Source organism: Pseudoxanthomonas sp. 97-1-1, assembly GCF_057773125.1.
In genome coordinates this window covers 1-57,671 of the sequence record NZ_JBYMTJ010000001.1, presented here as the reverse complement: position 1 = coordinate 57,671, position 57,671 = coordinate 1, and the positions used below count along the sequence as shown (strand labels likewise).

Annotated in this window: 48 protein-coding genes (1 of these 48 running past the window's edge); 29 read left to right on the top strand and 19 right to left on the bottom strand. The window is 65.7% G+C overall.

The features are described 5' to 3' along the window. On the bottom strand, window positions 1–732 hold the 5' end (the start) of the coding sequence (locus tag AC3DET_RS00240; RefSeq protein WP_488390350.1) for a tetratricopeptide repeat-containing diguanylate cyclase. The gene continues 1,197 nt to the left of window position 1, outside the view; 732 of the gene's 1,929 nt are visible here — the first part of the coding sequence; its start codon is at window positions 730–732; its stop codon lies off the left edge, out of view. A gap of 116 nt (window positions 733–848) precedes the next feature. Between AC3DET_RS00240 and prfB the strand changes: the two genes are divergently transcribed. From prfB to AC3DET_RS00220, 4 genes are all read left to right on the top strand, one after another. Then, window positions 849–1,974, top strand: a protein-coding gene (gene prfB, locus AC3DET_RS00235; RefSeq protein ID WP_337729811.1) for a peptide chain release factor 2 whose coding sequence is annotated in 2 segments (ribosomal slippage) — window positions 849–923 and window positions 925–1,974 — 1,125 coding nt in all. Because the reading frame shifts where the segments join, the coding sequence is not laid out codon by codon here. A gap of 103 nt (window positions 1,975–2,077) precedes the next feature. Next, window positions 2,078–3,589: a lysine--tRNA ligase gene (lysS, locus tag AC3DET_RS00230; protein ID WP_446537119.1), complete on the top strand. Its 1,512-nt coding sequence runs from the start codon at window positions 2,078–2,080 to the stop codon at window positions 3,587–3,589. A gap of 409 nt (window positions 3,590–3,998) precedes the next feature. Continuing rightward, window positions 3,999–5,084 carry a cyclic di-GMP phosphodiesterase response regulator RpfG gene (gene rpfG, locus AC3DET_RS00225; protein WP_225590977.1) on the top strand — a complete coding sequence of 362 codons (1,086 nt, stop codon included), beginning with the start codon at window positions 3,999–4,001 and terminating at the stop codon, window positions 5,082–5,084. A 3-nt stretch (window positions 5,085–5,087) separates the two neighbouring features. After that, a complete protein-coding gene (locus tag AC3DET_RS00220; protein WP_488390349.1) occupies window positions 5,088–7,286 on the top strand; it encodes an ATP-binding protein in 2,199 nt (732 codons plus the stop codon). A 181-nt stretch (window positions 7,287–7,467) separates the two neighbouring features. Here the strand turns inward: AC3DET_RS00220 and AC3DET_RS00215 are convergent, their stop codons facing one another. Together AC3DET_RS00215 and AC3DET_RS00210 are read right to left on the bottom strand one after the other, a co-directional pair. After that, window positions 7,468–8,334 (bottom strand): crotonase/enoyl-CoA hydratase family protein, encoded by an 867-nt coding sequence (locus AC3DET_RS00215; protein ID WP_142125420.1) that lies wholly within the window; start codon window positions 8,332–8,334, stop codon window positions 7,468–7,470. A gap of 266 nt (window positions 8,335–8,600) precedes the next feature. After that, window positions 8,601–10,280 carry a long-chain fatty acid--CoA ligase gene (locus AC3DET_RS00210; RefSeq protein ID WP_446537116.1) on the bottom strand — a complete coding sequence of 560 codons (1,680 nt, stop codon included), beginning with the start codon at window positions 10,278–10,280 and terminating at the stop codon, window positions 8,601–8,603. Between the two features lie 125 nt (window positions 10,281–10,405). Between AC3DET_RS00210 and AC3DET_RS00205 the strand changes: the two genes are divergently transcribed. Next, window positions 10,406–10,837: a nuclear transport factor 2 family protein gene (locus tag AC3DET_RS00205; RefSeq protein WP_488390348.1), complete on the top strand. Its 432-nt coding sequence runs from the start codon at window positions 10,406–10,408 to the stop codon at window positions 10,835–10,837. Here AC3DET_RS00205 and AC3DET_RS00200 read toward each other — a convergent pair whose 3' ends face one another. After that, window positions 10,838–11,296, bottom strand: a complete 459-nt coding sequence (locus tag AC3DET_RS00200; RefSeq protein WP_337729806.1) for an LppP/LprE family lipoprotein — start codon at window positions 11,294–11,296, stop codon at window positions 10,838–10,840. It abuts the gene before it with no gap. Between the two features lie 256 nt (window positions 11,297–11,552). Next, window positions 11,553–14,321 carry an aconitate hydratase AcnA gene (gene acnA, locus AC3DET_RS00195; RefSeq protein WP_488390347.1) on the bottom strand — a complete coding sequence of 923 codons (2,769 nt, stop codon included), beginning with the start codon at window positions 14,319–14,321 and terminating at the stop codon, window positions 11,553–11,555. Between the two features lie 226 nt (window positions 14,322–14,547). Between acnA and AC3DET_RS00190 the strand changes: the two genes are divergently transcribed. The 3 genes from AC3DET_RS00190 to acnB are packed head-to-tail and all read left to right on the top strand — an operon-like array spanning window position 14,548 to window position 17,793. Continuing rightward, window positions 14,548–14,754: an AbrB/MazE/SpoVT family DNA-binding domain-containing protein gene (locus tag AC3DET_RS00190; protein ID WP_337729804.1), complete on the top strand. Its 207-nt coding sequence runs from the start codon at window positions 14,548–14,550 to the stop codon at window positions 14,752–14,754. After that, window positions 14,751–15,152: a type II toxin-antitoxin system VapC family toxin gene (locus tag AC3DET_RS00185; protein ID WP_488390346.1), complete on the top strand. Its 402-nt coding sequence runs from the start codon at window positions 14,751–14,753 to the stop codon at window positions 15,150–15,152. The genes AC3DET_RS00190 and AC3DET_RS00185 overlap by 4 nt, the downstream gene beginning before the upstream one ends. A gap of 49 nt (window positions 15,153–15,201) precedes the next feature. Then, window positions 15,202–17,793: a bifunctional aconitate hydratase 2/2-methylisocitrate dehydratase gene (gene acnB / locus AC3DET_RS00180; RefSeq protein ID WP_488390345.1), complete on the top strand. Its 2,592-nt coding sequence runs from the start codon at window positions 15,202–15,204 to the stop codon at window positions 17,791–17,793. A gap of 64 nt (window positions 17,794–17,857) precedes the next feature. On the opposite strand, the gene hflD is transcribed toward acnB, so the two are convergent. From hflD to AC3DET_RS00160, 4 genes are read right to left on the bottom strand one after another with little or no spacing between them, the layout of a single operon-like run. Continuing rightward, the gene (gene hflD / locus AC3DET_RS00175) at window positions 17,858–18,469 is read right to left on the bottom strand and encodes a high frequency lysogenization protein HflD (protein ID WP_337729801.1); all 612 of its coding nucleotides are present in this window, start codon (window positions 18,467–18,469) and stop codon (window positions 17,858–17,860) included. Next, on the bottom strand, window positions 18,466–19,584 hold the full coding sequence (gene mnmA, locus AC3DET_RS00170) for a tRNA 2-thiouridine(34) synthase MnmA (protein WP_488390344.1): 1,119 nt from the start codon (window positions 19,582–19,584) through the stop codon (window positions 18,466–18,468). Before mnmA ends, hflD begins: the two co-directional genes overlap by 4 nt. Further along, a complete protein-coding gene (locus AC3DET_RS00165) occupies window positions 19,581–20,042 on the bottom strand; it encodes an NUDIX hydrolase (RefSeq protein ID WP_337729799.1) in 462 nt (153 codons plus the stop codon). Before AC3DET_RS00165 ends, mnmA begins: the two co-directional genes overlap by 4 nt. After that, window positions 20,043–20,525 (bottom strand): DUF4136 domain-containing protein, encoded by a 483-nt coding sequence (locus AC3DET_RS00160; protein ID WP_192201151.1) that lies wholly within the window; start codon window positions 20,523–20,525, stop codon window positions 20,043–20,045. 98 nt (window positions 20,526–20,623) lie between these two features. Here AC3DET_RS00160 and clpS point away from each other — a divergent pair, with 98 nt between their 5' ends. Both clpS and clpA read left to right on the top strand, forming a co-directional pair. Further along, a complete protein-coding gene (gene clpS / locus AC3DET_RS00155) occupies window positions 20,624–20,944 on the top strand; it encodes an ATP-dependent Clp protease adapter ClpS (RefSeq protein WP_192201152.1) in 321 nt (106 codons plus the stop codon). A gap of 149 nt (window positions 20,945–21,093) precedes the next feature. After that, window positions 21,094–23,373, top strand: a complete 2,280-nt coding sequence (clpA, locus tag AC3DET_RS00150) for an ATP-dependent Clp protease ATP-binding subunit ClpA (protein ID WP_446537110.1) — start codon at window positions 21,094–21,096, stop codon at window positions 23,371–23,373. A 68-nt stretch (window positions 23,374–23,441) separates the two neighbouring features. On the opposite strand, the gene AC3DET_RS00145 is transcribed toward clpA, so the two are convergent. The 6 genes from AC3DET_RS00145 to trxB form a co-directional block, all read right to left on the bottom strand. Then, window positions 23,442–23,804 carry a hypothetical protein gene (locus AC3DET_RS00145; RefSeq protein ID WP_337729796.1) on the bottom strand — a complete coding sequence of 121 codons (363 nt, stop codon included), beginning with the start codon at window positions 23,802–23,804 and terminating at the stop codon, window positions 23,442–23,444. 197 nt (window positions 23,805–24,001) lie between these two features. Beyond that, window positions 24,002–24,220: a translation initiation factor IF-1 gene (gene infA, locus AC3DET_RS00140; RefSeq protein ID WP_055943174.1), complete on the bottom strand. Its 219-nt coding sequence runs from the start codon at window positions 24,218–24,220 to the stop codon at window positions 24,002–24,004. An 86-nt stretch (window positions 24,221–24,306) separates the two neighbouring features. Continuing rightward, window positions 24,307–25,053: a leucyl/phenylalanyl-tRNA--protein transferase gene (gene aat, locus AC3DET_RS00135; RefSeq protein WP_488390343.1), complete on the bottom strand. Its 747-nt coding sequence runs from the start codon at window positions 25,051–25,053 to the stop codon at window positions 24,307–24,309. Between the two features lie 41 nt (window positions 25,054–25,094). Beyond that, window positions 25,095–26,222 carry a GNAT family N-acetyltransferase gene (locus tag AC3DET_RS00130; RefSeq protein ID WP_488390342.1) on the bottom strand — a complete coding sequence of 376 codons (1,128 nt, stop codon included), beginning with the start codon at window positions 26,220–26,222 and terminating at the stop codon, window positions 25,095–25,097. A gap of 9 nt (window positions 26,223–26,231) precedes the next feature. Further along, complete coding sequence (locus tag AC3DET_RS00125) at window positions 26,232–27,119, bottom strand: metallophosphoesterase (protein ID WP_488390341.1); 888 nt, start codon at window positions 27,117–27,119, stop codon at window positions 26,232–26,234. A 27-nt stretch (window positions 27,120–27,146) separates the two neighbouring features. Continuing rightward, on the bottom strand, window positions 27,147–28,100 hold the full coding sequence (gene trxB, locus AC3DET_RS00120) for a thioredoxin-disulfide reductase (protein WP_337729792.1): 954 nt from the start codon (window positions 28,098–28,100) through the stop codon (window positions 27,147–27,149). A 290-nt stretch (window positions 28,101–28,390) separates the two neighbouring features. Between trxB and AC3DET_RS00115 the strand changes: the two genes are divergently transcribed. The 9 genes from AC3DET_RS00115 to AC3DET_RS00075 all read left to right on the top strand — a co-directional run bounded on the left by AC3DET_RS00115 (window position 28,391) and on the right by AC3DET_RS00075 (window position 38,420). Beyond that, window positions 28,391–30,754, top strand: coding sequence for a DNA translocase FtsK (locus AC3DET_RS00115; RefSeq protein ID WP_337729791.1), 2,364 nt, complete (start codon window positions 28,391–28,393; stop codon window positions 30,752–30,754). A gap of 153 nt (window positions 30,755–30,907) precedes the next feature. Further along, a complete protein-coding gene (gene lolA, locus AC3DET_RS00110) occupies window positions 30,908–31,531 on the top strand; it encodes an outer membrane lipoprotein periplasmic chaperone LolA (RefSeq protein WP_192201160.1) in 624 nt (207 codons plus the stop codon). A gap of 47 nt (window positions 31,532–31,578) precedes the next feature. Continuing rightward, entirely contained in the window at window positions 31,579–32,946 is a 1,368-nt protein-coding gene (locus tag AC3DET_RS00105) for a replication-associated recombination protein A (RefSeq protein ID WP_446537104.1), read from the top strand. A 25-nt stretch (window positions 32,947–32,971) separates the two neighbouring features. Further along, window positions 32,972–33,385 carry a fluoride efflux transporter CrcB gene (crcB, locus tag AC3DET_RS00100; RefSeq protein ID WP_192201162.1) on the top strand — a complete coding sequence of 138 codons (414 nt, stop codon included), beginning with the start codon at window positions 32,972–32,974 and terminating at the stop codon, window positions 33,383–33,385. 203 nt (window positions 33,386–33,588) lie between these two features. After that, complete coding sequence (locus tag AC3DET_RS00095) at window positions 33,589–35,115, top strand: hypothetical protein (protein ID WP_337729788.1); 1,527 nt, start codon at window positions 33,589–33,591, stop codon at window positions 35,113–35,115. Window positions 35,116–35,205: 90 nt separating this feature from the next. Beyond that, window positions 35,206–35,655: a hypothetical protein gene (locus AC3DET_RS00090; RefSeq protein ID WP_488390340.1), complete on the top strand. Its 450-nt coding sequence runs from the start codon at window positions 35,206–35,208 to the stop codon at window positions 35,653–35,655. Then, window positions 35,652–36,356, top strand: coding sequence for a C39 family peptidase (locus tag AC3DET_RS00085; protein WP_337729786.1), 705 nt, complete (start codon window positions 35,652–35,654; stop codon window positions 36,354–36,356). The genes AC3DET_RS00090 and AC3DET_RS00085 overlap by 4 nt, the downstream gene beginning before the upstream one ends. Before the next feature lies 1 nt (window position 36,357). Continuing rightward, window positions 36,358–36,861: a hypothetical protein gene (locus tag AC3DET_RS00080; RefSeq protein ID WP_488390339.1), complete on the top strand. Its 504-nt coding sequence runs from the start codon at window positions 36,358–36,360 to the stop codon at window positions 36,859–36,861. 53 nt (window positions 36,862–36,914) lie between these two features. Then, window positions 36,915–38,420: an acetate kinase gene (locus AC3DET_RS00075; protein ID WP_337729784.1), complete on the top strand. Its 1,506-nt coding sequence runs from the start codon at window positions 36,915–36,917 to the stop codon at window positions 38,418–38,420. A gap of 9 nt (window positions 38,421–38,429) precedes the next feature. Here the strand turns inward: AC3DET_RS00075 and AC3DET_RS00070 are convergent, their stop codons facing one another. Beyond that, the gene (locus tag AC3DET_RS00070; protein WP_488390338.1) at window positions 38,430–38,804 is read right to left on the bottom strand and encodes a DUF4345 domain-containing protein; all 375 of its coding nucleotides are present in this window, start codon (window positions 38,802–38,804) and stop codon (window positions 38,430–38,432) included. 157 nt (window positions 38,805–38,961) lie between these two features. Between AC3DET_RS00070 and AC3DET_RS00065 the strand changes: the two genes are divergently transcribed. Further along, window positions 38,962–39,411: a hypothetical protein gene (locus AC3DET_RS00065; protein ID WP_488390337.1), complete on the top strand. Its 450-nt coding sequence runs from the start codon at window positions 38,962–38,964 to the stop codon at window positions 39,409–39,411. 10 nt (window positions 39,412–39,421) lie between these two features. Here the strand turns inward: AC3DET_RS00065 and hemN are convergent, their stop codons facing one another. Continuing rightward, window positions 39,422–40,828, bottom strand: coding sequence for an oxygen-independent coproporphyrinogen III oxidase (gene hemN / locus AC3DET_RS00060; RefSeq protein WP_488390336.1), 1,407 nt, complete (start codon window positions 40,826–40,828; stop codon window positions 39,422–39,424). A 54-nt stretch (window positions 40,829–40,882) separates the two neighbouring features. Continuing rightward, complete coding sequence (locus tag AC3DET_RS00055) at window positions 40,883–42,121, bottom strand: MFS transporter (protein ID WP_488391146.1); 1,239 nt, start codon at window positions 42,119–42,121, stop codon at window positions 40,883–40,885. A 181-nt stretch (window positions 42,122–42,302) separates the two neighbouring features. Here AC3DET_RS00055 and AC3DET_RS00050 point away from each other — a divergent pair, with 181 nt between their 5' ends. After that, the gene (locus AC3DET_RS00050) at window positions 42,303–44,615 is read left to right on the top strand and encodes an FdhF/YdeP family oxidoreductase (protein ID WP_488390335.1); all 2,313 of its coding nucleotides are present in this window, start codon (window positions 42,303–42,305) and stop codon (window positions 44,613–44,615) included. Then, on the top strand, window positions 44,599–45,414 hold the full coding sequence (fdhD, locus tag AC3DET_RS00045; RefSeq protein WP_488391145.1) for a formate dehydrogenase accessory sulfurtransferase FdhD: 816 nt from the start codon (window positions 44,599–44,601) through the stop codon (window positions 45,412–45,414). The genes AC3DET_RS00050 and fdhD overlap by 17 nt, the downstream gene beginning before the upstream one ends. Window positions 45,415–45,498: 84 nt before the next feature. On the opposite strand, the gene AC3DET_RS00040 is transcribed toward fdhD, so the two are convergent. Next, window positions 45,499–46,572 carry a LacI family DNA-binding transcriptional regulator gene (locus tag AC3DET_RS00040; protein ID WP_488390334.1) on the bottom strand — a complete coding sequence of 358 codons (1,074 nt, stop codon included), beginning with the start codon at window positions 46,570–46,572 and terminating at the stop codon, window positions 45,499–45,501. A gap of 637 nt (window positions 46,573–47,209) precedes the next feature. Here AC3DET_RS00040 and AC3DET_RS00035 point away from each other — a divergent pair. From AC3DET_RS00035 to xylA, 7 genes are all read left to right on the top strand, one after another. Then, window positions 47,210–50,353: a TonB-dependent receptor gene (locus AC3DET_RS00035; RefSeq protein ID WP_488390333.1), complete on the top strand. Its 3,144-nt coding sequence runs from the start codon at window positions 47,210–47,212 to the stop codon at window positions 50,351–50,353. A gap of 154 nt (window positions 50,354–50,507) precedes the next feature. Then, the gene (locus AC3DET_RS00030; RefSeq protein WP_488390332.1) at window positions 50,508–51,266 is read left to right on the top strand and encodes a SapC family protein; all 759 of its coding nucleotides are present in this window, start codon (window positions 50,508–50,510) and stop codon (window positions 51,264–51,266) included. A 26-nt stretch (window positions 51,267–51,292) separates the two neighbouring features. After that, window positions 51,293–52,294, top strand: coding sequence for a cupin-like domain-containing protein (locus AC3DET_RS00025; RefSeq protein ID WP_488390331.1), 1,002 nt, complete (start codon window positions 51,293–51,295; stop codon window positions 52,292–52,294). A 21-nt stretch (window positions 52,295–52,315) separates the two neighbouring features. Continuing rightward, the gene (locus tag AC3DET_RS00020) at window positions 52,316–53,845 is read left to right on the top strand and encodes a tryptophan halogenase family protein (protein ID WP_488390330.1); all 1,530 of its coding nucleotides are present in this window, start codon (window positions 52,316–52,318) and stop codon (window positions 53,843–53,845) included. 24 nt (window positions 53,846–53,869) lie between these two features. Continuing rightward, complete coding sequence (locus AC3DET_RS00015; RefSeq protein ID WP_488390329.1) at window positions 53,870–54,568, top strand: DUF6445 family protein; 699 nt, start codon at window positions 53,870–53,872, stop codon at window positions 54,566–54,568. A gap of 228 nt (window positions 54,569–54,796) precedes the next feature. After that, window positions 54,797–56,290 carry a xylulokinase gene (gene xylB / locus AC3DET_RS00010; RefSeq protein WP_488390328.1) on the top strand — a complete coding sequence of 498 codons (1,494 nt, stop codon included), beginning with the start codon at window positions 54,797–54,799 and terminating at the stop codon, window positions 56,288–56,290. 41 nt (window positions 56,291–56,331) lie between these two features. Further along, window positions 56,332–57,666, top strand: a complete 1,335-nt coding sequence (gene xylA / locus AC3DET_RS00005; RefSeq protein WP_488390327.1) for a xylose isomerase — start codon at window positions 56,332–56,334, stop codon at window positions 57,664–57,666. Window positions 57,667–57,671 lie beyond the last annotated feature (5 nt).

The following is a 57,671-nucleotide window of genomic DNA, read 5'->3' as shown; positions in this document are numbered from 1 at the left end:
GCGCAGGCGATGCACCACGGTATGGGCCTGCTGGCGCTGGGCCATGGCTTCACCGGCGTCGATCGTTTCCATGGCGTCTGCATCGCGCTCCAGCGCGACCAGATTGAGCGCATGGTTGTGCACGATCAGGGGGTCTTCCAGGCCCACGCTGGCCGCTGCGGCCAGGGCTTTGAGGTAGTACCCGTCGGCCACTTCGGGCGAGGCCAGATAGTCGGCATGGATCAGCCCGATATTGTTGAGCGTGGTGGCCTGCACCAGCCCGGCATCGCGTTCGTCGAGCCGCGAAGAGACGTCGTAGGCACGGAGGTACGCGGCCTCCGCGGCGCGGATGTGGCCTGCGCCCTGGTAGATCGACCCGATCTGCGAATACGCGCGCATCCGCAGCGCGGGTGCGAGCGCTGGCGTTTCATCGACGCGCCGCTCCATCCGCTCGGCGGCGCTGATCGCCCGCTCCGGCTCTCCGCTCAGGCCGGCGGCGATGCCCAGGCAACTCAGCGTCTTGAGTTCATCCTCGACGTTCAGGTCTTTCGCTTGCAGCAGCGCGCTCGCCAGCACCACCGCCCTGGCAGGTTCGTCGCGCCTCAGTTTCAGGCACTGACCGACCTGGCTCGCGCGGTCGGCCACGGGCGCCGCCGGCGCGTCGCCGGCACAGGCCACGGAGAAGGCGAACACCAGCGCCAGGCCGAGCAGGCCGGACAGCAGCGATGCGGACGGTGCGATGTGGGTGGTCATGCCGGCAGCGACTCTGGGCAGGGCACCGGATGTCATGCAAGAACCGTTCCGCAGCCGGCGCGGCGCACCGCTCTGGTATCCTTCCCGACCGATTCCGCATCCCTGCCACGCACCCCATGATCGAGCTGAATCCCATCCGCCAGCGCATCGCCGACCTGCAAGACAGGCTGGCCTCGCTCCGGGGGTATCTTTGACTACGATTCCAAGCGCGAACGCCTGGAAGAAGTGAACCGCGAGCTGGAAAGCCCGGACATCTGGAACAACCCCGAATACGCACAGCAGTTGGGGCGCGAGCGTTCCCTGCTCGACAAGACGGTCAACGGCATCCGCGAGATCGAGGAAGGCCTGGCCGGTGGCTCCGAACTGCTGGAGCTGGCCGAAATGGAAAACGACGAGGACACCGCGCAGGCCGTGGTAGCCGACGTGGAGCGCTACGCCTCGCACGTGGACAAGCTGGAATTCCAGCGCATGTTCTCGGGCAAGATGGACGCCTCCAACGCCTTCGTCGACATCCAGGCCGGCGCCGGCGGCACCGAGGCGCAGGACTGGGCGGAAATCCTGCTGCGCATGTACCTGCGCTGGTGCGAGTCGCGCGGCTGGAAGACCGAGCTGATGGAAGCCAGCGGCGGTGACGTGGCCGGCATCAAGTCCGCCACGCTGCGCGTGGAGGGCGATTTCGCCTACGGCTGGCTGAAGACCGAGACCGGCGTGCACCGCCTGGTGCGCAAGTCGCCGTTCGACTCCGACAACCGCCGCCATACCAGCTTCACCTCGGTGTTCGTGTCGCCGGAAGTCGACGACAACATCGACATCGACATCAACCCGGCCGACCTGAGGACCGACGTTTACCGCTCATCCGGTGCCGGTGGCCAGCACGTCAACAAGACCGAATCGGCGGTACGCATCACCCACGTGCCCACCGGGATAGTGGTGGCCTGCCAGACCGGCCGCAGCCAGCACCAGAACCGCGACAACGCGATGAAGATGCTGGCCGCCAAGCTGTACGAGCTGGAAATCCAGAAGCGCAACGCTGAACGCGACGCGGTGGAAGCCACCAAGTCCGACATCGGCTGGGGCAGCCAGATCCGCAACTACGTGCTGGACCAGAGCCGCATCAAGGACCTGCGCACCGGCGTGGAGCGTTCGGACACGCAGAAAGTGCTGGACGGCGACCTGGACGAGTTCGTCGAGGCCAGCCTGAAATCGGGCCTGGAAGCGGGTTCGAAACGCATCGACGCCTGATCCGCTCACGAGTCACCCGTGGGAGCGACGCAAGTCGCGGGCTCTTCTCCGGCACTCGCTCGCGACTCACGTCGCTCCCACGCTCCAGAACACGACACGACCCATGACAGACCACACCCTTCCGCAGGACGAGAACAGCCTCATCGCCGAGCGCCGCGCCAAACTGGCGGCGTTGCGCGGGCAGGGCATCGCGTTCCCCAATGACTTCCGTCGCACCGACTACGCGGGCGACCTGCAGGTTCAATACCAGGACCCGGAGCTCTGGACCGGAGAGGCGCTCGAAGGCGGCGGCCGGCGCGTGAAGCTCGCCGGACGCATGATGGCCAAGCGGGTGATGGGCAAGGCCAGTTTCGTCCAGATCCAGGACGAATCCGGGCGCATCCAGCTGTTCCTGCAGTCCAATGCGCTGGGCGAGACCTACGACGCGTTCAAGGGTTGGGACATCGGCGACATCGTGGGCGTGGAAGGAGGGCTGACACGGACCCGTACCGGCGAGCTGTCCGTGAAGGCCGACGCCTTCCGCCTGCTGACCAAGGCGCTGCGTCCGTTGCCGGACAAGTGGCACGGCCTGTCCGACGTGGAACAGCGCTACCGCCAGCGCTACGTGGACCTGATCGTCACGCCCGAGGCGCGCGATGTCTTCATCAAGCGCTCGCGCATCATCCGCGCGATCCGCGAATGGCTGGACGCGCGCCGCTTCCTGGAAGTGGAGACGCCGATGATGCACTACATCCCCGGCGGCGCAGCGGCCAAGCCCTTCACCACGCACCACAACGCGCTGGATCTGGACCTGTACCTGCGCGTCGCGCCCGAGCTGTACCTGAAGCGGCTGGTGGTCGGCGGACTGGAACGCGTGTACGAGATCAACCGCAACTTCCGCAACGAGGGTGTCAGTACGCGGCACAACCCGGAATTCACCATGCTCGAGCTGTACGAGGCCTACGCCACGTATACCGAGATCATGGACCTGACCGAGGGCGTCATCCGCGACGTGGCGCACGAGGTGCTGGGCACCGGCCAGGTGGCGTGGGACGGCCAGGACATCGACCTGGAGCCGGCGTTCCGCCGCTGGCGCATGGACGAGGCCGTGCGCCACCACAACCCCGAGATCAGCGCCGCCGACTGTACCGACCGCGACGCGCTGGCCCGCCACTGCGAGCGCCTGAAGATCCACGTCAAGCCGTCCTACGGCTGGGGCAAGCTGCTGCTGGAGATCTTCGAGAAGACCGTGGAACACACCCTGGTCCAGCCGACCTTCATCACCGACCACCCGGTCGAGGTGTCGCCGCTGGCCCGCGCCAACGACAACGACCCCGGTTACACCGACCGCTTCGAGCTGTTCATCAACGGCAAGGAGCTCGCCAACGGGTTCTCCGAGCTCAATGACCCGGAGGACCAGGCGGCGCGCTTCATGGCCCAGGTCCAGGCGAAGGAGGGGGGAGACGATGAAGCCATGCACTTCGACGCCGACTACATCCGGGCACTGGAGGTCGGCCTGCCGCCGACAGGCGGGTTGGGCATCGGCATCGATCGCCTGGTGATGCTGCTGACCGGTTCGGACTCCATCCGTGACGTACTGCTGTTCCCCTACATGCGCCCGGAAAGCCAGGGCTGACGGGGGCGCCCCAAGCGTCAAGAGAGTGACGCTCAGGGGCAGAATGGGCTCCCGTCTGCATGAAGCGACGGGCCACCGGCCGCCGGCGGAGCTGTTTTCCGGCGCGCCACCCTGATCCACCGCGCGCCAAGGATGGACGGAAAGGCCTCATTCCGTGACGGAGGTCACCATGTTCTGCCCTGACACCCCCTGGCCACGGCTGGCACGCTTCCTGCGAAGATTCACACGCAGGACGGTCAATTTTCCGCCGCCCGCGCCGATAGAGATCAGGGGAGGGGGCCCCGGGATTCGCATCGGTTCCCTTCGTGGATCACGGACCCTGCCCGGGTCCGCGCCGCCGAACAGGACTGCCGACATGTTAGATGCGAGCGCTGCCACCGCCGGAGTATCCTTGCCCGACAGCCACGTGATGTGGCCACAAGGGGTGGGTAACGCTTTGAATATCGTCATCGTCGACGATCAGACGTCTGCGCGCACGATGCTGCGCCATGTCATCGAGGACATCGCGTCCGAGCTGACCGTCCATGATTTCGGCGATCCGCTGGCAGCGCTGGAGTGGTGCGAAAAGAACCGCACCGACCTGCTGCTGCTCGACTACCGCATGCCGGGCATGGACGGGCTGGAGTTCGCGCGCCGCTTCCGCCGGCTGCCGATGCATCGCGACATCGCGATCATCCTGATCACCGTGGTGGGCGATGAACCCATCCGCCAGGCCGCGCTGGAAGCCGGCGTGATCGACTTCCTGGTCAAGCCGGTGCGTCCGCGAGAACTCCGTGCACGCTGCCGCAATCTGCTGCAGCTCCGCCAGCAGTCCGAGAACGTCAAGCAGCGTGCGCTCTCGCTGGAGCAGCGCCTGCTGTCCAGCATGCACGAGGTCGAGGAGCGCGAGCGCGAGACACTGTCGCGGCTGGCGCGTGCCATCGAGTATCGCGACAGCGGCACCAGTGCGTATTTGGAGCGCATGGCCCACGTGGCCGGCCTGATCGCCGAACAACTCGGCCTGCCTGAAGACGAAGTACGCACCATCGAGATGGCCGCCCCGCTGCACGACATGGGCAAGATCGCCATTCCCGATTCGGTGCTGATGAAGGCCGGCCCGCTGACGGCCGAAGAAACCGATGTCATGCGTCGCCACCCGAAGATCGGCCACCAGTTGCTGTCGGGCAGCCAGAACCGCTTCATCCAGACCGGCGCCCTGATCGCCTTGCGCCACCATGAGCGCTACGACGGCAGCGGCTACCCCGATGGCCTCGTGGGTGAGCAGATTCCGTTGGAAGCGAGGATAGTGGCGGTTGCGGATGTCTTCGATGCGTTGATTTCACCGCGGCCGTACAAGAAGGCCTGGGAGAAGGACGCGGCGCTGGCTTATCTGTACGCACAGCGCGGTCGCCTGTTCGATCCAGCATGTGTCGACGCGCTGATCCGTGGGCGGGCGCGGCTTGACGACATCTGCGAACGCTACTCGACGGTGCAGAGCCGTCCAGGGATGGAGTAAGCCATGTCCAATGTCCTTGCATGGATCAAGTCCCGCCTGGCGCACCGTGGCGACAGCGAGCACGGGCAGGCGCTGATCCGGATCGCGCTGATCTCCATCATCCTGACCTATGCGTTGCTGCCTTCCTCGCGCACCGCGCTGCCGGCGGACGAATACACCATCGTCCTGACCATCATCACGTCGGGCCTGGTCAACAGTCTCGGCATCTTCGCCTGGCTGCTGGTGCAGCCGGGCAAGTCCCACGTCCGTCGCGGACTGGGCATGATCGCCGACTACGGATTGCTGGCAGCGGCGATGAACGGCATGGGCGAACCGCTCTCGTGGGCGTACGTCGTGCTGATGTGGATCACGGTGGGCAATGGCCTGCGCTACGGCAATCGCTACCTGGTGGTTGCGGTTGCGATGGCCAGCACCGCCTTCGCGGCCGTGGTCGCGATGAACGACTACTGGCGCGCCAACACGACCCTGGGCGTCGGCCTGGTGCTGGGCCTGATCGCCGTGCCGATGTACCTGTCCGGCCTGCTGCGCGACCTGACCCGCGCGACCGACGAGGCGCGTCGTGCGAACGAGGCGAAGAGCCGGTTCCTGGCCAACATGAGTCATGAATTCCGCACGCCGCTGAATGGTCTGGCAGGCATGTCGGAACTGCTGGCGACCACCCGGCTGGATGCCGAACAGCGCGAATGCCTGTCCACCATCCAGGCTTCCACGCGTACCCTGCTGGGTCTGGTTGAGGACGTGCTGGACATTTCCGCCATCGAGGCGGGCAAGGTCAAGCTGAACGTGGTCGAGTTCGCGCCCCGCGAACTGGTGGAGAGCATCGGGCTGATCCTGATGCCGCAGGCGCGTGGCAAGCAGGTGCGTTACGAAGGACACGTGGACGATGCCATCCCGCTGAAGCTGCGCGGTGATGCCGGCCACCTGCGCCAGGTGCTGCTCAACCTTGCCGGCAACGCGGTCAAGTTCACCGATGAGGGCGAGGTGCGGGTGGCGGTCACACCGATGATGGTGGATGGCCAGCACATGCGCCTGCGCTTCACCGTCACCGATACCGGCATTGGTGTCCCCGTCGCCTTGCGCGAACGGTTGTTCGAAGCGTTTGAACAGGCCGACGGCAGCCTGTCGCGGCGCTACGGTGGCACGGGCCTGGGCACGACCATCGCGAAGGGGTTGACCGAGGCGATGGGCGGCACCATCGGCTTCGAAAGCAATGAGCAACGGGGCAGCTGCTTCTGGGTCGAGTTGCCCTTCGAAGCCGTGCCCGAACGGGTCATGGTGCCGGCGGTGCACGGGCACGCCGAGTGGCTGCAGGAAGAGCAGGAAGCCTCGAGCGCGGAGAACATCATCGCGTTCTCCGATCCGTTCCTGCGCCATCGTGCACGCGTGCGCAGCATGCAGATCCTGGTGGCCGACGACCACGAGGCCAACCGCATGGTCGTGCAGCGCCTGTTGCAGAAGGCGGGGCACCGCATCACCTGCGTCAACGGTGGTGAAGAAGTGCTGGACGCGCTGGAATCGGCGTCTTACGACGCGGTGATCTGCGACCTGCACATGCCCGGCCTGAGCGGCCTGGATCTGCTGAAACAATTGCGCGTGATGGAAGCCGGCAGCGGCAGCCGCACGCCGGTACTCATCCTCAGTGCCGACGTGACGCCGGAGTCGATCCAGCGCTGCGAACAGGCGGGTGCGCGCGCCTTCCTGGCCAAGCCCGTGGTCGCCACGCGGTTGCTGGATGCGCTGGCGGACATCGCCACGTCGGGCCGCATCTCCGCGACCGCGACCGCGACGGTGGCCGCGCCCGTGCGTCCGGAAATGTCGGACGGTGTCCTCGATGTCAGCGTGCTGGACGAACTCACCGCACTCGGTATGGGGGATGCCTTCGAACGCGAGTTCATCGAGCAATGCCTCAACGATGCGGACGGATGCATCGGCGCCATGGCCCATGCGATGGAACGGGGCGACGGCGAACACCTGCGCGAGCACGCGCACGCGCTGAAAGGCGTGGCCAGCAACCTGGGCCTGGTGAAGCTTGCTGCAGCCGCAGGCGAGATGATGAGCCTGGCCGATTGGCAGATCACGCGTGAATGGCGGCACCGCCTGGCGGCGCTCAACTCGCACCTGAGCCACGGTCGCGCGGCGCTCGATGCGCGGCAACGGGTGCGTGGCGCCGTCGAGAAAGGCGGCGAGGGCACTTCGTCGTGACGCGCGGATCCGCCGCTGTTCATGCGATGGCATGCAGTGGCGAAACGCAGCGCGTCGGGTGTCCACGGGATGGATGGTCCCTGGCGAGTACGGTGACCCGGACTCGCCCTTGAAGGCGCGAAGGCGCGCTTCAACCCCCTGATTTTCCCTGCGTGTTTGCAGCAGACTACGGACGCTGCTCTCAGGCGGCGCGGATCGACCGCTTCTCCTGCGCGCGGACGATGCGCTCCATCATCTTCAGCGACTTGTCGCCCAGGGTCAGTGCGGTATCCACCCACACTTCGGTGATGCCCATCAGTTCGTCGTAACCCACGGGTTGGGCCAGGTTGCGGCAAGCATTCAGCGCCAGATGCGCGTGCGGTGAACGACGCTGCTTGTCGATGATCGTCTGCACGGCGGCGGCGCCCTGGCCCTTCGGCACCAGTACGTCGACCACGCCCATCCTGTACAGCTCGTCGCTGGTGTAGATGTTGCCTTCCAGGATGATCTTCTCGGCGACCTGTGGCGACACGCGCTTGCACAGGAAGGAGTAGGCGCCCATGCCCGGGAACAGGCCGAACAGTACTTCCGGCAGTCCCATGTCCACGCCTTCTTCGGCCACGATCGTGTGGCAGGACAACGCGATCTCCAGGCCGCCGCCCAAGGCATCACCCTGGATCAGCGCGATGGTGCGGACGTCGCCGCCGAGGCCGGTATTGAGGTGGTGGACGCCATCGATGCAGCGGCGCGCGTAGCTGAGCAGTCGGTCGCGGTTGTTCTCGCGGATCAGTTGCGAGAACAGTTCCAGATCGCCGCCAAGGTTGAACGCATTCGCGTCCGACGCGATGACGAGGTGACGCAGCTTGCCCGGCTGGCGCTGCGACTCGCGCAGGGTGATCGAGTTGGTGAAGCTCAGCACATCGTCGAGCATCTGGCTGCGGAAGCACGGACGCACGCCGGGTGCGGCATCGGAGTGCATGTACAGCCAGTGGGCATCACCGCTGGGTTCGGATTCGACGCGGATGGTCGGGAAGGCACGGGTGCGCTGCAGTTTTTCGACGTTGTTCATGAGGAGCTCCTTGGAGGGTTTCTTGCCCGCGCGGCAGGGGAAGCGGGTGACGGATTAATGTGACGCAGGTGGCATCACGCGCCGATCCTACACCTGAACGAATAATTAAAATCCAGTGCACGAGCGCGCTTGTGCGATGGAGAGCGCGCCAATGGCGTACCAGCATCACAATCTGTGATGGGCGTCTAGAATTCGCCCCTAAAGTCCTGACGGAAAAGAAAAAAGGCCGGCGCATGGCCGGCCTTCTTCAGACACATGAACAGGGCTCAGGACGCCTTGGCGGGCTCCCGAAGTTCCTTGCGCAGGATCTTGCCGACATTGGTCTTGGGCAGCTCCGTGCGGAACTCGATGTGGCGCGGTTGCTTGTAACCGGTCAGGTTGTCGCGGCAGTACGCCTTCACTTGTTCGGCGGTGAGGTTGGGATCCTTCTTCACGATGAAGACCTTCACGGCTTCACCCGACTTGTCGTCAGGCACGCCGATCGCAGCGACTTCAAGCACCCCTTCCAGGCCGGCGATGACGTCCTCGACCTCATTCGGATACACGTTGAAGCCGGAGACCAGGATCATGTCCTTCTTGCGGTCGACGATATAGAAGAAACCGTTCTCGTCCATCTTCGCCATGTCGCCGGTATGCAGCCAGCCATCGGCGTCCATGACGTTCGCGGTTTCCTCGGGGCGCTGCCAGTAGCCCTTCATTACCTGCGGACCCTTGATGCACAGTTCACCGACCTCGCCGACGGGCATGATGTTGCCATCGTCGTCCTTCAGGCAGGCATCGGTGGAGGGCACCGGCAGGCCGATGGCGCCGTTGTAGTCGTGCAGGTTCATCGGGTTGATGCAGGCCGCGGGCGACGTCTCGGTCAGTCCGTAGGCTTCGACCAGCGTCACGCCCGTGACCTTCTTCCATTTCTCCGCCACCGCACGCTGCACGGCCATGCCGCCACCGAGCGTCATCTTGAGGTTGGAGAAATCGACTTCATCGAAACCGGGCGTGTTGAGCAGGCCATTGAACAGCGTGTTGACGCCGGTGATCGCGGTGAAGCGGGTGGCCTTGAGTTCCTTGACGAAGCCCGGCATGTCGCGCGGGTTGGTGATCAGGTGGTTCAGTCCGCCCAGCTTCATGAAGACCAGGCAGTTCGCCGTCAGCGCGAAGATGTGGTACAGCGGCAGCGCGGTGATGATCACCTCGTTGCCGTAGTCCAGCCCCGTGCCCACCCACACGCCCGCCTGCTGCATGTTGGCCACGAGATTGCGGTGCGTGAGCATCGCGCCCTTGGCTACGCCGGTGGTGCCACCGGTGTACTGCAGGAAAGCGATGTCGCCGGAATCGATGTCGACTTCGGGCAGCGTGTGCAATTGTCCCAGCGTCAACGTGTCCTTGAAGCGTACGGTGCCCGGGATGTCGTAGTCCGGCACCATCTTCTTCACGTACTTCAGTACGAAGTTGACGATCGCACCCTTGGGGAAACCGACCAGGTCGCCCAGCGCGGTGGTGATGACCTGCTTGACCTGCGTGCCCGCCAGGGCTTCCTGGGCGGTCTTGCCGAAGTTGTCCACGACCAGCAGCACGCTGGCGCCCGAGTCCACCAGCTGGTGCTTCAGTTCGCGCGGGGTGTACATCGGATTGACGTTGACGACCGTCAGTCCCGCGCGCAGCACGCCGAAGATGGCGATGGGGTACTGCAGGCAGTTCGGCATCATGATGGCGACACGGTCGCCCTTCTTGAGCTTCAGTTCGCCGAGCAGGTAGGCCGCGAATTGCCGGCTGAGCTTGTCGATCTCACCGTAGGTCAGGGTCTTGCCGAAATTGCGGAACGCGGGACGGTCGCGGTACTTGCTGATCGCCTCATCGAAGACGGACACGATGGAGCGGTACTGCTCCAGGTCCACTTCCTGCGGCACGCCTTGCGGGTAACTCTTGAACCACGGACGTTCCTGACTCATCGTTCTGCTCCCTCCCCAGGGTCTTCGGGCTGCCTTGCGGCGAACTGTGGGCGAGCGCCCGGTCACGGACGCCTGTCGGGAGCATACCGTTCCGGATGGAAAAGGCGAAGGTTTCGATGTCGACAGTGAGGTGGAAGGGAGCCGGATGTCTGCTGGCGCTGATGCTGGGTCTGGTCGCGTGCACGACGGATACACCCGAAGCGCAGGTGCGGCAACGGTTCGACGACATGCAGGCGGCCGTGGAAGAGGGCCGCGTCGGCGATTTCATGGATGGCGTGAGCCGCGACTTCAGTGGCGATGGTGGCATGGACAATGCTGCGTTGCACAACCTGCTCAAGATGCAGACGCTGGCAAATGCACGCATCGGCACCACCACGGGACCGCTGCACGTTCGGGCGGAGGGCGATAGTGCTTCGGTTGCGTTCCGCGTACTGCTGACGGGGGGCAACGGTCGATTCCTGCCCGAGCAGGCGCGCAGCTACCAGGTGACGACAGCCTGGCACAGAGAGGACGGCGACTGGCGTGTGTATCACGCGCGATGGGAGGACGCCCGGTGATCATTTCACCGGCGTGAGTTTTCCGGCCGTCCATCGGTAGCGCAGCGTCCTCTCGACGGTCGGGCAGCAACGCGGATCGTTCGGGCCGGGCCATTTCGTCTTGAGTTCCACCACGCGATCGCGGACGGTCATTGCCTCGACGCTGCCCAAAGGTTCGTGCGTTTCGCCTGCCGGCACGTAGCGTGCTCCTTCCTGCGCCAGGACGGCCACACCATGGTGCCAATAGGTGGGGCCGTACAGGGTCCACAGCACGACGATCTCGTTCTGTCCGTCATTGTCGAGGTCGGTGATGACGACGTCCCCCGCCTCGTAGCCTTCCTGCGGATTTCCACCTGCCGACTGCTTGCCGGCGACGTACTGTTCGGCGATGCGCCGGGCCTGTCCTGCATCGGGCGACGCCGCCAGCGCTACCGGGGCCGAGGCGCCGGCGATGCAGGCAGACGCCAGCAGCACGCTCAAGCGAAGGATCATGATGTCCATGGCAGGGCACTCTGCAGCCTTCGAACGAAGGCCCTCTGCAGTGCAACGGAACCGGCGTGCGCAACCGGCAGCATGGAGGCCCGCTCCAAGAGTGCATTTGCATGCAAGGCCCCCCGCTGAGTTGAAGCAGGGGCGGGGCACGGGCCTCGAAATCCTCCGGGGCAGGCCGCGCGCAGGAAAAGGGCCGCCCGAAGGCGGCCCCATTCTCTTGCGCCGGAACCCCGCGACTGGCGGGTCAGGCTGCCTTGCGCGCCGCCAACTGGCGAAGGACGTAATGCAGCAGGCCGCCATGGCGGAAGTACTCGACTTCCTTGGGCGTCAGCAGCAATACCTTGGCCTGGAACTTCACTTCCGTGCCATCGGCCTTGCGTGCACCGACCGTGGCGACCTTGGCGGCGCCGTCCTGCAGGCCGGTGACATCGAACGTCTCCGACCCGTCCAGGCCCAACGACTGCGCGTTCTGTCCGTCGATGAACTGCAAAGGCAGCACGCCCATGCCGACGAGGTTGGAACGGTGGATGCGCTCGAAGCTCTCCGCGATCACCGCTTTCACGCCCAGCAGATTGGTGCCTTTCGCGGCCCAGTCGCGCGAGGAACCCGTGCCGTATTCCTTGCCTGCGATCACTACCAGCGGCACGCCATCGGCCTTGTACTTCATTGCGGCATCGTAGATGGACATCTTCTCGGGCGGCGTGCTGCCGAAGTACAGCGTGTTGCCGCCTTCCTCGCCGCCGAACATCAGGTTCTTGATGCGGATGTTAGCGAAGGTGCCACGCACCATGACGTCGTCGTTGCCGCGGCGGCTGCCGTAGCTGTTGAAGTCCACGGGCTGTACGCCCCGCTGCTGCAGGAAGCGGCCCGCGGGCGAGTCCTTCTTGATGTTGCCGGCGGGCGAGATGTGGTCGGTGGTGATGGAGTCGCCGAACAGCCCCAGCACGCGCGCGCCATGCACGTCATCGATGCTACCCACCTCCATTGACATGCCATCGAAGTAGGGCGGGTTCTTGATGTAGGTCGAGCCGCCGTCCCATGCGTAGAGTGCGCCATCGGGTGATGCGATGGTGTTCCAGCGGCTGTCGCCCTTGAACACGTCGGCATAGTTCTTCGCGAACATTTCCGGCCCCACGGTGCGCGCGATGAAGTCGCCGATTTCCTTGTTGGTGGGCCAGATGTCCTTGAGGTACACCGGCTGGCCATCGCTGCCCCGACCCAGCGGTTGCGTGGTCAGGTCGATGTCGGTGGTACCGGCGATCGCATAGGCCACTACCAGCGGCGGGCTTGCGAGGTAGTTCATTTTCACTTCGGGATGCACGCGGCCCTCGAAGTTGCGGTTGCCCGACAGTACCGAGGCCACTACCAGGTCGTCTTTGGAGATGGCGGCCGATACGTCGTCGGGCAGCGGGCCGGAATTGCCGATGCACGTGGTGCAACCATAGCCGACCACGTAGAAGCCGAGCTTCTCCAGGTCCGACAGCACGCCAGCCTTTTCCAGATAGTCGGTGACCACGCGCGAACCCGGGCCGAGCGATGTCTTGACCCAGGGCTGCGCCTTCAAACCCTTGGCCACCGCGTTGCGCGCCAGCAAGCCCGCGCCGAGCATCACGGCAGGATTGGACGTATTGGTGCAGGACGTGATGGCGGCGATGACCACCGAGCCATCCTGGAGATTCCAGGCGCCGCCGCTGTCCGGCGAGGATTCATGCGCGGCTTCGTGGGCGCCGACAGCGGTGCCGCCGCCACCCTCGTTCTTCAGGCGGTCTTCCTGCACCACGTCGATACGCTTGCGACGTGCGTCGATGAAAGGCGTCAGGTTGTCGCGGAAGTTCTGCTTCATGTCCTGCAGCAGCACGCGGTCCTGCGGACGCTTGGGGCCGGCCAGCGAGGGCCTTACGTCGCCCATGTCCAGGTGCAGCGTGGCACTGTATTCGGCGTGGGGACTGTTGGCGTCGTGCCACAACCCCTGCGCCTTGGCGTAGGCCTCGACCAGCGCGATCTGCTCCTCGCTGCGTCCGGACAGGCGCAGGTAGGTCAACGACTCGGTGTCGATCGGGAAAATGCCGCAGGTCGCACCGTATTCCGGCGCCATGTTGCCGATGGTGGCGCGGTCGGCCAGCGGCAGGTGCTGCAGGCCGTCGCCATAGAACTCGACGAACTTGCCCACCACGCCCAGCTTGCGCAGCATCTGGGTGACCGTCAGCACCAGGTCCGTCGCGGTCGCACCTTCCGGCAACTTGCCCGTGAGCTTGAAGCCGACCACCTGGGGAATGAGCATCGAGGAGGGCTGGCCCAGCATGGCGGCCTCGGCTTCGATACCGCCCACGCCCCAACCCAGCACACCGATGCCGTTGATCATCGTCGTATGGCTGTCGGTACCGAAGACGGTGTCCGGATAAGCGATGGCCTGGCCGTCCTTCTGCCCCGTCATGACCACGCGGGCCAGGTTCTCCAGGTTCACCTGGTGGACGATGCCGGTGTTGGGCGGTACCACCTTGAAGTTGTCGAACGCCTTCTGGCCCCAGCGCAGGAAGCCGTAGCGCTCCTTGTTGCGTTCGAACTCGATCTTGCCGTTGAGATCCAGCGCATCCGCGCTACCGAACACGTCCACCTGCACGGAATGGTCGATGACCAGCTCGGAGGGGATCAGCGGATTGATCTGGTCGGCATTGCCGCCCAGTTTCACCACCGCATCGCGCATGGCCGCCAAGTCGACCACGCAGGGGACGCCGGTGAAGTCCTGCAGCACCACGCGGGCCGGCATGAAGGCGATCTCGGTGTCGGGTTCCTTCGCCGCCTCCCAGTTCGCGACGGCATGGATGTGCTCGGGGAGCACCGATACGCCATCTTCGCAGCGCAGCAGGTTCTCCAGCAGGATCTTCAGGGAGTAGGGCAGGCGGGCGAAACCCTTGGTCGGGTCCAGTCGCTCGGCAAGGGCCGGGAGGCTGAAATAGGTGTAGGACGTGCCGTTGACGTCCAGGGAACGGCGGGTGGCGAAGGAATCGCTCATCGCGGAGGCTCCTGTAGCTATGGGAAGGGGCGCAGGAGCAGCATAGGCCGCCGTTCCTTCGCGTCTTGTCGATGCTTGCCCGGATTATCCGTCAAGACTGAGACGGTCGTGACCCGACCAAAGCCGAAGGGCGGGACGGGCAGTGATACGGGACGAGGCGAACTCCTGTGATGGGGTATGCCGGAGAAAGTATGTATAATTCGTCCATACTCAAGAGGGCGTGACAATGGAAGCCACCGTTGCCGAGCGCGGACAGATCACGCTCCCGAAGGCCGTGCGGGATGCACTGGGCCTGACCAAGGGAAGCGTGCTCAAGGTCGAGCTGGAAGGTAGCCGCATCGTGTTGCGGAAGAGTGTCGACGACGCGATCTCGCGCGTGCGCGGCAAGTTCGCCCTCGATGCGGTGCCGACACCGGATACGCCCGCCGAATGATCGCCGTCGACGCGCCCGTCCTGATCGAACTGCTGACCGACGGCCCGCGTGCGGACGCCGTGGAGGCCGGCCTGCGCCAGAGTCTGGGCGGCGGTCGCGTGGTCGTCTGCGATGCCGCACTGGCGCAGCTGTGTGCTTCGCTGCGCAACGGCGCCGATGCGCTGGCGGCGCTGGAGGAGATGGGCGTGCATTTCCACCCGGTCGAGGCCAAGTCCGCGCTGCGGGCGGGCGAGATGCAGCGACGTCATCGCCAGCGCGAAGGCGGGGCACGGCCGATCGCCGACTTCCTGGTCGGCGCGCATGCGCTGCTGCAGTGCGACGGGCTGATCACCTTCGACACTGCGTTCCACCGCGACTATTTCAAGGGCCTGAAACTCATCGTGCCCGCCAACGAGTAAGCCTCAACCGTTTTCCTCTCCACCGCCCCATCGAACGACCGGAGTCACCATGTTGGAAGCCTATCGCCACCACGTAGCCGAGCGCGCCGCGCTGGGCATCCCGCCGCTGCCGCTGACGGCCCAGCAGACGGCCGAGGTCATCGAACTGCTGAAGAATCCGCCGGCCGGTGAAGAAGACTTCCTGATCGAGCTGATCACCCACCGCGTGCCTGCCGGCGTCGATGATGCTGCCAAGGTCAAGGCGTCCTACCTGGCCGCCGTGGCCTTCGGCGCCGAGAAGACGCCGCTGATCTCCGCGAAGCGCGCCACCGAACTGCTCGGCACCATGCTGGGTGGCTACAACATCCATCCGCTGATCGACCTGCTCGACAACGCCGAGCTGGGCGCGGTCGCGGCCGAAGGCCTGAAGCACACGCTGCTGATCTTCGACGCCTTCCACGATGTGCAGGAAAAAGCCGAGGCCGGCAATGCGCACGCGCAGGCCGTGCTGCAGAGCTGGGCCGATGCCGAGTGGTTCACCAGCAAGCCGGAAGTGCCGCAGTCCCTGACGATCACCGTGTTCAAGGTGCCGGGCGAAACCAACACCGACGACCTGTCGCCGGCACCGGACGCCACCACGCGCCCGGATATCCCGCTGCATGCGCTGGCGATGCTGAAGAACAAGCGTCCCGATGCGCCGTTCGTGCCGGAGGAAGACGGCAAGCGCGGTCCCATCCAGGAAATCCTGTCGCTGAAGGACAAGGGCCACCTGGTCGCGTACGTCGGCGACGTGGTCGGTACCGGTTCCTCGCGCAAGTCGGCGACCAACAGCGTGCTGTGGTTCACCGGCGAGGACATCCCGTTCATCCCGAACAAACGCTTCGGCGGTGTCTGCCTGGGCTCCAAGATCGCCCCGATCTTCTACAACACGATGGAAGACGCCGGCGCGCTGCCGATCGAGCTCGATGTGTCGCAGATGAACCACGGCGACGTGGTCGAGCTGCGCCCTTACGACGGCAAGGCGTTGAAGAATGGTGAAGTGATCGCCGAGTTCCAGGTGAAGTCCGAGGTGCTGTTCGATGAAGTGCGTGCCGGCGGCCGCATCCCGTTGATCATCGGCCGCGGCCTCACCGCGAAGGCGCGCGAAGCGCTGAAGCTGCCCGCGACGGACCTGTTCCGCCTGCCGCAGCAGCCAGCCGATACCGGCAAGGGTTTCTCGCTCGCCCAGAAGATGGTCGGCCGCGCCTGCGGTTTGCCGGAAAACCAGGGCGTGCGCCCCGGCACGTACTGCGAGCCGAAGATGACCTCGGTGGGGTCGCAGGACACCACCGGCCCGATGACCCGCGACGAGCTGAAGGACCTGGCCTGCCTGGGCTTCTCGGCGGACCTGGTGATGCAGTCGTTCTGCCACACGGCGGCCTATCCGAAGCCGGTCGACGTGAAGACGCACCACACGCTGCCGGAATTCATCTCCACCCGCGGCGGTATCTCGCTGCGTCCCGGCGACGGCGTGATCCACAGCTGGCTCAACCGCATGCTGCTGCCCGACACCGTCGGCACCGGCGGCGACTCGCACACGCGTTTCCCGGTGGGCATCTCGTTCCCGGCCGGTTCGGGCCTGGTCGCGTTCGCCGCAGCCACCGGCGTGATGCCGTTGGACATGCCGGAATCGGTGCTGGTGCGCTTCAAGGGCGAGATGCAGCCCGGCGTCACTCTGCGCGACCTGGTCAACGCCATCCCATACTACGCCCTCAAATCCGGATTGCTGACAGTCGCCAAGCAGGGCAAGAAGAACATCTTCTCCGGCCGCATCCTGGAGATCGAGGGCCTGCCGGACCTGAAGGTGGAGCAGGCGTTCGAACTGTCCGACGCGTCGGCCGAACGTTCGGCCGCCGGTTGCACGGTGCGTCTCAACAAGGAACCCATCATCGAGTACCTCACCAGCAACATCACGCTGCTGAAGTGGATGATCGCCGAAGGCTACGCCGACGCCCGTTCGCTGGCCCGCCGCATCAAGAAGATGGAAGCATGGCTGGCCGACCCGCAGCTGCTGGAGCCGGATGCCGACGCCGAGTACGCCGCCGTCATCGAGATCGACCTGGCCGACGTACACGAGCCGCTGCTGGCCTGCCCGAACGATCCGGACGATGTGAAGACGCTGTCCGACGTGGCCGGCACCAAGATCGATGAGGTCTTCATCGGTTCGTGCATGACCAACATCGGCCACTTCCGCGCGGCCGCCAAGCTGCTGGAAGGCAAGCGCGACATCCCGACCCGCCTGTGGGTCGCGCCGCCAACCAAGATGGACGCCTCCGAGCTGACCAAGGAAGGGCACTACGGCACCTTCGGCACCGCCGGCGCGCGCATGGAGATGCCGGGCTGCTCGCTGTGCATGGGCAACCAGGCGCAGGTGCGCGAGGGCGCGACGGTGTTCTCCACCTCGACCCGCAACTTCCCGAACCGCCTGGGCCGCAACTCCAATGTGTTCCTGGGCTCGGCGGAACTGGCGGCGATCTGCTCGCGTCTGGGCAAGATCCCGACCAAGGCCGAATACATGGCCGACATCGGGGTGATCAATGAGAAGGGCGCCGAGATCTACCGCTACATGAACTTCGATCAGATCGAGGAATACCAGGACGTGGCCAAGACCGTCGCGGCCTGATCGGCCCGACGGGAAAAGAAAAGGCCCGGCAATGCCGGGCCTTTTTCTTGCGCGTTCCACCGGGTCAGGCCAGCCAGTCCTCCACCGCCTCCAGCATCTGCCGGCGGCCGAGAACGAAATCCCACATCGTGCCGCCCAGCTGCCGCCAGAGCACGGCCGAGCGCACGGCGGCCAGCAGGATCGCGCGGATCTCGGCCACCACCCCGGGCTGACCGAGGTAATGCGGATTGCCCTGGACCATCACACGCGGGCGCAGGTGGCTGATGGTGTCGGCGTACAGCCCACCCAACGCGGACAGCACATCCGGATGGGTGCTGCCCTGTTGTTCCGCACGTGGCGCGATCTCGCCAATGCCGCGCGTGACCGCATGCACCGTGTCGTTCTCGCGCACAAAGCGACGCTCCAGTTGCAGCACCGCCATCGCCAGGCGGGGCAGGGCCTCGTCGTGGGCGTCCTTCGCCAGATAGCTGCGGAGGACGCGCAGGCCGGGCGTGACCCCGGCCACGCTGCCGTAGACGTCCGCCGGCGACGCGGCATCGATGCGGAACACGCTGTCCAGTGCGGCCTGCACGGCCGACCCTTCGGACTGGCCGGTTTCGGCGATGCGGCGGACCTGGTGGAGCGCCTGCGCCAACCCGGCCAAGGCCAACACGCGGTCGGAATATCGATTGCTCAAGCTGCTTGCTCCGCGAGTTTCATTTCAAGAGGTGCGTCGGTGCGCGCGATGACCGCGCCCCCCAGGCATTCGTCGCCGTCATACAGCACGAGCGATTGACCGGGCGTGACGGCACGCTGTGGCGCCGTGAATTCAACCGCGACCGTGCCGTCATCGAGCACGTCCACCTGGCACGGCTCGTCCGGTTGCCGGTAACGGGTCTGTGCGGTGCAGGCGAAGCGGCCAGCAGGCGGACTGCCGGCAACCCAGTGCGCCGACTCGGTCCACAGGCGCCTGGACATCAGATAGGGGCTCTGGGTGTCCTGATCGACGTACAGCACGTTGTGGGCCACATCCTTGCCCACGACATACCACGGTGCCTGCGGGCGCCCGCGAACACCGCCGATCTGCAGGCCTTCACGCTGACCGAGGGTGAAATAGAAGACGCCGGAGTGCTCGCCGATCACCTGGCCTTGCGGATCGCGCATCTCGCCGCGCCTGGCGGGCAGGTAGCGGCCGAGGAACTCGCGGAAGTCGCGTTCGCCGATGAAGCAGATGCCGGTGGAATCCTTCTTGTCGTGCGTCTGCAACCCCGCCTCGCGCGCGATATGGCGCAAGTCGGTCTTCTGCAGTTCGCCGATCGGGAACAGCGTGGCCGACAGTTGCGCCTGGCCGAGCTGGTGCAGGAAATAGCTCTGGTCCTTGCCGCGGTCGACACCGCGCAGCAGGCGCCAGCGTCCATCCCGCTGGTCCACGCGCGCATAGTGGCCGGTGGCGATCTTCTCGGCGCCCAGGTCGCGTGCGGCATCGAGGAAGTGCTTGAACTTCACCTCGCGATTGCACAGCACATCGGGGTTGGGCGTACGGCCTGCGGCGTACTCGGCCAGGAAGTGCTCGAACACGCCCTGCCAGTATTCGCTCGAAAAATCGCGGAAGTGGAACGGAATGCCGAGGCGGCCGCAGACGGCGACCGCATCGCGCCGGTCGTCCTCGGCGCGACAATCGCCGGAGCCATCATCGGCCCAGTTCTGCATGAACAGGCCTGCGACGGATTCACCCCGCCGCACCAGTTGCAGGGCGGCGACGGACGAATCCACGCCGCCCGAGACGCCCACGATGACGCGTGGCTGGCTCATGCGATCTGTTGCAGCGTGGACAGGGGAGAGCGACGTCCCGACAGGAAGTCCTGCACGACCTGCCACACCAGCGGGCTGCGGTGGCGGTCGGACTGTGCCTGCAGTTCGGCGGGCGTCAGCCACACTGCCTGCACGATGCCGTCGTCGAGCGGGCGGTCCGGTAGGTGGCGCACCGGCTCGGCGGCGAAGGCGAAGCGCAGGTAGTGCCGCCCCGTCTCCGCTTTCCATTGGTAGGCACCGACGAAGGCGGTCAGTTCGACCTCCCAGCCGGTTTCCTCGAGGGTCTCGCGGCGGGCAGCCTCCAGCAGGCTCTCGTCCGGTTCCAGGTGGCCCGCCGGCTGATTGAAGACCAGACGACCCTGTGCACGCTCTTCCACCATCAACAGCCTGCCATCGTGGACCACCACCGTGGCCACGGTGACGTCAGGCTGCCAGAAGCGTCCCTCCCGGTAGCTCACTTACAGCTCGTCCTTCTCGCCGGAGAGCTCGATTTCCTCGTTGTCCGCCGTCTCCGCCGCAATGTCCATCGCCGCTTCCAGCGCCGCGCCGTCCACGCTGTCGGGCAGCTTGATGACGAAATACAGCACGTCGCCCGACAGCTCCCAGCTGCCCAGCTTCTTGGCGCGGCTGTCCGCCATCAGCGCGAGTGCCTTGGCGCCATCGATGCCGTCGGCGGCGACGCGGCCGGCCGGGGAGAACACCTCGCGGATGCTGATGCCGTTGACGTGTTCGGTGCGTCCGGACACGAAGACGAGCTGGGTGCGGTTCTCCTGCTTGTAGGAGTAGGTGACCTTGTAATCGCCATCGGCGTCCACTTCGAACTGGATCCCGCGCGCCGTCAGCCGGGCGTCAACCGAGGCGTCGGCCGCCAGCACGGGCGTCGCGATCGCAGTGGCGCACAGCAGGGCGGCGGAGGACAGTCGGGACAGCGCAGGTTTCATGGTCGGCTCGGTGGTATTGGGATGGCGCATTGTGGCCGGGGTCACGCATGGCGTCCATGCGGGCGGCGACGGCCGGCTCCACCGCCTATAATTGGCCCATGTCCCGAAAGAACGAAAACGAACGCGACCATGGCCTGATGGTGGAGACCAGCCGGCCCGAGGTCGCGCCGCCACCCCTGTACCAGGTACTGCTGCTCAACGACGACTACACGCCGATGGACTTCGTGGTGACCGTCCTCCAGCAGTTCTTCGTCATGGACCTGGAAAAGGCGACGCAGGTGATGCTGCACGTGCATACCCGCGGTCGTGGCGTATGCGGCGTGTACACCCGCGAGGTGGCCGAATCCAAGGTGGCCCAGGTCAACGAGTTTTCACGTATGAACCAGCATCCCCTGCTGTGCACGATGGAGAAATCCTGAGGGGACCGGCGGGGTAGGCCGGGTCGGATACGGTGTGGGGGCACCGCCGCGAGGCACAAGGCAACGATCCCTGAACACTGAAATCCGGTAGGGTGATGGAAAACCGCCCGCCAAGCCGCATATTGTCGGCATAGGCCCCGGAGGCAACCATGTTCAGCAAAGACCTCGAGCAGACCATCGGACAGTGCTACAAGCGCGCCCGCGAAGCTCGGCACGAATTCATGACCGTCGAGCACCTGCTGCTCGCGCTGCTCGAAAACCCCTCGGCACAGGCCGTCCTGAAGGCGACCGGCGCGGACGCCAACCGTCTGCGGGCGGACCTGGAACAGGCCATCGAAGCATCGGTCTCGCGGCTGGCGGAAGACGACGGCCGCGACACCCAGCCGACGCTGGGCTTCCAGCGTGTGCTGCAGCGCGCCGTCTACCACGTGCAGTCCTCGGGCAAGAAGGAGGTCACCGGCGCCAACGTGCTGGTCGCGATCTTCGGCGAGAAGGACTCGCACGCGGTGTACTTCCTCAACCAGCAGGACGTCACCCGCCTCGACATCGTCAACTACCTGTCCCATGGCATCGCCAAGCAGGGCGAGGAGAACGAGGCCGGCGGACAGCCGGAGGGCGAGGGCAAGGCGGAGGGCGGTGAGGGCGAAGGCAAGGGCGACGCACTGACCGAATTCGCCAGCAACCTGAACGACATGGCGCGCCAGGGCCGCATCGATCCCCTGGTGGGCCGTGGCGACGAGATCGAGCGGACCATCCAGGTGTTGTGCCGTCGCCGCAAGAACAATCCGCTCTACGTCGGCGAAGCCGGCGTGGGCAAGACGGCGCTGGCCGAAGGCCTGGCCAAGCGCATCGTCGAGGGCGAAGTGCCCGATGTGCTGCTGGATGCCGTCATCTACTCGCTGGACCTGGGCGCGCTGGTCGCGGGCACCAAGTACCGGGGCGACTTCGAGAAGCGCCTGAAGGGCGTGCTGGCGGCGATCAAGAAGATCCCCGGCGCCATCCTGTTCGTCGACGAGATCCACACCATCATCGGCGCCGGTTCGGCCAGTGGCGGCACGATGGATGCGTCCAACCTGATCAAGCCGGCGCTGGCGTCGGGCGAGCTCCGCTGCATCGGCTCAACCACGTTCCAGGAGTACCGTGGCATTTTCGAGAAGGACCGCGCGCTGGCGCGGCGCTTCCAGAAGATCGATATCGTCGAGCCCACCGTGGGCGAGACCTACGAGATCCTGCAGGGGCTGAAGCCCAAGTACGAGGCGCACCATGGCGTGACCTACGCGGATGATGCGCTGCAGGCAGCGGTGGACCTGTCGGTGAAACACATCGGCGACCGCCTGCTGCCGGACAAGGCCATCGACGTCATCGACGAGGCGGGTGCCCGCCAGCGCCTGCTGCCGCTGGAGACGCGCAAGGAACTGATCGACGTCGAGGAAATCGAGACCATCGTCGCCAAGATGGCGCGGATTCCGGCCAAGCAGGTGTCCTCGTCCGACAAGGACGTGCTGCAGCACCTGGAGCGCAACCTGAAGATGGTGATCTTCGGGCAGGACCCGGCCATCGAGACGCTGGCTTCGTCCATCAAGCTGGCGCGCAGCGGCCTGGCCAATCCCGAGAAGCCGATCGGCAACTTCCTGTTTGCCGGTCCGACCGGCGTCGGCAAGACCGAGGTGACCAAGCAACTGGCGCTGCAGCTGGGTATCGAGCTGGTGCGCTTCGACATGTCCGAGTACATGGAACCGCATTCGGTCAGCCGCCTGATCGGTGCGCCTCCCGGCTATGTCGGCTTCGACCAGGGCGGCCTGCTGACCGAGAAGATCGTCAAGACGCCGCACTGTGTACTGTTGCTGGACGAAGTGGAGAAGGCGCACCCCGACATCTTCAACATCCTGCTGCAGGTCATGGACCGCGGGGTGCTGACGGATACCAATGGGCGCGAGGCCAACTTCAAGAACGTCATCCTGGTGATGACCACCAACGCCGGTGCGGCGCAGGCATCGCGCCGGACCATCGGCTTCACCCGCCAAGACCATTCCACCGACGCGATGGAAGTGATCCGGCGCAGCTTCACGCCGGAGTTCCGCAACCGGCTGGATGCCATCGTGCAGTTCCAGGGGCTGGGCTTCGAGCACATCCTGCGCGTGGTGGACAAGTTCGTCATCGAGCTGGAAATGCTGCTGCAGGAGAAGCACGTCAGCCTGTCCGCCACCCCGGCGGCGCGTGACTGGCTGGCCCAGCACGGCTTCGATCCGCTGATGGGCGCGCGCCCGATGGCCCGCCTGATCCAGGACAAGGTGAAGCGTCCGCTGGCCGACGAGCTGCTGTTCGGCAAGCTGGTGGACGGTGGCCGGGTCAGCATCGACGTGCGGGAGGGCGAACTGGTCGTCGATGCGCAGGCTGAACCTGAAAGGCTGTTGCCGGCGACGGTGTAATCGGCCGGACGCTCACGCGGCCATGTCAGAAAAGGCGGCCTCCGGGCCGCCTTTTCCGTACGGACGCCTTACTGTCGTGCGCGTCGTTTGCGGACAGCGAACTCATCGGCCGTGATCTGTTCCACGATGCTGACGCGGCAGCTCCCGCGCTTCGTCACCACCTTGGTGTCCTGGGGGCACAGCTGGCCCACCTGGCCCTTCGTGGATATTTCCACGGTGGGCGTCATGGTGATGGGGGCGCAGCTGTTTCGGAATGCGACACGGTAGTGGCTCTGGCCGTCACGCAGATAGAACTGCTCACCGCCGCCGGCTCTGATGATTTCCTGGTCGTTGCCCAGGCTCACGCACGCGGTCACCGGCTCACCCGCCTGTGCCGCCAAGGGGACCAGGCTCGCTACGAGCAGCAGGAAGGGAAGAAGACGTGGATTCATGGCACCGCTCGACGGGTTGGCAGCCGGAATTGGCCACGGCCACGCTACGCCTCGGTCCCGAGCTGCAAATCTGCCGTTGGTGGTCCTTACCAGCGACCCGGTGCCGGAAGTCACGGCACCCGCACCAGCCCGCACGCTCGGGCGCATAAACGCAGAAAGCGGCCATTGGCCGCTTTCAAATCAAAGAGTTGCGCGCATTACTTCATGCGATAAGTGATTCGACCCTTGGTGAGGTCGTACGGGGTCATTTCGACCTTCACCTTGTCGCCGGTCAGGATGCGGATGTAGTTCTTGCGCATGCGGCCGGAGATGTGGGCGATGATCTCGTGCCCGTTTTCCAGCTTGACCCGGAACATGGTGTTGGGCAGCGTCTCGGCAACGGTGCCTTCGAATTCAATGGAATCGTCTTTCGACATGTATGCCTGTGCTGTGCCGCGAGGGATGGCGGATGCCATGAAGCCGGGCATTGTACGCCTGCGGGGCTCCCGGTGCAAAAATTCCGTTACGGCACCAATGGTTGCGCCAGTTCCGGGGCCGCCATTACACCGAATCGCTCCGTCCAGCCCTCGGCGGGGAAGGGGTGTGCCACCCATTGGGCAACCTCGGCAAGAAACGCCTCCCGGGGCATCAGGATTGCGCCCAACGAGCGCAGGTGTGCGTTCTCCACCTGCGCATCGATGAGCGGCCAGCCCCATGCCCGCAATCGCATGGCCAGCGCCGCGAGCGCGACCTTGGATCCGCCCGGACGGGCACTGAACATGCTCTCGCCGAAGAACATGCACCCGATTGCCACGCCATAGATGCCGCCCACCAGCGCGCCATCGGCGAAGACCTCGACCGAATGCGCGTGCCCCGCCCGGTGCAGATCGATGTAGGCCTGGCGCATGCCGGACGTGATCCACGTACCCTCCTGTCCTGGCCGGGGTGCTTGCGCGCAGGCGGTGATGACCTGCTCGAAACGGGTGTCCGCGCGGATCTGCCACGTGCTGTGCTTCAGGTCGCGACGGAAGCGCGAGGACAGGCGCACGCCGTCGGTGCGGAACACCATGCGGGGATCCGGCGACCACCACAACGGGGGCTGGCCCGGAGAAAACCACGGGAAGATGCCGTTTCGATAGGCGTTGAGCAGGCGCGGCAGCGACAGGTCGCCACCGATCGCCAGCAATCCGTCGGGTTCGCGCATGGCGTTGCCGACGGGAGGGAAAGGCGCGTGGGGATCGGAAGACAGGACGAACGGCCGTTGGCGCATGTCGCGATTGTAGGGCGCATACCCGGCGCGACGCGCGGGGTTCAGTCGCACTGCTTGAACGGCGTATGCGCCTGCAGGCTGAGGGCATAGCGGCGCACGGCCGAGGCTTCTTCCCCGCACCAATCGGCCAGGGCGGCGGAGAAGTCCGGACGGGCGATCCAGTGGCGTGAGTACACGAAGGCGGGCAGGAACCCGCGCGCGATCTTGTGTTCGCCTTGGGCGCCGGGCTCGAAGATCTTCAATCCCTCGCGCAGGCAATAGTCGATGCCCTGGTAGTAGCAGGTCTCGAAATGCAGTCCCGGCAGCACGCTCTCCGCGCCCCAGTAACGGCCATACAGGGTGTCCCCTCCGCGCAGGCACAGCGCCCCTGCGATCGTGCGGCCCTGATGATCGGCCAGGAACATCACCAGGTTGCGCGGCAGCGAGGTTGCGAGATGTTGCAGGAACTGCAGCGTCAGTGCCGGCGAGTTGCCGTAGTCGCGGAAGGTACGCAGGTAGAACCCGAACATCGCCTGCAGGTCGGCCCCGCTGGCCTCGTCGCCGTGCACGGTACGGAAGGTCACCCCGGCGCGCTGCACCTTCGCGCGTTCCTTGCGGATGTTCTTGCGGTGCTTGTGGTCGAAGTCCGCCAGGAAGCCATCAAAGTCGCACCAGTGCCCGGGGTTGCGCCAGTGGTACTGCACATCGATGCGGGGCAGCCAGTCGTCCGGAAAGCCTGCGTGCTCGACGGGCGTCGGGAAGTTGATGTGGGCGGAAGACAGGTTCAGCCGCAGCGCCTGGTCCTGGATCGACGTCAGCAGCAACGCGCGATGGCCATGATCCGATGCCAGCAGCCGTGGTCCCGTGACAGGCGAGTAGGGCACACCGCCCAGCCACTTGGGGTAATAGTCCAGTCCGTGCTGCGCGTACGCGTGCGCCCAGGCGTGGTCGAACACGAACTCGCCGTGCGAGTTTTCCTTGAGGTAGCCCGGCGCTGCGGCGACCAGCAGCTCTCCGTCCCACAAGGTGGCGTGATGAGGCGTCCAGCCCCATTCCTCGCGCAGGCAGCCGTGGGCTTCCAACCCGTGCAGGAACGCATGGGAAACAAAAGGGTTGCGGCCATCGTGCAAGGCGTCCCACGCGGGCGCCGGCAGGTCGGCAAGGGAAGGAAGGAAACGGACCGCAATCATCGGCAGATGCTACGGACGCAGATCCAGCACGTCGATGGTCGGAGGATTGAACAAGCGCATCGGCAGGCCGATCTCGCCGGTACCCACGGTGGTGTACACGCGCACGCGGCCATGGGGCGTGCGCAGGAACTGCTCGCCGCGATCGAAGCCGTACTGGCTGGGAATCACGCGTTTGTACAGCCACGGAATGCGGATCTGCCCACCATGCGTATGGCCTGCAAGCACCAGAGCCGCCCGGGCCGGATCGAGGTCGATCGCGCTGTCGGGATTGTGGGTCAGCACCAGGGTGGGGGAGGTCGAGGGCAGGGCGGAAAGGAAGCCGGGATCGTCCTTGTTCGCCCAGCGGTCGCCCAGTCCGGCGAGACGGAATCCGCGCACGGTGACGGTTTCGCCTTCGATCACGCTGACGTTGTGCCTCGCCAGGGCGGAACGGAGTTCTGCATCGATGTCGGGCCCCGGCGCCTGCTGGTCATGATTGCCGAGCACGGCGTACGTTGGCAGGTGGAGCTCCGCGAGGGGCGCGAACATCTGTTGCAGCGACTTGCCGGCAGGCTCGTAGGTGAAATCGCCGGCAATCACCACCGCGTCCGCCTGCAGGGTGTTGATCCGGTCCACCAACCGCTGCAGGTATCTACTGTCCTTGTAGACGCCCAGATGGATGTCGCTGATCAGCACCAGGCGTGCCTGCCCGCCGGTGCCGGCGAGTACCGTCTCCTGTACGTGGATCCGCTGTGGTTCGACGAAGCGTGACCAAGCGAACAGCAGGCAGCCGGACAAAAGCAGGGCAACCAGCCAGCGCCCGCGCCTCTCGCGCAAGCGCCACACCAGCCAGGCCAGGAAAGGCCAGACCAGCCAGCTGCCGTAGAACAGGCACTGCTTGATCAGCAGCTTGTCCATCCCTGGCGCTCTCCCCTGGGGCCCGGATCAGCCGTCCTTGTCCAGGAAGCGCTCCGCATCCAGCGCCGCCATGCAACCGAAGCCTGCCGAGGTGATGGCCTGGCGGTAGTGCTGGTCGGTCACGTCGCCGGCGGCAAACACGCCCGGGATCGTCGTCGCGGTGGCGTTGCCCTCGATGCCGGAGCGGATCTTCAGGTAGCCGTTGCTCATGTCCAGTTGGCCTTCGAACAGGCCTGTGTTCGGCGTGTGGCCGATGGCCACGAAGAAGCCGTGCACGTCGATGTCGCGCGTGCTGCCGTCCTGCATCGACTTGACCCGGATGCCGGTGACGCCGGCCTCGTTGCCCAGCACCTCGTCCACCGTGTGGTGCCACACCGGCTCGATCTTGCCGGCCTGGATCTTGGCGAACAGCTTGTCCTGCATGATTTTCTCGGCGCGCAGGGTGTCGCGACGGTGCACCAGGTAAACCTTGCGGGCGATGTTGGACAGGTACAGCGCTTCCTCCACCGCGGTGTTGCCGCCGCCGATCACGGCCACGTCCTGGTCCCGGTAGAAGAAGCCGTCGCAGGTCGCGCAGGCCGACACGCCGCGGCCCTTGAAGGCTTCTTCGGACGGCAGGCCCAAGTACTTGGCGGTGGCGCCAGTGGCGATGATCAGTGCGTCGGCGGTGTACTCGCCGCTGTCGCCGATCAGCTTGAACGGACGCTTGGACAGATCGGCGGTATGGATGTGGTCGAAGATCACCTCCGTCTCGAAGCGCTCCGCATGCGCCTGCATGCGCGCCATGAGGTCGGGGCCCATCAGGCCATGGGCATCGCCGGGCCAGTTGTCCACTTCCGTGGTGGTCATCAGCTGGCCACCCTGCTGCAGGCCGGTGACCACGACGGGCTTGAGATTGGCGCGGGCTGCGTAGACGGCAGCGGTCCAACCGGCGGGGCCGGAGCCCAGGATCAACAGGCGGCAGTGCTTCGAAGTGCTCATGTATACTCGCGAAAAGAGGGTGATCGGGCAGGCAACGACGCAATTGGATCATCGTCTGCAAGCCCATAGAGTGGCGATGCGTATCCGGCGAATCAAGGCGCGCGGGTGGAAAGCGGTGGTGCACGCGCAAGCCCGACGGATCGATTGAAGACGCTGCGCAGCCACGCGGCGTTTTTTGCTGTCTGGGGTAGCGCAATCGTCCGCCCTGGCGGGATGCCCCTGCTGTTGCGTCGGGCATGATTCGTTTACTATCAATCACTAACAGAAATTTCCTAAGGTCTGGTCCAAAGGTGGCGAAGCAGCTCCCGGACAACGGCAAATCCAAAGGCGGCAACACGGCCGCGCGCAAGCAGGCGTCGCCTCCGAATCCCCGCAGGCAGCGTCTCTGGCGTGATCTGGCGCTGATCGCCATTGCTCCCCTGTTGCTGTACCTGCTGGCCAGTCTCTTCACCTTCTCGCCGCAGGACCCCAGCTGGTCGCAGTCCGGCAGCCTGACCGCGCCGGTCCACAACATGGGGGGACTGGCGGGTGCGTACCTCGCCGACATGCTGTTGTGGCTGTTCGGCTACGTGGCTTTCCTGTTGCCGTTGATCCTTGGCGCGGTCGCGTGGATCGCGTTGTTCGGCATGGATACCGATGGCGACGGTGAGGCCGACCTGGGGCCGGCGCTGCGCCTGATCGGCATGGTCGGCTTCCTGATTTCGGCGACGGGGCTGCTGCATCTGCGTGGCGTGCCGGCCGAACATTTTTCCGCCGGAGCCGGCGGCATCCTCGGCACGCTGGTGGGCAAGTCGCTGCTCAAGCTGTTTGGCGGACTGGGTGGCAACCTGTTCCTGCTGGTGCTGTTCCTGACCTCGGTGACGCTGGCGACCGGACTGTCGTGGTTCGCCGTGATGGAGCGCATCGGCAAATACGTGCTGATGCTGCCCGACCTGTTCCGCCGCGGCAGCCAGCAGGCCAACGAATGGCAGCAGACGCGGGCGATGCGCGAAGAGCGCGAGACCGTCCGCAAGACCGACGCCATTGCCCGCGCCAAGCGCGAGCCGGTGAAGATCGAACCGCCTGCGCCCGCCATCGTGGAAAAGAGCGAACGCGCCAAGCGCGAGCAGCAGATCCCGCTGTTCCACGGCACCGGCGGCGACGAATCCGGCCTGCCGCCGCTGTCGCTGCTGGACGATCCGAAACCGCAAACCAAGGGCTATTCCGAAGAAACACTGGAAACCCTGTCGCGGCAGATCGAGTTCAAGCTCAAGGACTTCCGCATCGATGCCCAGGTGGTCGGCGCCTATCCAGGCCCCGTGATCACGCGCTTCGAGATGGAGCCCGCGCCCGGTGTGAAGGTCAGCCAGATCAGCTCGCTGGACAAGGACATCGCCCGCGGCCTGTCGGTGAAGTCGGTGCGCGTGGTGGACGTGATCCCCGGCAAGTCGGTGATCGGCCTGGAGATCCCGAACACCAGCCGCGAGATGATCTTCCTCAGCGAGTTGCTGCGCTCGAAGGAATACGACAAGTCGGGCAGTCCGCTGACGCTGGCGCTGGGCAAGGACATCGCCGGTCGGCCGACCGTGGCCGACCTGGCGCGCATGCCGCACCTGCTGGTCGCCGGCACCACCGGCTCGGGCAAGTCCGTCGCGGTCAACGCCATGGTGCTGAGCCTGCTGTACAAGGCCTCGCCGAAAGACCTGCGCATGCTGATGATCGACCCCAAGATGCTGGAACTCAGCGTCTACCAGGGCATCCCGCATCTGCTGGCGCCGGTCGTGACCGACATGAAGGAGGCCGCCAACGGTCTGCGCTGGTGCGTGGCGGAAATGGAGCGCCGCTACAAGCTGATGAGCGCGGTGGGCGTGCGCAACCTGGCCGGCTTCAACAAGAAGGTCAAGGACGCGATGGACGCGGGCCAGCCGTTGATGGACCCGCTGTTCAAGCCGAACCCGGACCTGGCCGAGGCCCCGCGTCCGCTCGAGCCGATGCCCTTCATCGTCATCTTCATCGACGAATTCGCCGACATGATGATGATCGTCGGCAAGAAGGTGGAAGAACTGATCGCCCGCCTGGCGCAGAAGGCGCGCGCGGCCGGCATCCACCTGATCCTGGCTACCCAACGCCCGTCGGTGGACGTCATCACCGGCCTGATCAAGGCCAATATTCCCACCCGCATCGCGTTCCAGGTCAGTTCGAAGATCGACTCGCGCACCATCCTCGACCAGTCCGGTGCGGAAACGCTGCTCGGCCACGGCGACATGCTGTATCTGCCGCCGGGCACCGCGATGCCCGAGCGCATCCATGGTGCCTTCGTCAGCGACGAGGAAGTGCACCGCGTGGTGGAACACCTCAAGGCCAGTGGCAGCGCCGACTACATCGAAGGCGTGCTGGAGGAGATCCAGACCATGGGCGACGGCATCGTCGTGGGGCCGACCGGCCTTCCGGAGTCGGGCGGCGGTGGCGGCGACGAATCCGATCCGCTGTACGACGAAGCGGTGAAGATCGTCACCGAGAGCCGGCGTGCGTCGATCTCCGGCGTGCAGCGCCGTTTGAAGATCGGCTACAACCGTGCCGCACGCCTGATCGAAGCCATGGAAGCGGCCGGCGTGGTGACGCCACCCGAGCACAACGGCGACCGCCAGGTCCTCGCGCCGCCGCCACCGCGCTGACGCTTGATTTTAGGGGAGCGACGTAAGTCGCGACGACGCGCTGCCGGAGATCGATCGCGACTTACGTCGCTCCCACCACAGCCGGGCGCCCACCCCCCATTCAGTTTCACCCGGCCACACTCCGCCCCAACGTCCCTCACCCCGGAACGCACCATGCTCCGCACTGCACGCTACGCCATCCTCGCCACCGCCTTGCTCGCCACCAGCGCCTTCGCCGGTGCCCGCGATGAGCTCAAGACCTTCACCACCGGGCTGAAAGGGTTGGACGGGCAGTTCACCCAGAAGGTGTACGACGGGGGGGGCAAGCTCAAGGAAACCTCGAATGGCCGCGTCGCGCTGTCCGCCCCGCGCCTGTTCCGCTGGGAGTACAACAAGCCCTACGAACAGCTGATCGTTGCTGACGGCAAGAAAGTCTGGGTCTACGACCCGGACCTGCAGCAGGCCACCGTGCGCGAACAGGGCATCGAAGAAGAGAACAGCCCGCTGGCGGCGCTGATCGACCCCGGCAAGCTGGACCAGCAGTTCAAGGTCGCCGAAGCCACGGGGCAGGGCGGCGAGCAGTGGCTGACGCTCACGCCCAAGCAGGAAGGCGATGCCAGCTTCCAGACCGCGCGCCTGGCGTTCACCAACGGCACGCTGGTGAGGATGGAAGTGAAGGATGCGGTGGGCCAGCGCACGGAAATCAGCTTCTCGGGCTGGAAGCGCAATCCCGCGTTCGCCGCGGGCACGTTCAAGTATGCACCGGCCAAGGGCGTGGATGTCGTGGGCGGCCCCTGAGCGGGACGCCACGCATGGCCTGCGGTCGCGCGACGTTACAATGAAGCGTGGCCAAGACACGTACCCCCCTTGAACCGCAGGCCGACCTGCTGAGTACCGACACCGATGCGCTGAGGCCGTTGGCAGAGCGCATCCGGCCGCGCAGCCTGGATGAAATGGTCGGCCAACGCCGGCTGCTCGCGCCGGGGAGCGCGCTGCGTCGTGCCGTGGAATCCGGCCATGTGCACTCGATGATCCTGTGGGGACCCCCGGGCTGCGGCAAGACCACCTTGTCGCTGCTGCTGGCGCGCTATGCCGATGCCGAGTTCAAGGCGATCTCCGCCGTGCTGTCCGGCCTGCCCGAGGTACGCCAGGTGCTGGCCGAAGCCGCGCAACGCTTTGCCGGCGGTCGTCGTACGGTGCTGTTCGTGGACGAAGTGCACCGCTTCAACAAGGCACAGCAGGATGCGTTCCTGCCGCATATCGAGCGCGGGACGATCATCTTCGTTGGCGCCACAACGGAGAATCCGTCGTTCGAACTGAACTCCGCGCTGCTCTCGCGCTGCCGCGTGCATGTGATGGAAGCGGTGTCGCCCGATGACATCCGGCATGCCCTTCGCCTTGCGCTTGCGGATGCCGAGCGCGGACTGGGCGAGCTTGGCGTGGAGGTGGACGACGAAGCGCTGCTGGAGATCGCGACGGCTGCCGACGGGGATGTGCGGCGAGGATTGACGCTGCTCGAAATCGCTGCGGAACTGGCTGCCGACGAAGGGGGGCGCATCACCCCGCAGACACTCGCACAGGTGCTGGCAGACCGCACGCGCCGCTTCGACAAGGGGGGCGAGCAGTTCTACGACCAGATCTCGGCCCTGCACAAGTCGGTGCGCAGCTCCAATCCCGACGGCGCCGTGTACTGGCTGGCGCGCATGCTGGATGGGGGGTGCGACCCCGCCTATCTGGCACGACGCATGACGCGGATGGCCGTGGAGGACATCGGCCTGGCTGATCCGCGCGCCCTGCAGATGGCGATCGACGCGTGGGATACCTACGAGCGGCTCGGCAGTCCCGAGGGCGACCTCGCGCTCGCGCAACTGGTGATCTATCTCGCCAGCACGGCCAAATCCAACGCCGGCTACATGGCGTTCAACGCCGCCAAGCGCGACGTGCGCGAATACGGCACGCAGGACGTACCCCTGCACCTGCGCAACGCCCCGACCAAGCTGATGAAGGAGCTGGGCTACGGCACCGGTTACCAGTACGACCACGATGCAGCGGGCGGCATCGCGCTGGACCAGACGGCATTTCCCGATGCGATGGGCGAGCAGGTCTACTATGCGCCCGTCGACCGCGGCCTCGAGATCAAGCTGAAGGAAAAACTCGACCGTCTGCGCGAGGCGCGCCGCCAGGCGCGACTGCAGGCCGGACGCGACGACTGACCTCCCCGCTGACGGAAGACGACCGATGCCGGCACACGCTGCACTCTGGTGGCAACAACTGATGCTGGTGATGGCGGGCGGTGCGCTCGGCGCGGCGGCGCGCTTCTGGCTGGGCGGCGCGCTGCTGCGACAGCTGGGAAGCGGATTTCCCTGGGGCACGTTCGCGGTGAACATGATCGGCTCGTTCGCCGCCGGCTTCCTTGCGATCTGGCTGGAAGGGCGCGGCCCTTCCGCACTCTACTGGCGCGCCTTCCTGCTCGTCGGGGTGCTGGGAGCACTGACCACGTATTCGGCGCTGATGGTGGAGTGCCTGTTGTTCGCGCGAACGGAGCGCCAGGGCGCCGCGCTTGGCTATCTCGCAATCACGCTGCTGACCGGGCTGCTGCTGGTGTGGCTGGGTGCACGCCTCGCCGATGCGGTCCGCGCACCGACCTGGTAACGGCGACAACGCTGGCAACTACCGGGGCCGGCCATCACGCGCTGGATATGACGCTCCCGCTTCGCCAGCGGACGAGCGGTCTGTTCGCGAACGAAAATTTAACGCGTCGCGCGAACAGGACTAACGATTGCCATGCAAGTGTGACCCGCGTCGCTTTTTAGGGGCTTCCCCTGGGTCCCGGAGCGGCCACAAGGAGAATCAACATGTGCATTCGCAAGACACTGATCGCATCGGCGGTATTGCTGGCGCTCGGCACGACGGGACAGGCATTCGCGCAACAGACCAATACCGAAAATGGCCCGGGTGACGACATCCTGGTCAACCTCTCGGCGGATCTGAGCAACAACAGCACCAACACGGACAACAGTGACCACTCCGACAATTCGGACAACTCCGACAATTCCGACCACAGCGACAACAGCACCCACGACGGCGACAACCGCAACAATCGCGGCAGGGCGACTGCGGAGGGCTTCGGCTCGACGGCCGCCAACAATGGCAGCACCGCGACGTCCACGTTCTCCAACTCTTTCAACCACAGCAAGGCCGTGGCCGAAACGAAGCTGATCGGCGCCGTTTCGGGCGTGACCGTGCACGACATCGGCAACGTGGCCAAGAACTGGGGCGACGCGAACGGCGGCGACGGTGGCAAAGGCGGCGCGGGCTACGGTGGCAAGGGCTACGGCGGTAGCGCCGCGGGTGGCACCGGCAACGGAGGTGACGGCGGCGACGGCGGCAATGGCGGCAATGGCGGCAGCGGTGGCGATGCCAACAACGGCAGCGCGACGGCGGGCGATTCGTCCAACGGCAGCGCAACCATCGGCGACGCGACGGCCGGCAACGGTGGTCGTGGTGGCAACGCCGACGATACACGCGGCGCCAATGGCGGCGACGGCAATGGCTGGGGCGGCGACGGCGACGCGACGGCCGGCAATGGCCGTGGTCGTGGCGGTGACGCCGGTGGCTGGGGCGGTGATGGTGGCGGAGCCACGGGTGCTTCAGGTGGCGATGCCGGAAGCGCGAGCGGCGACACCGGTTCGATCGCGGGTGCTTCCGGTGGCGACGCCGGAGCAGGCAGCGGCAACGTGCGCGAACGTGGCGCAGGCGACGGTACCAGTGGCGACGGCACGGCAACCGGTGGCGCAGGCACGTCAGGTGACGCGACTGCAACGGGCGGAGCAAGCAGCGCCACCGCCGGTGCAGGCACGTCGGGTGACGCGACCGGTACCGGCGGTGACGGCTCCGGCACGGGCGGCGCAGGCTCCGGGACGGGCGGCGACGCGACCGCCACGGGCGGTGCAGGCTCCGGCATGGGCGGCGCAGGCGGCACGGTGACGGCGACCGCAGGAGACGGCGGTGATGGTGGCGATGCCAGCAATGGCGACGCCAGCAACGGCAGCGCGTCCTCCACCGCCAGCAATGGCGATGCGACGGCCGGCAACGGCGCCAGCGGCGCGGTCGGTGCGACCGGTGGTGCCGGCGGCGTCGGCAACGGTGGCGATGGCAATGGCGGTGACGGCAATGGTGGCGTCGGCAACGGTGCGACCGGTGGTGCCGGCGGCGCGGGCGGTTCCGTTGCGGTCGATGCGGGTGCGTTCGACATGTCCAACAACATGACGAGCGTCGGGCAGTCGGCGGCCGGCATCATGGTGGCGGCACAGAACAGCGGCATGGCCTCGCTGATCCAGCAAGGCATCACCGTTCAAGCCAACCTGACCGTAGGCCCATAAGCGTTCCGCGGTGTCCTGGCCCAGCCGGGCCAGGCACTCCGTGCGGACGCAGGCGTCCCGCTTCACGGCGGGACGCCCCATGGCTGCGCGGTGGACGCATGGCAAGGGAGACTGACCATGCATACGCACCAACAGGCCGGGTTGCGCATCGCAGCCTGGGGATTGCTCGTCCTCGCGTTTGGCGCCTCGGCGGAAGACAACACCGTCGCCCGCGCAGGATGGACACCCGCCATCACGTTCGAAACCAAAGTTCCGGACGTTCGGCTCGTGGCCGTCAGCGAATTGGGACGCGCGATCGCGGTGGACCGGCTGTCCGGCTTGCGAGGCGGTGACAGCAGCCAGACTGAGAACCTCATCGATGTGGACGGCTCCGTGGATGGCAACACGGCGCACCACATCACCAGTGGAACCAACAGCATCGCTGACGGCGCGTTCGGCAACGCCAGCGGCATCAACACGGTCATCCAGAACACCGGCAGCAACGTGCTGATCCAGAACGCGATGATCGTGACCATCGATTTCAGCGGCGGACCGCAATGAAACACCGTGTGCGGCAGCGTGGATGGCCGCGATGCGTCGCGCTCGCGTGCGCGCTGGCGGTGCTCGGTGGCGCTTCGGCGGCCACCAGCGACATCCGCGTGCCGGGCAGCGCCTACAGCGTCCGCGTGACCAGCCTGAAGGAAGCGCGGTTCAAGACGACGCTGCCGCAGCAGTACGATTTCAGTTGCGGCTCCGCCGCTACGGCGACGCTGCTGACGCATCAGTATGGCCACGCTGTCAGCGAAGTCGACGTCTTCGTGCAGATGTACAACAACGGCGACCAGGCGCGCATCCGCAAGGAAGGCTTCTCGCTGCTCGACATGCGACGCTACCTGCGCTCGAAGGGGTACGAGGCCGACGGCTTCGAGTTGCCGCTGGATAAACTGCAGCAGGAGAACGTGCCGGCCATCGTGCTGCTCAACGACCGCGGGTACCGTCACTTCGTCGTGGTGAAGGGCCTGCGCGACGGTCGCGTGCTGCTGGGCGACCCGGCGCGTGGCACGCGTGCGATGCCGCGTTCTCGCTTCGAGGCGCTGTGGGACAACCGGGTGATGTTCGTCGTGCACAACCAGCGGGAACGCGCCCGCTTCAACCAGGCCCGCGACTGGCAGACCGCACCTCCGGCGCCGCTCGACATGGGAATCCAGCGTGATGGCCTGCGCAACGTCACCGTGCCCAGGCGCGGTGCGGGAGACATCTGACATGGACAGGATCAGGCAGGGTGTATGCCGCGCCACGGTCATGCTGGCGGTGCTGCTGGCACCGGTGGGTGCACGGGGGCAGGGCGGTGACCTGGGCGCCGAATGGCAACCGGTGGATCCCGCCCGGCTGGCGCAGATGCGCGGGGGCTTCCAGATGCCGTCGGGCATGACCCTGTCGTTCGGCATCGAGCGCGTCGTCTTCGTCAACGGCGAACTGACGGCGCGTATCGCCGTGCAGGTTCCGGACGTGGCACGCATCACGCCGGACCAGGCTCAGGCGTTGGCCGATTTCAATCGCGGGCTGGTGGTCCAGATCGGCGAGGGCAATCGCTTCGATCCCGCACAGGCCACCGGCGGCCTGGTGATCCAGAACACGCTGGACGACCAGGATATCCGCACCGTCACCCGCATCGACGTGGGTGTCGACACGCTCGGGGCCTACCAGACCCTCAACGCGAACGGCGCGCTCACGGACGCGCTGATCCGCGCACCCGGCAGCCCGTGACATCGACGCAGGACCGGGATCACCGCGCTCACGCACAAGACAAGGGGCACAGCATGAAAGGGACGTCTCTGATGGAAGTCGCACCGCTGGCACTGGCAGTCAGCCTGGGGGTGCACGCAGGGCAGGCGCGGGCACAGGAACCGGTGATGCCGGCGTCGCCCCCTCCGCCGGTGCCGGCGCAGCCCTACGAAATCACCGCCGATGCACGGCTGGACGCACTGCAGCGCCAGCTCAATGAGCAGACACATCGGTTGCAGGCGATGCGTGACGCCATGCAGGCCCAGGAGCAGCAGATATTCACCCTGCAGAATGCGCTCAACGAAGAAATCCTCGCCAATGCGCGCGCGCGTGGTGCGCCCGCCCCCGTGATCGTGCCCGCGCTGAACCAGGCACCGACCTTCCGCGATTCCCCTCCACCTGCGCAGACCTACATCGTGACCGGCCCAGCGCCGCAGGCGACCCCGGTGGCACCGGCTCCCGACGGCGCGCATGCGGGCACGCAGGTCGCGCAATCCGGTTCCCCCCCGCCCGCGGGCCAGCAGACACAGCAGGCAGACACGCAGGCGCCGCAACGTGTCGGACAGGCGCCGGAGAGCGAGTCGCGGCCGCCCGAGGTCGCGCAGATCTTCGATCAGCCGGGCGTGCTGACGCCCAAGGGCAAGATGGTGGTGGAGCCGTCGCTGCAGTACGGCTACTCGGCCAACGATCGTGTCGCGCTGGTGGGCTACACCATCATTCCCGCCATCCTGATCGGCCTGATCGATGTGCGCCAGGTGAAGACCACCACCGCCGTCGCCACGCTGACCGGGCGTTATGGCCTCAGCCGGCGCATGGAACTCGAAGCGAAGCTGCCCTACGTCTACATCCACAGCGATACGGTCAGCCGCGAGATCTTCACCGGTTCCGCCCAGGACCGCGTGTTCAACGCACGCGGCAGCGGGATGGGCGACGTGGAAGTCACCGGCCGCTACCAGCTGAACCGGGGCGCCGCCGACAAACCGTTCTACATCGCATGGCTGCGCTACAAGAGCCGCACGGGGCGCGATCTGTTCGAGGTCGTCACCGACTGCGTGACGCGCTGCGTGGCCAACACCACCGGTACCGGCCTGCCACTGGACCTGCCCACGGGCAGCGGCTTCAACGCCCTGCAGCCCGGCGTCACCTGGCTGTTCCCCTCCGATCCGGTGGTGTTCTTCGGCAGTCTCAGCTACCTGCACAACTTCAAGCGCAGCAATGTCTCGCGCCGCGTACTGGGCGGGCAGACCGAATTCCTGGGCGACATCAAGGCCGGCGACATCCTCGGCTTCAACCTCGGCATGGGCCTGGCGCTCAACGAGAAGGCGGCCATCAGCATCGGTTACGACCAGAGCATCGTCGACAAGACCGAGCAGGATGGAAAGGAGGTGGCGGGCGCCGTGCGTACCACGCTGGGTACGCTGCTGCTGGGCGGCACCTACCGCTTCAGCGACCGCATGTCGCTCAATGTCGCGCTGGGCGTGGGCGTGACCCGCGACACGCCGGACCTCACCTTCACCGCGCGCTTGCCGATCAACTTCTGATCCGGCAACTCAGCTGGCCCGGCCCTGCCACCAAAGCCACAGGGCCGCCGCCAGCATCAGCCACTCGGTCACCACCAGCATCATGGTGGTCGATTCCAGCGGCCACCAGCGCAACAACGCTGCGCTGCGGTAGAGCACGATCGGCAGGTACAGCGCCATCGCCAGCACCAGACCGGTGCGTAGCTGCTGGGTCAAGGCGAACCAAGCGAACAGGAACGCAAGCCCGAGTTGCAGGCCGCCGTAGATCGTCAGGTACTCGGTCTGCCCGGACCGGGTAAGCGACGCATAGCCGACGGCCGCCGCCGTGCGCGCGGGCGCGAACGTGCACCAGCCGGCGAGCAGCAGGTAGAGCACCGCGTTGAGGTAGAGGTAGGCGGCTGTCATCGGATGTCTCGCAGGGAACAGGCGCCTCTTCTCGCACGGCACGGGGTGATGGCGTGGTGAACGCGCGGGAAATCCCGACAGCGCGGCGCGGCGCGCCCCGATCCCGATACCCCTGCCATCGCCGGATCCTGCAGCCTCCATCCCGCAGGAGCCTGCCATGTCCGCGTCTTCGTCGTGCGCGCTGCGCATCCTGCTGGCTGCCATCCTCGTCGCCATCGGCAGCGCCACCTGGGGCAGCGATCCAGTCCACAAGTGCCGGGGTGTGGATGGTCAGGCGCACTACCAGGCGATGCCCTGTACCTCGACGCAACGCACGGAATGGGTGCGCGCCTATCCCGCCGATCCGCCGATACCGGCGACATCCGCACCGTCCTCATCGGCGCCACGTGCGACGGCCAGGGCAGACAGTCCACGTCCGCGTTCCCGCACGGGCGCGCGACGCCGGCAAACCTCATCGCAGGGCGCTGTCATCTCGATGCATCGCGACGCGGCCGCCTGCGAGCGGGCAAGGAAGGCGCGCGAGCAGACGCATGCGCGCCTCGGGCTGAGGCGGGACTTCGATACCAGTCGACGCCTCGACGACCGTGTCAACGCAGCATGCCGCTGATGTTGGGCACTCAGACCGTGCGCGAGAACCGCGGTGCTTCTGCCGACGCTGCCGCATGCAGATAGCGATCGAAGCACATCGCGATCACGCGCAGCAGCAGGCGGCCACGTGGCGTGGCCTGGAAGCCGACCCGCGTGAACGTCAGCAGGCCGTCGTCGGCCAGTGCCTGCAGCCTGGGGAGGGCATCGGCGAAGTAATCGGTGAACGCGATGCCGTGGCGGCGGCCGATGCGGCCATAGTCCAGCCGTCCGTGGCACATCAGTTCCTGGATGACGTCTGCGCGCAGCACATCGTCGCGGTCCAGCGGCATGCCGCGCCAGACGGGCAGGCGCCCGTCGTCGATGGCGCGCTCCCAGCTCGCGATGTCGCGCGGATTCTGGCTGAAGCTGTCGCCGACATGGCTGATCGCGCTCACGCCGAAGCCCAGCAGGTCGCTTTCGGCGTGCGTCGTATAGCCCATGAAATTGCGGTGCAGGTCGCCACGTTCCTGCGCACGCGCCAGCTCGTCGCCGGGCAGGGCGAAGTGGTCCATGCCGATGTAGACGTACCCCGCCTCCACGAGCTGTTCTATCGCGCACTGCAGCAGCTGCAGCTTCTCCTCGGGGCTGGGCAGATCCTCCAGTGCGATCCGTTGTTGCGGCTTGAACAACTGCGGCAGGTGGGCGTAGCTGTAGACTGCAATGCGGTCAGGCCGTGCCTGCACGACGATTTCCAGCGTACGCAGGAAGCCTGCGCGGGTCTGCTTGGGCAACCCGTAGATCAGGTCGATGTTGACCGATCGCATGCCGTGCTCGCGGCACGCGGCCACGATGGCGAGCGTTTCCTCCACGCCCTGCACCCGGTTCACGGCCTTCTGTACCTCGGGATCGAAATCCTGGACGCCCAGGCTCGCGCGGTTGAAGCCGATGCCGGCCAGCTCGCCGATATCGGCTGGCGTGACGAAGCGCGGGTCGAGTTCGATGGAGAAGTCCATCCTCTCCGGTGCGGCGAAACTGAACTGGCTGCGCAGCTCGGCCACGCAGTCGGCGATCTGGGCGGGGGTCAGGAAGTTGGGCGTGCCGCCGCCGAAATGCAGCTGTACCACCGGGCGCCCGCTGTCGAACAGCGGCGCCATCCGCGCAATCTCGCGATAAAGATAGTCCAGATACAGTTCCGCACGTGCCTTGTCGCGGGTGATCACCCGGTTGCAGCCGCAATAGAAGCAGGGACTGGTGCAGAAAGGAATGTGCACATACAGCGACAGCGGCCTGGTCTGCGCCTGCCGATTGCTGGCGGCGGCCTGGTCGCGCAATTGCTGCGCACCGAAGCTGGCGCTGAATTGCGGCGCGGTCGGATAGGACGTGTAGCGCGGCCCGGGCGTGTCGTAACGCCGCAGCAGGTCCGCATCGAACAACGGAGACGGGGAGAGGGTGCCCATGACGCACAGGCTAGGGGCACCGCGCGGGTGCCGCATTGATCGGGATCAATTCCGCTACGAATCGCGTGCCTGGGTCGCTGGGGCGTCCGGGATCTCGGGCAGCATCTCCAGCGCGGTGGGCGTGGTGCGGAGCATGGGATGGAAGCGCGCCGGATGCAGCAGATGGCGGGCCTTGAGCAGGCGGCGTCCGCCGGCAATCAGGGCCAGCAGTCCCAGCGTGCAGGCGAAGAAGGCCGGCAACGCCGTTGCGCCGGACCGCTGCATCAGTACGCCTGCCAGCGCAGGGCCCGCCGCAGCGCCGATGCCGTTCAACAGGAGCAACGCACTGCATCCGGCCAGCAATTGCTCCGCCGGCAGGCGATCGAGCAGATGCGCGACCGCCAGCGGATACAGCGCAAATGCCAGCCCGCCGAACAGGAAGAACAGCGCGTGCATGCCGGCAGGCGTAGCGGCTTCCACACGCAATGCGAGCATCGCCGTGACCGATCCCAACGCGGCCACGACGGCCAGCGTGCTGCGACGGTCGCCCCGGTCCGACAAGCGGCCGATGGGCAGTTGCAGCGCGGCACCGCCCAGGATGGTCACGGCCATGAACGTGCCGATGCCCGCACGATCCAGCCCCAGCGAGGCCGCATAGACCGCCCCCAGGCCCCAGAACGCGCCCAGCGCCAGGCCTGCGAGCAATGCCCCTGCGGCGGCGCTGGGGGCTGCGCGGCATAGCTGCAGGATGTGGGTGCGCGGTGCCGTGCTCAGGGTGGGCGGCTGCAGTTGCGTGGTGCTGACCGGCAGGATGGCCAGCGCGAACAGGATGGCGACCAGGCTGAAGAGCACGGGGCTTCGCGGCGGCTGCAGGTCCAACAGCAATTGACCGCTGGCAAGCGCAAGCAGTGTCACCACCATGTACACCGCGAACACCCGGCTGCGATGTTCGGGCGCCGCCTGCGCGTTCAGCCAGCTCTCGATGACCGTGCACAAGCCGACCAGCGCCATGCCGGTGACGACGCGCAGCGCTAGCCATCCCATCGGCTCCATCCAGAGCGGGTAAACCAGCACGGCGGCAGCGGCAAGCGCTGCGTGGAAAGCGAACGCGCGGATGTGCCCGACGCGGCGGATCAAGGGAGGCGCAGTGAACGTGCCCAGGAAGAAACCCACGAAGTAACCCGACATCACCAGACCGGTGGTCCGTTCGCCCCAGCCTTCGGTCTGGCTGCGTACGGCCAGCAGCGTACCCAGCAAACCGTTGCCGCCGAGCAGCAGGGCAACGCTGGCGAGCAATGCGGTGATGGGAAGCAGGACACGAAGCACGGAGAGCGGGCGACACCACGGGGAGACGCTCCGCATGCTAGCAACGCGATGCTGAGCGAAAGGTTCACGTGCCGCGCTTCTGTCGTCCCGTGCGGCTGACGTGCCGCGCGACGCCTTCGGTTATCCTGCGCACGTACCGTGGTCGATATGCAGCAGGCAGGGCTCCCCGATGAGTGAACGCAAGATTCCGGGCATCGATGACTACGACGGCGCAGCGGGAGGGTGGGGCGCCCTCGCTGCTGTTGCACGCGCACTGAAAAGCCAGATGGCGGTCGGCCGGGAAACCGCTGCGCTGCGGCGCGTCAACCAGCCTGCGGGCTTCGATTGCCCTGGCTGTGCATGGCCGGATCCACGCCATACTTCGTCATTCGAGTTCTGCGAGAACGGGGCGAAGGCGGTGTCGTGGGAGGCCACCGGCAAGCGCGCGACGCCTGCCTTCTTCGCGGAGCACACGCTCTCAGGACTCTGGGAGTGGAGCGACCATGCGCTCGAGGACGAAGGCCGGTTGACGCATCCGATGGTGTACGACACCGCATCGGACCGCTACGTGCCGATCAGTTGGGAGGATGCGTTCGCGCGCATCGGTGATGCACTGCGCGCACTCCCGCATCCGGACATGGCCGAGTTCTATACATCCGGGCGCACATCGAATGAAGCGGCGTTCCTCTACCAGCTGATGGTGCGCGAATACGGCACCAACAACTTTCCCGACTGCTCGAACATGTGTCACGAGGCGACCAGCGTGGGCTTGCCCGAGTCCATCGGCGTGGGCAAGGGCACGGTGACGCTGGATGATTTCGCGCATTGCGACGCACTGTTCAGCTTCGGCCACAATCCCGGTACCAACCATCCGCGCATGCTGTCCACACTGCGCGAGGTATCGAAGCGAGGAGTGCCCATCGTGGCGGTGAATCCGCTGCGCGAACGCGGGCTGGAGCGGTTCACTTCGCCACAGCATCCGGCGGAGATGTTGACCAACACCGCCACGCCGATCGCACAGACGTATTACCAGGTCAGGATCGGTGGCGACCTGGCATTGCTGAAAGGCATGATGAAGTGCCTGCTGGATGCCGATGCCGAGGATCTCGCCGCAGGTGGTCGCGGCGTACTGGACCATGCCTTCATCGCCGAACACACCGAAGGGCTGGATGCCTTGCGCGAGGACCTGGCGCGCACGACGTGGGACGAGATCGTCGAATGTTCCGGGCTGTCGCGCGATGACATCGCCGCCGCCGCGCGACTCTACGCCAAGGCGGAGCGCGTGATCCTGTGCTACGGCATGGGCATGACCCAGCATCGCCGTGGCACGCAGAACGTGCAGCAGATGGCCAACCTGATGCTGCTGCGCGGGAACATCGGCAAGCCTGGCGCCGGCATCGCGCCGATACGCGGCCACTCCAACGTGCAGGGCGACCGCACGGTCGGCATCACCGAGAAGCCTACGCAGGCACTGGTCGATGCGATCAAGCGAACCTACGGCTTCGAATTCCCGCTCACGCATGGCCATGATGCGGTGGAAGCCGTGCGCGCGATCCGCGATGGACGCTCGCGCGCACTGGTATGCATGGGCGGGAACCTGGCGGTGGCAATGCCGGACCCGGAGACCACCCTTCCCGCCATGCGCAAGCTGGACCTGGTGGTGCACATCGCCACCAAGTTGAATCGCTCGCACCTGATCCCCGCGCGGCAGGCGTTCCTGCTGCCGTGCCTGGGGCGCACAGAACGCGATGTGCAGGCAAGCGGCGTGCAGTCGGTGACGGTGGAGGACTCCATGTCCATGGTGCATGCATCGCAGGGTGGCCTGCCACCGGCATCGGAACATCTGCTGTCGGAGCCGGCCATCGTCGCCGGCATCGCCAAGGCCACGCTGCCGCAGACGAAAGTGGACTGGGATGGGCTGGTGGGCGATTACGACCGCATCCGTGACGACATCGAAGCCGTGTTCCCGATGTTCAGGGATTTCAACCGGCGCGTGCGCGAGCCCGGCGGATTCCGGCTGTACGTCGGCGCATCCCAACGGGACTGGGGCGGTGAGGGCAGGAAGGCGCAGTTCCTGGTGGCCGAAGGATTGAACGAGGATCCCGGCATCGATCAGCAGCATCTGCTGACCCTCACCACGATCCGGTCGCACGATCAGTACAACACCACCATCTACGGATTCAACGACCGTTACCGGGGCGTGAGCGGGCGCCGTGATGTGGTGTTCATGAACAAGCTCGACATGCAGGCGCGTGACCTGAACCAGGGCGACCGGATCCTGGTGGAGTCCCGCGTTGGCGGCAACGATGCGGGTGCGCGCCAGGTCGCGGGCTTCATCGCGGTGGAGTACGACCTGCCGCGCGGCTCGGCGGCGATGTACTACCCCGAAGGCAATCGCCTGGTGCCGCTGGACAGCCACGATCCGCAATCGGGGACGCCGGCCTACAAGTCGATCCCGGTGGTGGTGAGGAAACTCCATGATCCCGATGGCCATGCCGGCTGACCGCATCGAGGGAGCAGCGGGGCGCGAGGTCATCGACGTCACCGGGGGTGCCTCGACGACGCGCCGGGATCTGCTGGCGGAGGAAGTTCCGCTCGCGATCCGCTGCAATGGCGAATCAGTGGCGGTGATGATGGTCTCGCCCTGCGACCTGGAGGATTTCGCGTACGGCTTCGCATTGACCGAACTCGGTGTTGCGGCTGACGAACTTGTTCAGGTGAACGTCCAGCCATTGCTTGAAGGCATCCAGCTCGACCTGCGCACGCGACATCCTTTGCCCACCCGGGCCGCGGATCAGCAGCGCTGGTTGCCGGGACGCAGTGGATGCGGCATCTGCGGACACCGGCATCTGGAAGAGGTCGTCAAACAACCGAAGGCGGTCGGGCAGGGCAGTTTCATCGCGTCATCCGCGTTGGACCTCGCGTTGGCCGGCATCGGGGCGCGGCAGCCGTTGAATGCGGCGACCGGCGCGATCCACGCAGCGGCATGGGCGAGGGCGGACGGTACGCTGGTGGTGGTGCGCGAGGATGTCGGGCGCCACAACGCGCTGGACAAGCTGATCGGCGCGATGCTGCGCGAGAACATCGACGCCGGATCGGGCTTCGCGCTGGTGACCAGCCGTGCGAGTTACGAGATGGTGGCGAAAGCAGCGGTCGCAGCGATTCCACTCTTGGCGGCGATGTCGGCACCCACGGCATTGGCGGTGGATCTGGCGACAGGCTGCGGGCTGTCGCTGGTCGGTTTCCTGCGTGACGACAGGCATGTGGTTTACAGCCACGCTTGGCGACTGGGGTTGCGCTGAGCCCCTGCTGGGGTAACAAGCGCCGTTGCGGCAACGTACGTCGCCGCGTCGGTTGCCTGCGTCGCCCAGCGGCGGTGTCGCCCGTTAGGGGGTCTTGGTTTTGCCTTTCCGCCTGGTCGCCACCGACGCGCGCTTCACCAGTTTGTGTGGAACCACATGGTTGACGATGACCCGCGCAGAGGCGCTGGGGCGTCGGATTTCCCGCAGCAGGATGTCGATCGCCGCATCGGCCATCGAGGCAACCGGCTGGTGGATGGTCGTCAGTTCCGGCCAGACCATGATGGCTGCGGATGTATCGTCGAAGCCCACGACGGACAGGTCGCGCGGCACGTCCAGGCCGCGGCGGTGCGCCACCGAAACCACGGCCGAGGCCATGTCGTCGTTGCTGGCGAAGATCGCAGTGGGTGGGCTTGGCAACGCCAGCAGGCTTTCGGCGGCCTCGAGCCCGGAACGGTAGGTGAAGTAGCCGGGTTGGACCAGGTGCTCGTCGAATGCCACGCCCGCCTCCGCCAGCGCATCACGGTAGCCCTGCAGGCGATGGGCGCTGGCCGTCTGGTTTGGGTCGCCCTTGATGTAGCCGATCCGCGCGTGCCCATGGGCGATCAGATGGGCCGTCATGTCATGGCTGGCGCGATGGTCGTCTATGCGGACGCAGGAAATCGTCTCGCTGAAGCGGCCCGACGCGATCGAAACGACGGGAACCCCGGCCCGCGCGAACTCCATGACGATCGTCTTGGACTCGCACAGCGGCGGCGGCAGGATCACGCCCGCCACGCTCCTGGCCAGTTCGCGCGCCGCCGCGCGTTGGCCGTCCACGTCAAGCGTGTCCCAGGTCGCGATGACCAGCTGGGCCGCTGCGCGCGCGGAACCACGCAAGGCACCGACCAGAAGTTCGCGCAGGTAGCTTGAACTGGGGTTGGTGTAGATGAGCGCGATGCACGTGTGCTGGGCCGCAGCGAGCGAACTCGCCGCCAGGTTTGGCCTGTATCCCAGTTCGCGCACAGTGCTCATGACGCGCTCACGCGTGGCGTCACGGACACCGCCGTGCCCGTTGACCACGCGCGACACCGTCATCGGCGAAACGCCTGCGTGGGCGGCGACCTCGTCGATGGTGATGGCGCCTCCCTTTCGCCGGACGGATTTGATCGATTTTTCCATGCTGCTCTGTCTGCTCCGTATGCCGGGTGCAATCTAGGTGCTGCGAACAACGGGTGATGCGGTTGCGGTGAGCGTCGCACATGGAGATGCATCGAACGAACATCGATACGTCGCCCAACTCGCTCGCGCATGGAATCGCGGTTACATGGACATTCTCGACGAACCCCCATGGAAACGCTTCCATTTCCCTGCTTGGTTACCCACGGAACGTGGTCTTGACGAAGCCACTTACGGGATTGCTGCGCTGCATGGTGACAAACACAGGGGTGCGTGATTAGTCTGCGCCGAACTCGATGGTAGCGCTACCACATTGATCGATGCACTCATCGATCCGTCCTTGGAAGTTGACTGAACGCTTTGTCGCCTTGCGACACGGGAACCAGCCGGAAGAGTGTTTTCAACCGCTGTGCAATGACGGGCGCTATCACCATGCCCGGTCTGGAAATGCGGGCCTGCGCCCAAAGGTGCCCTTGGGGAGGGCGACACATCCAATGATCGAACGTGAGAGGGGAGACCACATGAAAGAGTGCAGGTACCGATGCCGTGCACCGGACAAGGCCCAGACCATTGCGGGAGCGCGAATCCATGCCTGCCGCGGCGTTGCTGGCCCTTCAATTCCAGACCTGAGGACATGCTGATGAGTCGTAAGTTGGCGAGGTTCAAGTCGACGGCCATGTTCACCTTCGTGGGTGGCGTACTGGTCATCAATCCTGCTTTCGGGCAGGAATCGCAACAGGCGCAGGCTCCGGCCGCGCAGCAGACACAGCAGCAGGCGACGCCGGACGCCACCACGCTGGATGCGGTCGTGGTCACGGGCTTGCGCAGCAGCCTGAGCCAGGCAATGGACATCAAGCGCGACTCCGCAGGCGTCGTCGATGCGATCAGTGCCGAAGACATCGGCAAATTCCCGGATACCAACCTCGCCGAATCCCTGCAACGCATCACCGGCATCTCGATCGAGCGCCGCGATGGTGAAGGTGCGCAGGTCACGGCGCGCGGCTTTGGTCCCCAGTTCAACATGGTGACGCTCAACGGCCGGCAGATGCCGGGCGCGGATGCGTTTGGTGCTTCCGGACAGGTCGCCATCGGCGGTATCGATGGCGGCACGCGCGCGTTCAACTTCGCCCAGCTAGCCGCCGAAGCGATCAACGGCATCGAGGTCTACAAGACCAGCCAGGCTCAGGTTCCCAGTGGTGGCATCGGCGCCACCATCAATATCCTGACCGCAAGGCCGTTCAACCACGACGGCGTCGTTGCCAGCGCCGGTGCGAAGGTCGTGTCCGACCAGAGCCAGCCGTTCGAGAATGACTTGACGCCGGAACTGTCGGGCATATTCAGCTACACCAACCCCGACAAGACGTTCGGCGTGAGCCTGAGTGCCAGCCATCAGAAGCGCAAGGGCGGTTCGGTGCAGGCGACCGAGAACTACTGGAATGTGCAGCCGTGGACCGGGACGATGCCCGGCAACCCGACAGTCGTCAATGCGCCGGCCATCGGCGATCTTTACGCGCGTCCGAACGACTTGCGCTATGCGTTCTCGGAGTTCGAGCGCGAGCGCGTGAATGGCCAGGCGGTAGTGCAGTTCGCACCTACCGACAGCCTGACCCTGACCCTGGACTACACGTACTCGACCAACGAGATCACCGAGAACCGTGGCGAACAGGCGATGTGGTTGCAGAACAGTAACTACACCGACATCGAGTTCGACACCAGCGGCGCGGTCGCCACGCCTATCTATATCCGCGAGATCGCCGGGACCAAGGATTTCGGCCTCGAGCAGCAGCGCAGCATGCAGAAGTACAAGCTGGGCTCCCTCGGGCTCAACGCCGTCTGGGATGTCAGCGACAGGTTCCGCTTGAGCTTCGATGCGCACAATTCGAAGAACGAGAGCCGGCCAAACGATCCGCTGACCGGTGGCGGTTCGATCTTCATGAGTATCGCCGGCACCAACAACTGCACCACTGGGCCGCACTGCGGTGGTTCGTGGGTACAGGAACTGGCGTTCAACAACGGCCTGCCCATCGGCACGCAGACCTGGTACCCGACCACCGATGACGCGATCGCCGGGACCAACGGCGTGGTCAATCCGGGATTCGTGGAAGGCGAGATCGGCTCGCAGGTCCTGCGCATCAATGCGCAGACGCAGGTCAGCGAGATCAAACAGGCCCGCATTGACGGCGAATGGAGCTTCGACCAGGGCCGCTTCCAGTTCGGCGTGGATACCAACAAGTCCACGACGCATCGCATCCAGGCGGCAGAGGCGTATTCCACCCTGGGCGACTGGGGCGTGGCCAATGTGGATTCGGACACAGCCGCTGGATTGGTGGATCTTCTGCGGCCGGTCAACATCGTCGGCCTGTTCGACGATTTCAGCGCCTCCAGCTGGCCGGCATGGCGCGGCAACGCCGGTGAGCTCGCCCAATGGGCGGCAGGCCAGTATGGCGTGGGGTTGGGCGTCAGCCCGCAGCGTGCGGCCGACAACCGGGTGGAAGAGAAGACCCATTCGGCGTACTTCCAGGTGGAGCTGGAGGGCGAACTGGGTGGCATGCGCACCAACACCCGCCTCGGCGTGCGGTACGAAACGACCGATGTCGTGTCGACGTCGGTGATCGCCATACCCGAAGCCATCGAATGGTCGGCCAACAACGACTTCCGCATCGTACTGTCCGACGAGCAGCAGCCCTTCAGCGAAACGGCGAGCTACAGCTATATTCTGCCCAACCTCGACTTCAGCATCGACTTCACTGAAGAGCTGAAGGGTCGCGCTTCGTTCGGCAGGAGCATCGCACGGGCGCCATATGGCAACCTCTATGCAGGTCCCGGTGCGCAGCAGCCTTTCGGTTCGGTCCTGCTTGATCCTTCCGTGCGCGCGAGTGGCAGTGCCCAGAACCCGAGCCTGAAACCGCTGGAATCCGACAACCTGGACCTGGCGCTGGAGTGGTACTTCGCCGATGCGAGTTATGTGTCGTTGACCTACTGGAACAAGTCGGTCGACAACTTCATCGGCAATACCGTTGGTCAGGAATCCCTGTACGGTTTGAGGGATCCCACCTCGGGCCCGGATGCGCAGACGGCACTGGCCTTCCTCACCAGTGCGGCGTGTGTGACCCAGGTCGGGGCCGCCAATGCGGCGGCGTGCTCCGCCAACGACACGTCGCTGTTCACGGCCCTGGCGCTGCTGCGCAACGATCCGGCGGGCCTGGCGGCGTTCAATGGCACCGGTGCGCAGACGTTGGCGACCGAGGCGGCCTACAACCTCTACGGTGAAGCCGACGATCCGCTGTACCAGTTCAACGTCAACCGGCCGATCAACCAGAACCAGTCCAAGCTGCATGGCTGGGAACTGGGCGGCCAGTACTTCTTCGGCGACAGCGGTTTCGGCATCCTGGCCAACTACACCGTCGTGCGGGGCGATGTGGGATACGACGACGGCGGCGACCCGGCCATCGACCAGTTCGCGCTGACAGGCCTGAGCGACACGGCCAACGCCATGTTCATGTATGAAAAACATGGATGGTCGGTCCGTCTGGCCTGGAACTGGCGCGACGAGTACCTGATCCTCGCCAACCAGGGCGCGAGCCGCAATCCTTATTACGTGGAGGAGTACGAACAGTGGGACCTGAGCGTGAACTACACGCTCAATGACCACTGGTCGTTCGGCCTGGAGGCGATCAATCTGACCGGTGAGGACGTCCGTTGGCGTGCACGCACCGATCAGATGATCGTCAAGCTGGCCGATCAGAGTCCGCGCTACATGGTGGGTGTGCGCTACAAGTTCTGAGTTTGGCGATAGACGCCCTCTCCGGATATCGCCGAGCGGGGACCGCTGCGCGAGCAGCGGTCCCTTTTAGCAAGGCGTGCCGGCGGACAGGGCTCGAACACGATCTGCCAGCGTTAGTATCATCGGATGCCTCCAGGCTTCCCCGAGAGAAAAGATGGCCCGCTACGAACTCCTCAACAACGTTTCGCACAGGGATCTGCGTGTCGCGACCGGCTTCGGTCCCCAGTTCGGCGACGACGTGGGCATGGTGCCTGCCTTTCCCAGCGAGTTCGCCGAGTTGCAGCGCGAGTATCCGATCTTCCTGAGGAAGGATCCGGGCACGGGCGAATGGCAATCCGTCGTTCTCCTAGGTTTCGAACAACGCGAGAACCTGTTCCTGCAGGACGGCCGATGGAATGCCGCCTATCTCCCGGGTGCCGCAGCGAAAGGGCCTTTCCTCATCGGCTTCCAGGAGCAGCGCATCGACGGAGAGCTGAGGAAGGAAGCGGTGATGCATGTGGATCTCGACCATCCACGCGTGAACTTCGCGGCGGGCGAACCGGTATTCCTTCCGCAGGGCGGCAATAGCCCCTATCTCGAGCATGTTGCGGGCGTCCTGCGTGGCATCAGGGATGGCAGTGAATTCGGTTCCGGCATGTTCGCGGCCCTGGATGCGATGGGTCTGATACAGCCCGTCAATCTGGATGTGCAGATGGATGACCGACACCGCGTGGGCGTCAATGGCTTGCACGGCATCGATCGGGAGAAGCTGGCCGCGCTGGACGGCAACGCATTGTTCGAATTGAACCGCGCCGGCTACCTGGAAGGCGCATACCTGATCCTGGCGTCGCTCCACAACATGCGTCGCCTCATGGCCGAGAAGCAGCGTCGCTTGCGCGCGCAGGATGCCGCGATGCCGCATGGCGGGAACTAGCCGTCGTGTCGACGGGCGGTGCAGCGATGCGTGTCCTGGAAGGCGTGCGTGCAGATGCGCTGCCGCTGGAAGAGCTCATCTCGGATGGCCAGCCCGTTCTGCTCAGGGGCGTCGCGCGCGACTGGGAGCTGGTGCAGGCAGGATTGCGATCCGCGCAGGACGCGATGTCCTACCTGCTCGGCTTTGATGCCGGCAGGCCGATCCAGTATTCCTTCGGTGGGCCCGGGATTGCCGGCCGGCCTTTCTACAACGAGGACTTCACCCGGCTGAATTTTGACGTCAGGCGTGGATCCCTCGCCCAGGTGCTCGGAGAAATATCGGACCATCTGGACGACCCACGTCCGCCCACCTACTACGTGGCCTCGCTGTTGGTCGATGGAGCACTGCCTGGCTTCGCCCGCGCCAATGCCTTGCCATTGGCCGCGCAGGATATCGATGCGCCACCCAGCATCTGGATCGGCAATCGCGTGGTCGCGTCCTGCCACTTCGACGCACCCAACAACCTGGCGTGCTGCGCGGTAGGCAGGCGGCTGTTTACGCTGTTCCCGCCGGAACAGATCGAGAATCTCTATCCCGGTCCGCTTGATCCCACGCCCGGAGGGCAGGTCGTGAGCGTGGTCGACTTCGATGATCCCGACTACGGGCGCCATCCGCGATTCCGCAAGGCGCTGGCTAGCGCGCAGACCGCACTGCTCGAACCCGGCGACGCCATCTTCATTCCCAGCATGTGGTGGCACCACGTGCGCAGCCTCGAACCGTTCAATGTGCTGGTCAACTACTGGTGGCGCAGTTCGCCAGCGTTCCTGTCCTCGCCATTGCCGGCTTTGCACCATGCCCTGTGGACGCTGCGGGATCTTCCGGAACGCGAGAAGCTGGCATGGGCGAAGGTGTTCGAGTACTACGTCTTCGGTCCCGGCGAGAGGGCGGGCGAGCACCTGCCCGAACAGGCGCGCGACATGTTGGGACCGATGGATGAAACACAGGCGCGGCGCATGCGCGCCATGCTGATTGGACGGCTCAACCGCTAGCTCACGCAAGGAGACACCGCATTGGACGATCGAGTAGCCCCGACGGGACACATCCGCAAAGTGGTGATCGCAGGCGGCGGTACTGCGGGCTGGCTCGCGGCGTGCGCGCTCTCGCACCAGTTCCGTGATCGGCTGGACATCACCCTGGTCGAGTCCGAACAGATCGGTACCGTGGGAGTGGGGGAGTCCACCGTCCCGCCCATCCGCACGTTCCACCGTTTCCTTCAGATCGACGAACAGGAATTCCTGCGCGCCGTTGCCGGCACGTTCAAGCTCTCGATCTCGTTCGAGAACTGGCGCCGTCCGGGCGAGCGCTACATCCATCCCTTCGGTATCACGGGGCAGGGCACGTGGGCGGCCGCGTTCCATCATTTCTGGCTCGACAGCCTGCGCCGGGGAATGCCATCGGAGCTGGGGGATTTCTGCCTGGAGACGGTCGCTTCGCGGGGAGACCAGTTCTCGTTGCAGACGCAACCGCAGGTCAACTACGCGTACCACTTCGACGCCGGCCTCTACGCGAAGTTCCTTCGCCGCATCGCCGAAGGCCATGGACTCAAGCGCGTGGAAGGAAAGATCCGCGAGGTCAGGCAGCATGGGGATGATGGTGCCGTGCAGTCCCTGGTACTGGAAGACGGACAGGTCATCGAGGGCGACCTGTTCATCGATTGCACCGGCTTCCGCGGCTTGCTGATCGAACAGACGCTGCACACGGGCTATGAAGACTGGAACGAATGGCTACCCAGCGACCGGGCGGTGGCGGTCCAGACCGAGTCCGTGGGTCCGCCGGTGCCGTACACACGGGCGATCGCCCACGAGGCCGGCTGGCGTTGGCATATCCCGCTGCAGCACCGCGTCGGGTGCGGCCTGGTGTTCTCCAGCCGGCACATGTCCGACGATGAGGCGCGCGCCAAGCTCCTGCGCGACGTGGGTGCGCCTGCGCTTCGTGACCCCTGGCTGGTGCCGTTCCGCACCGGGCGCCGGCTGAAGGCGTGGAACAAGAACGTGGTCTCACTGGGCCTGGCCAGCGGCTTCATCGAGCCCCTGGAGTCGACCAGCATCCACTTGGCCATCAGTGCCGTGGTGCGCCTGGTCCAGTTGTTTCCCTTCGACGGCATCGCCCCGTCGCTCGTGGAGCTCTACAACGACGTGAGCCGCGCGGAGATGGAACACGTGCGGGACTTCATCATCCTTCACTACCATGCGACGCAGCGCGACGAGCCGATGTGGAAGGCGTGCCGCGAGATGGCATTGCCCGAATCGCTGGACATCCGCCTGCGCGCGTGGCGCGAACGCGCGCATGCCTGGCAGGATCCGGACGAACTCTTCCGGGTCGACTCTTGGACCCACGTATTGCTGGGCCAGGGCATCACGCCCGGGCAGCCCCATCCCCTGGCGCGAGCGCTGGCGGATGACGACCTCCGGAAACTGTTGGCGTCCATTCGCCAGCCCATCGACCATGCGGTCGCGCAGATGCCATCGCAGCAGGCGTTCATTGACCGCTACTGCAAGGCCGGAGCGGAAGTGTGGGGCAGCCGGCCCGTGTCCGCGTAACCGCCGGGACGCGCGGACAAGCCCATGCTCATCGCCCCTCATGCGGATATCCGGATCACCCGGCACACGATCGGCAAGGAAGGCGCGCCGCTGCTGATCATCGACAACGTGCTGTCGGATCCGGAGCGGATGGTGCGGAAGGCGGCCACACGCCAGTACGTGAAGCAGTCTTCGATGTTTCCCGGCATTCGCGCGCCTGCACCGCCTTCTTATGAACGCTTCCTGGAGGCGACGCTCAATCCGTTGTTGCATGAGTGCTTCGATCTGGCGCCTGGCCGCTTCGTCTTTCCCATGTGCCATTTCTCGCTGGTCACGCAACCGCCGGCCAGCCTGCATTTCCTGCAGCGCGTGCCGCACATCGATTCGGTCAGCCATCGGGGTCTGGCCACGGTGCATTACCTGTTCCACGGCACATGGGGTGGCACGGATTTCTACCGGCATCGTCAGACCGGATTCGAGTACGTGGATGAAAGTCGTCATGCGACGTACTTCGATTGCCTGGCGCAGCAGGGCCATCACGACGCCGATTCGACTGCGGGATACATCAACGGCGACACGACCTCGTTCGAGCGCGTAGCGGAGGTCGAGGCGGTATTCAATCGGCTCATCGTGTACCGGCGGAACTCATTGCATTCGGGACGGATCGACAATCATCGACCGCTTCCCGCCGACCCGGTCCTCGGAAGGTTATCGATCAATGCGTTCATCGACGTTGCGCGCTGAGCAGGTCGCTGCGGCCATTCTGCGCGGAGCCGCCCGGCACAGCTCAACCGGTTGTTTTGCAATGCATTTTGCGGCGCAGCACGCTTTTTCTGTGGGTGCTGGTTACAGTGTCGTTGCCAGCACGGGAGGCACCGCCTCCGTGTTTGCAGAGGGAGCAATTCAGAGGTTCCCTTTTTTTACCGGACAAAATGGTAGCGCTAACTTTTTGAGCGCCGGAGGCAGGAATCGATGGCTTTGACCGCCGGAATCGACGCAGGCACGCAGAGCCTGAAGGTGGTGGTGTACGACGCTGCCACACGTGCGGTGGTGGCCGGTGCCAGCGCGCCGCTGGAGCTGATCAGCGGCGAGGACGGCAGCCGCGAGCAGCACCCGGCCGACTGGGTGGCCGCGATGCAGGCGTGCTTCACGCGCATCGATCCGGCACTGCGTGCGCGCATCGTGGCGCTGTCGGTGTCGGGCCAGCAGCACGGCTTCGTGCCGGTGGATGCGCAGGGTGAGGTACTCGCACCGGCCAAACTGTGGTGCGACACCAGCACCACGGCCGAGTGCACGCAGATCATGGACGCGGTGGGCGGTTCGACAGCGACGATTGCGCTGGCGGGCAACCCGATCCTGGCCGGTTACACCGCCTCCAAGTTGCCGTGGACAAAGACCCACCGCCCCGAGGCTTATGCACAGCTGACGAGCATCCTGCTGCCGCACGACTACCTCAACTTCGTGCTGACCCGCCAGCGCTTCTGCGAGTACGGCGATGCCTCCGGCACCGGCTGGCTCGACGTGCGCACGCGGACATGGTCGGCGGAGCTCCTGCGTGCCACCGATCCGGATCGCGACCTGGCCGCCTGCCTGCCGCCGATCGCTGCACCCGATGCCCTGTTCGACATCGATCCCACCGCAGCCGCGCGACTGGGCCTTCCGGCGACGGCGAAGGTCGCCGTCGGCGGCGGCGACAACATGATGGCGGCCATCGGCACCGGCTGCGTGGAAGAGGGCCGGCTGGCGATGAGCCTGGGCACCTCGGGCACGCTGTTCGCCTACTCCGATACCCCGGTAGTCGATCCGGCCGGCGCCTGGGCCGCGTTCTGTTCCTCCACCGGCGGCTGGCTGCCGCTGATCTGCACGATGAACTGCACCGTGGCCACCGAACAGGTGGCCAAGGCGTTCGGCTTCAGCACGCGCGAGGGCGATGCCCACCTGCACGCCACGCCGCCCGGCGCAGACGGCCTGGTGATGCTGCCCTTCCTCAACGGCGAGCGCACGCCCGACCTGCCGCTGGGCAAGGGCGTGCTGGCCGGGCTGGATACGACCAACATGACCCCGGCGCATGTCTACCGCGCCGCGATGGAAGGGGCGACCTACAGCCTGAAGTACGGCTTCGATGCCTTCGTGCGCGCCGGCATGCAGTTCGATCGCATCGTGCTGACCGGCGGGGGCAGCAACAGCGCCGCGTGGCGGCAGCTGGTGGCCGATGTGTTCGGCCTGCCGGTGGATGTGCCGGTGCAGGCCGAGGGCGCGGCCTTCGGTGCGGCGCTGCAGGCGCTGTGGGCATGGGGCCGTTCGCGTGGCGAGACATCGTCCATCGCCGACATCGCACGCGCCCACGTCGCCACCGAGCCGGCCTTGTCCGCCACGCCCGATCCCACCCGTACGCAGGCCTATGCCGCGGCCTACCGCCGCTTCCTCCAGCACCTCGATGCCCTCACGCCGCTGCAGCGCGGCTGACACCCCCACGTACATCACGCACAACCACAGGATCACGCACCATGAGCACGCAGCCCTTCATCGGCGCCCAGGAATACTTCCCCGGCATCGGCCGCATCCCGTTCGAGGGCCGCGGCTCGGACAACCCGCTGGCGTTCAAGGTCTACGACGCCAACAAGACCATCGGTGGCAAGACCATGCGCGAGCACCTGCGCTTCGCCGTCTGCTACTGGCACACCTTCTGCAATGCCGGCCATGACCCCTTCGGCCCGGGCACGCGCCACTTCCCGTGGGAAGCGGGTTCGCCGATGGCCACGGCCGAGGCCAAGGTCGATGCCGCGTTCGAGTTCTTCACCAAGCTCGGCGTGCCGTACTGGTGCTTCCACGACATCGACCTGGCCCCGGATGCCGAGGACATCGGCCAGTACCAGAAGAACCTCAAGCATATGACCGGCCTGGCCAAGGCCCGCCAGGACGCCACCGGTATCAAGCTGCTGTGGGGCACGGCCAACCTGTTCTCGCATCCGCGCTACATGAACGGCGCATCGACCAATCCGGACTTTGCCGTGGTCGCCCGCGCGGCGGTGCAGGTGAAGGCGGCGCTGGAGGCCACGGTGGAACTGGGGGGCGAGCACTACGTGTTCTGGGGCGGCCGCGAAGGCTACGCCTCGCTGGTCAACACCGACATGAAGCGCGAGGTCGAGCACTTCGCCCGCTTCCTGACCATGGCCCGCGACTACGGCCGCAGCATCGGCCTGAAGGGCAACTTCCTGATCGAGCCCAAGCCGATGGAGCCGATGAAGCACCAGTACGACTTCGACAGCGCCACGGTGGCCGGCTTCCTGAAGGAGCACGGGCTGGAGAAGGACTTCAAGCTCAACATCGAAGCTAACCACGCCACGCTGTCGGGCCACACGTTCGAGCACGACCTGCAGGTGGCCAGCGACCACGGCCTGCTGGGCAGCATCGATGCCAACCGCGGCAATGCGCAGAACGGCTGGGACACCGACCAGTTCCCCACCGATCTGTACGACACCGTCGGCGCCATGCTGGTGGTGCTGCGCCAGGGCGGGCTGGAGGGCGGGCTGAACTTCGATGCCAAGGTGCGCCGCGAGTCGACCGATCTGGAAGACCTGTTCATCGCCCACATCGGTGGCATGGACGCGTTCGCGCGTGGCCTTGAAGTCGCCCACGCGCTGCTGACCGACTCGCCGTGGGAGCAGTGGCGCAAGGAACGCTACGCCAGCTTCGACAGCGGCAAGGGCAAGGATTTCGAGAACGGCACGCTGGGCCTGGCCGATCTGGCCGCGCTGGCGACCGGGCAGGGCGAACCGAAGCAGATCAGCGGCAAGCAGGAGCGTTACGAGAACCTGCTCAACCAGTACCTGCTGCGCTGAGCGCG

Coding starts and splice junctions, on each gene's coding strand:
- lysS (WP_446537119.1), top strand. CDS start 2,078: ATGACAGACCACACCCTTCCGCAGGACGAGAACAGCCTCATCGCCGAG.
- rpfG (WP_225590977.1), top strand. CDS start 3,999: ATGTGGCCACAAGGGGTGGGTAACGCTTTGAATATCGTCATCGTCGAC.
- AC3DET_RS00220 (WP_488390349.1), top strand. CDS start 5,088: ATGTCCAATGTCCTTGCATGGATCAAGTCCCGCCTGGCGCACCGTGGC.
- AC3DET_RS00215 (WP_142125420.1), bottom strand. CDS start 8,334: ATGAACAACGTCGAAAAACTGCAGCGCACCCGTGCCTTCCCGACCATC.
- AC3DET_RS00210 (WP_446537116.1), bottom strand. CDS start 10,280: ATGAGTCAGGAACGTCCGTGGTTCAAGAGTTACCCGCAAGGCGTGCCG.
- acnA (WP_488390347.1), bottom strand. CDS start 14,321: ATGAGCGATTCCTTCGCCACCCGCCGTTCCCTGGACGTCAACGGCACG.
- AC3DET_RS00190 (WP_337729804.1), top strand. CDS start 14,548: ATGGAAGCCACCGTTGCCGAGCGCGGACAGATCACGCTCCCGAAGGCC.
- AC3DET_RS00185 (WP_488390346.1), top strand. CDS start 14,751: ATGATCGCCGTCGACGCGCCCGTCCTGATCGAACTGCTGACCGACGGC.
- acnB (WP_488390345.1), top strand. CDS start 15,202: ATGTTGGAAGCCTATCGCCACCACGTAGCCGAGCGCGCCGCGCTGGGC.
- mnmA (WP_488390344.1), bottom strand. CDS start 19,584: ATGAGCCAGCCACGCGTCATCGTGGGCGTCTCGGGCGGCGTGGATTCG.
- AC3DET_RS00160 (WP_192201151.1), bottom strand. CDS start 20,525: ATGAAACCTGCGCTGTCCCGACTGTCCTCCGCCGCCCTGCTGTGCGCC.
- clpS (WP_192201152.1), top strand. CDS start 20,624: ATGTCCCGAAAGAACGAAAACGAACGCGACCATGGCCTGATGGTGGAG.
- clpA (WP_446537110.1), top strand. CDS start 21,094: ATGTTCAGCAAAGACCTCGAGCAGACCATCGGACAGTGCTACAAGCGC.
- AC3DET_RS00145 (WP_337729796.1), bottom strand. CDS start 23,804: ATGAATCCACGTCTTCTTCCCTTCCTGCTGCTCGTAGCGAGCCTGGTC.
- infA (WP_055943174.1), bottom strand. CDS start 24,220: ATGTCGAAAGACGATTCCATTGAATTCGAAGGCACCGTTGCCGAGACG.
- aat (WP_488390343.1), bottom strand. CDS start 25,053: ATGCGCCAACGGCCGTTCGTCCTGTCTTCCGATCCCCACGCGCCTTTC.
- AC3DET_RS00130 (WP_488390342.1), bottom strand. CDS start 26,222: ATGATTGCGGTCCGTTTCCTTCCTTCCCTTGCCGACCTGCCGGCGCCC.
- AC3DET_RS00125 (WP_488390341.1), bottom strand. CDS start 27,119: ATGGACAAGCTGCTGATCAAGCAGTGCCTGTTCTACGGCAGCTGGCTG.
- trxB (WP_337729792.1), bottom strand. CDS start 28,100: ATGAGCACTTCGAAGCACTGCCGCCTGTTGATCCTGGGCTCCGGCCCC.
- lolA (WP_192201160.1), top strand. CDS start 30,908: ATGCTCCGCACTGCACGCTACGCCATCCTCGCCACCGCCTTGCTCGCC.
- crcB (WP_192201162.1), top strand. CDS start 32,972: ATGCCGGCACACGCTGCACTCTGGTGGCAACAACTGATGCTGGTGATG.
- AC3DET_RS00095 (WP_337729788.1), top strand. CDS start 33,589: ATGTGCATTCGCAAGACACTGATCGCATCGGCGGTATTGCTGGCGCTC.
- AC3DET_RS00085 (WP_337729786.1), top strand. CDS start 35,652: ATGAAACACCGTGTGCGGCAGCGTGGATGGCCGCGATGCGTCGCGCTC.
- AC3DET_RS00080 (WP_488390339.1), top strand. CDS start 36,358: ATGGACAGGATCAGGCAGGGTGTATGCCGCGCCACGGTCATGCTGGCG.
- AC3DET_RS00075 (WP_337729784.1), top strand. CDS start 36,915: ATGAAAGGGACGTCTCTGATGGAAGTCGCACCGCTGGCACTGGCAGTC.
- AC3DET_RS00070 (WP_488390338.1), bottom strand. CDS start 38,804: ATGACAGCCGCCTACCTCTACCTCAACGCGGTGCTCTACCTGCTGCTC.
- AC3DET_RS00065 (WP_488390337.1), top strand. CDS start 38,962: ATGTCCGCGTCTTCGTCGTGCGCGCTGCGCATCCTGCTGGCTGCCATC.
- hemN (WP_488390336.1), bottom strand. CDS start 40,828: ATGGGCACCCTCTCCCCGTCTCCGTTGTTCGATGCGGACCTGCTGCGG.
- AC3DET_RS00050 (WP_488390335.1), top strand. CDS start 42,303: ATGAGTGAACGCAAGATTCCGGGCATCGATGACTACGACGGCGCAGCG.
- fdhD (WP_488391145.1), top strand. CDS start 44,599: ATGGCCATGCCGGCTGACCGCATCGAGGGAGCAGCGGGGCGCGAGGTC.
- AC3DET_RS00040 (WP_488390334.1), bottom strand. CDS start 46,572: ATGGAAAAATCGATCAAATCCGTCCGGCGAAAGGGAGGCGCCATCACC.
- AC3DET_RS00035 (WP_488390333.1), top strand. CDS start 47,210: ATGAGTCGTAAGTTGGCGAGGTTCAAGTCGACGGCCATGTTCACCTTC.
- AC3DET_RS00030 (WP_488390332.1), top strand. CDS start 50,508: ATGGCCCGCTACGAACTCCTCAACAACGTTTCGCACAGGGATCTGCGT.
- AC3DET_RS00025 (WP_488390331.1), top strand. CDS start 51,293: ATGCGTGTCCTGGAAGGCGTGCGTGCAGATGCGCTGCCGCTGGAAGAG.
- AC3DET_RS00015 (WP_488390329.1), top strand. CDS start 53,870: ATGCTCATCGCCCCTCATGCGGATATCCGGATCACCCGGCACACGATC.
- xylB (WP_488390328.1), top strand. CDS start 54,797: ATGGCTTTGACCGCCGGAATCGACGCAGGCACGCAGAGCCTGAAGGTG.
- xylA (WP_488390327.1), top strand. CDS start 56,332: ATGAGCACGCAGCCCTTCATCGGCGCCCAGGAATACTTCCCCGGCATC.